Genomic DNA, 56,065 nt, shown 5'->3' on the forward strand with positions numbered 1-56,065 from the left:
CGGGCGCCTCAGATTGCAGCCCACGCCGGCCAGGACACGGCAGAATCCGGGCTGTGTCTAGAAAATTGTTTCTCGATGCATCTTGTGTTTCAAAAATCTGAGGTGTTCCATGTTCAAGAAAATCCTGGTGCTGGGCTGTCTGGCGCTGAGCGGCGCCTCGTTTGCCGCCGATGCCGACTTCACACTGGTCAATCGCACCGGCTATGCGCTCAACGAGGTCTATATTTCGCCCACCAAGATGGACAAATGGGGCAGCGACCGCCTGGGCCGCAACCAGCTGGTGAACGGCGCCTCGCGCAAGTTCAAGTTCGGCGACACCAAGCACTGCATCCAGGACATCAAGGTCGTGTTCACCGACGACGCCTCGGAAGTCGAGTGGGAGGGTCTCAACCTCTGCGAACTCGACAAGATCACGCTCAAGTACAACCGCAAGACGGGCGACGTGTCGGCAGAGACCGAATGAGCCCGGCAGCCCCTTCTTCCCCTTCGCGATAGAGATAGAAAAGCCATGAAAGCCACGCCTGTTCGTTTGCGTACCGATAGCGCCGATTTCGAGGCCGCGTTCCGGGATCGCCTGCATTGGTCCGCCGAGACCGATGCCGCCATCGAGCAACGCGTGGCCGACATCCTGGCCGACGTGCAGGCCCGCGGCGACGCGGCCGTGCTGGAATACACCCGCCGCTTCGACGGCCTGCAGGCCGATTCCATGGCCGGGCTGGAGCTGTCGCAGGACGAGCTGAAGGCCGCCTTCGAGACCATTCCCACCGCGCAGCGCGAGGCCCTGGAGGCCGCCGCTGCCCGCGTGCGCCGCTACCACGAGGCGCAGCGCAAGGCCAGCGGCGAAAGCTGGAGCTACCGCGACGAGGACGGCACGCTGCTGGGCCAGAAGGTCACGCCGCTCGACCGCGTGGGCATCTACGTGCCCGGCGGCAAGGCCGCATACCCCTCGAGCGTGCTGATGAACGCCATTCCCGCGCACGTGGCAGGCGTGGGCGAAATCATCATGGTGGTGCCCACCCCGCAGGGCGCGCGCAACCCGCTGGTGCTGGCCGCCGCCCACGTGGCCGGCGTGACCCGCGCCTTCACATTGGGGGGCGCGCAGGCCGTGGCCGCACTGGCCTACGGCACGGCCACGGTTCCGAAGGTGGACAAGATCACCGGACCCGGCAATGCCTATGTGGCGAGCGCCAAGAAGCGCGTGTTCGGCACCGTGGGCATCGACATGATCGCCGGCCCGAGCGAAATCCTGGTGCTGGCCGACGGCTCCACGCCGCCCGACTGGGTGGCCATGGACCTGTTCAGCCAGGCCGAGCATGATGAACTCGCGCAGTCCATCCTGCTGAGCCCCGACGCCGCCTACATCGACGCGGTGCAGGCCGCCATCGACCGGCTGCTGCCCACCATGCCCCGCGCCGAAATCATCGCCAAGAGCCTCACCGGCCGCGGCGCGCTGATCCTCACCCGCGACATGGAAGAGGCCTGCGCCATCAGCAACCGCATCGCGCCTGAGCACCTGGAGGTCTCGAGCCGCGAGCCCCACCGCTGGGAGCCGCTGCTGCGGCACGCCGGGGCGATCTTTCTCGGGGCCTACACCAGCGAATCGCTGGGCGACTACTGCGCCGGCCCCAACCACGTGCTGCCCACCAGCGGCACGGCCCGCTTCTCGTCGCCGCTGGGCGTGTACGACTTCCAAAAGCGCAGCAGCCTCATCGAGGTGAGCGAGGCCGGTGCGCAGACGCTGGGCAAGATCGCCGCCGAACTGGCCTACGGCGAGGGCCTGCAGGCCCACGCGCGGGCGGCCGAGATGCGCATCAAGCTCTAACTAAAAACGGGCCACCTCCAGGCGGGCCACCCGCGCGAGCCCCTGCGCACCGCGGGTGCCGCCATGGGCGGCAGGCACGCACCGCCAGGCCAGCCGCGCGGCCTGCGTGCCTTCGGCGCTCACCCGCAGCGTGGCGGGGCCGGGCAGGTCCAGGCGCTCGCCGGCCGCCAGAAAATAGTCTTCCTCGCAGCCATCGCAGGTGACCCAGGCGCAGCCCTGCAGTACCTCCAGCACGGCGGACTGATGGGCCGGGCAGGCGAGGGTCTGCACGGGTGCGAGCGGCCGCAGGGTCCGGTGCGTGGCCGATGGGCCGGCGGCGGCAGGCAAGGAGGGCCGGGCGGCCGGGGTGGGGTGCGTCAGGGAGTTCATGGGATCGACTGTGCTCGGGCGCGCCGGGACGCACCAGCCACAGTCGCCCGCCATGTCGGCCAGTGCAGATGCGCCGCAGGGCCATCTGTGTGGTACCGGTTGGCACCCATCTGTACTGCTGCATCCATTGCTGGGCAGTACAGAATCGCACGATGGACGCCGCCGACACCACGCCCCTTTATCTGCAGATCGCGGCGCAACTGGCCGAACTGGTGCGCAACGGAACGCTGGCACGGGGCGAAAAGCTGCCGTCGGTGCGCGAGCTGGCCCGCCAGCGGGCGGTGGCCCAGAGCACCGTGGTGCAGGCTTACCACTGGCTGGAGGATGCGCGCCTCATCACCGCGCGTCCGCGCTCGGGCTTCTTCGTTGCGGCGCGCCCCGCCAGCCTGCCCGAGCCGACCACGCCACGCCCGCTGCGCCGTGCGCGCGAGGTTTCGGTGGACTGGCTGGGCCAGCGCATCCTGGGGCGCGATCAGCCGGCGGACATGGTGTCGTACAGCAGCGGCACGCCCGGGCCCGAACTCTTCAACCCCGACCGGGTGCGGCGCGCCGTCACCCGCGCGGCGCAGCGCCACCGCCACTTGCTGTGCACCTATCCGTCCTCGTCCGGCCACGAGGAGGCGCGCCGCGCGCTCGCCCGCTATGCCGTGGGGCTGGGCTGCAGCCTCGACCCCGAGAACATCGTGATCACCGGGGGCTGCATGGACAGCATTGTGCTGTGCCTGCGGGCGGTCACGCAGCCCGGCGACATCGTGGCGCTGGAGTCGCCCACGCATTTCTCGTTTCTGGAGGTGCTGCAGGGGCTGCACCTGCGCGCGCTCGAAATCCCCACCCACCCGCGCCACGGCCTGTCGCTGGACGCGCTGCAGCTGGCGCTGGAGACGCAGCCCGTCAAGGCCGTGATGGTGGTGCCCACGCTCAGCAATCCGCTGGGCAGCTGCATGCCGCAGGCCGAGCGGCGGCGCCTGGCGCACCTAGCCGCGCGCCACGGCATGGCCGTGATCGAGGACGCGATCTACAACGACCTCGTGGAAGTGGACGACCTGCGCCGCACGGTCAAGTCGTACGACACCACCGGCCACGTCATGTTGTGCGATTCGTTTTCCAAGACTTTGGCGCCGGGCCTGCGCCTGGGCTGGGTGGAGGCGGGCCGCTGGAGCCAGGCGATGCGCGCCATCAAGGACCTGCAGGCCGGCGGGCAGTCGGCGGTGCTGGAACTGGCGCTGGCCGACCTCATCACGCAGGCCGGCCATGCGGCATCGATGCGCCAGCTGCGCGCGGCGGTCGCGGCCCGCATGGACGCGGTGCGCAGTGTGATCGCCGCGCATTTTCCGCCGGGCACGCGTGTCAGTGATCCCCCGGGCGGCCTGCTGCTGTGGCTGGAGTTGCCGCGTGCCCTCGACTCGGTGCTGTTGCATGAGGCCTGTCTGGCCGATGGCCTGCTGATCGCGCCGGGCACGGTGTTCAGCGCCAGCGGGCGGTTTCGCAACTGCCTGCGCATCGGCGTGGGCGGCGACTGGACGCCCGCGCACCTGCAGGGCTTGCGCACGGTGGGGGAGACGGCCACCCGCATGCTGCGGTCGGGCGCCATGCGAGTGGCTTGAAACCCCACCTAAAATCACACGAACTTCGTGCCCCACGAAGTTCGTGTAGCATTTGCCCCATGAAGAACGTGACCATCACCATGGACGACGCCGCGGCCGAGTGGGTGCGCGTGGAAGCGGCCAAGAGGGGCAGCAGCGTGTCGCGCCTGGTGGGCGAATGGCTGGCCGAGAAGATGCGGCAGGAAGATGCCTATGCCCAGGCCATGCGCGAGGCGCTGAGCTTCGAGAGCTGGGGCGCCTCCGACGGGCCCTATGTGCCGCGCGAAATCCTGTTCCAGCGATGAGCACGACCCCGATCTTCGTCGACACCGAAGTGCTGCTGTCCAGCGTGGACGACCGCGATGCGGTCCGGCAGGCGCGTGCGCGCGAATGGCTCACGTTCTGCTGGCAGACGCGCAGCGGCCGCGTCAGCTCGCAGGTGCTCAACGAACTGTACAACCAGGCCATCCAGCGCTTTCGGGGGCGACACACGCTGCAGCAGGTGCGCGCACAGGTGCGGCGCTTTCGCGTATGGCAGCCGCCGCACCTGGACGCCTACACCGTCGATGGCGCGTGGGACCTGCAGGACCGCTACGGCCTGGGCTACTGGGATGCGCTCATCCTCTCTTCCGCGCACCAGCAGGGCTGCCGCTACCTGCTGACCGAGGCGCTGCCGCACGACCAGCCCATGGACGCCGTGCGCCCCATCAATCCCTTCCTCATCGCTCCCCACGAACTGGACACCGCCGAATGACGAGCCCCGCCACCCCCGCTGCCACGCCGCCCAGCGCCCTCGACCGCATCCGCCCCGACGTGCGCGCCATGCACGCCTACACCGTGCAGCCTTCGGCCGGCCTGCTCAAGATGGACGCGATGGAAAACCCGTTCCGCCTGCCGGCGGACCTGCAGGCGGCCCTGGGCGAGCGGCTGGGCGCGCTGGCGCTCAACCGCTATCCCGGCGACCGCATCGCCGACCTGAAGGCCGCGCTGGCCGACTACGTCGGTATGCCGGACGGCCAGACCATCGTGCTGGGCAACGGTTCTGACGAGCTCATCACGCTGCTGGCGCTGGCCTGCGCGCAGCCCGGCACCGGCCAGCGCGCCACGCTGCTCGCGCCCATGCCCGGCTTCGTCATGTACCCCTTGAGCGCGCAGTTGCAGGGGCTGGATTTCGTCGGTGTGCCGCTCACCGCCGACTTCGAACTCGACGAGCCGGCCATGCTCGCGGCCATCGCCCGGCACCGCCCGGCCATCACCTACATCGCCTACCCCAACAACCCCACCGCCACGCTGTGGGACGAGGGCGCGGTGCAGCGCATCATCGACGCCGCGGGCGCGCAGGGCGGCATCGTGGCCATGGACGAGGCCTACCAGCCTTTCGCCAGCCGCACCTGGATCGACCGCATGCGCGCCGAGCCCGGGCGCAACGCGCACGTGCTGCTGATGCGCACGCTCAGCAAGTTCGGGCTGGCCGGCGTGCGGCTGGGCTACCTGATGGGCCCCCGCGCGCTGGTGGCCGAGATCGACAAGGTGCGCCCGCCCTACAACGTGAGCGTGCTCAACTGCGAGGCCGCGCTGTTCGCCCTGGAGCATGCCGGCGTGTTCGCGGCCCAGGCGGCCGAGCTGCGGCACGAGCGCGCCGCGCTGCTGGCTGCGCTGAGGGCGATGCCGGGCGTCGAAAAGGCCTGGGACAGCGAGGCCAACATGGTGCTGCTGCGCGTGGCCGATGCCGCCCGCACCTATGAGGGCATGAAGGCCCGCAAGGTGCTCGTCAAGAACGTTTCTACAATGCACCCACTGCTGGCCAATTGCCTGCGCCTCACGGTCGGCAATGCGGCCGACAACGCCCAGATGCTCGCCGCGCTCCAGGCCTCCCTATGACCTCTTCTGCACTCGTTCCTTCCGCCCCGTCCGACAGCCCCGACGCCGACCGCATCGCGGAGGTGTCCCGCGCCACGGCGGAAACCCGCATCCACGTGCGCGTGAACCTCGACGGCACGGGCGAAGCCCGCCTGTCCACGGGCATCGGCTTCTTCGACCACATGCTCGACCAGATCGCGCGGCACGGCCTGATCGATCTGCGCATCGAATGCGAGGGCGACCTGCACATCGACGGCCACCACACGGTGGAAGACGTGGGCATCACGCTCGGCCAGGCGTTCGCGCGGGCCGTGGGCGACAAGAAGGGCATCCGCCGCTACGGCCATGCCTATGTGCCGCTGGACGAGGCGCTGTCGCGCGTGGTGGTCGACTTCTCGGGCCGTCCAGGGCTGCACCTGCACATCCCGTTCACGGCGGGCAGCATCGGCGGCTTCGACACGCAGCTAACGTATGAATTTTTCCAGGGCTTCGTGAACCACGCGGGCGTCACGCTGCACATCGACAACATCAAGGGCATCAATGCCCACCACCAGTGCGAGACGGTGTTCAAGGCCTTCGCCCGCGCGCTGCGCGCCGCGCTGGAGCGCGACCCCCGTGCGGCCGGTGTCATTCCCTCCACCAAAGGGTCCCTCTGAGGTTTTCGGCTCCATGGGCCTCCAGCGCTCATCCAACATGCGCAAGCAGCTATGAAAAGTGAAGCAAAAACCGTGGCCGTCGTGGACTACGGCATGGGCAACCTGCGCTCCGTCTCGCAGGCCGTCCAGGCCGCCGCCGAGGGCACCGGCTGGACCGTCGTGGTCACCTCGCGTCCCGAGGACGTGCGCGCCGCGCAGCGCGTGGTGCTGCCGGGGCAGGGCGCCATGCCCGACTGCATGAGCGAGCTGCGCGAATCGGGCCTGCAGGCGTCGGTGCTGGAGGCCGCTGCGTCCAAGCCGATGTTCGGCGTGTGCGTGGGCATGCAGATGCTGCTGGACCGCAGCGCCGAGGGCGACACGCCCGGCCTGTCGCTCATCCACGGCGAAGTGCTCAAGTTCGACCTGGCCGGCCGCCAGCAGCCGGACGGCAGCCGTTACAAGGTGCCCCAGATGGGCTGGAACCGCGTGGGCCAGGTGCGCCACGGCGGCGCGGCGCACCCGGTGTGGGCCGGCGTGCCGGACCAGAGCTACTTCTATTTCGTGCACAGCTTCTATGCGCGCCCGCGGGATGCGGCGCACTGCGCGGGCGAGGCCGATTACGGCGGCCCCTTTGCAGCGGCGATTGCGCGCGATAATATTTTTGCCACGCAATTCCATCCGGAAAAGAGCGCGGAGCACGGCCTGGCGCTCTATCGCAACTTCCTTCACTGGAATCCCTGATCTTCAACCCCTTGCCGGGCCTGCGGCCCGACCTGGCACATCCTTAGCCTTTCCATCATGCTGCTCATCCCCGCCATCGACCTCAAGGACGGACACTGCGTGCGCCTCAAGCAAGGTGACATGGACCAATCGACCACCTTCGGAGAAGACCCGGGCGCCATGGCCCGCAAGTGGGTGGAAGCCGGGGCGCGACGCCTGCACCTGGTGGACCTGAACGGCGCCTTCGCCGGCACGCCCAAGAACTACACGGCCATCAAGTCCATCCTGAAGGAAGTCGGTGACGACATCCCCGTGCAGCTCGGCGGCGGCATCCGCGACCTGGACACGATCGAGAAGTACATCGACGGCGGCCTGCGCTACGTGATCATCGGCACCGCCGCCGTGAAGAACCCCGGGTTCCTGAAAGACGCCTGCAGCGCCTTCGGCGGCCACATCATCGTGGGCCTGGATGCCAAGGACGGCAAGGTCGCGACCGACGGCTGGAGCAAGCTCACGGGCCACGAGGTGGTCGATCTGGCCAAGAAGTTCGAGGACTGGGGCGTGGAGTCGATCATCTACACCGACATCGGCCGCGACGGCATGCTCTCGGGCATCAACATCGACGCCACGGTCAAGCTGGCGCAATCGCTCACCATTCCGGTCATCGCCTCGGGCGGCCTGGCCAACATGGCCGACATCCAGCAGCTGTGCGCAGTGGAAGGCGAAGGCATCGAAGGCGTGATCTGTGGCCGCGCCATCTATTCCGGCGACCTGGATTTCGCTGCAGCGCAGGCCCGTGCGGACGAATTGAACGGCGCTGCCTGACGCCTAGTTCCGGCCGCCTCAGGATGCCTTGCGGCGACTGAGGCGGGTTTTCAGGCGCCGGTCCTTGCAAGCCCCGGTGCCGTGCCATCCGGACCATCGGTCCGGCGGCTTTCCATCCAATGCGATTGCCACCGAGCGCCAGGCAACGCCCGGCACCAGGCGCGCTTCGGGATCAGCAGCCCGTGACGGCCCGTCCCTGGTTCACCGCAGCCACCGTCTGCAGCAGGTTCGTCCAGTACGAAGGCAGGGCGTCCCAGGGGTTGCCGACGTCCGCCACCGGGTCGTATTCGAGGTTCGTCATGTAGATGGGGCCGGCGTTGTACCGGGCCGAGGCGGCCGTCTGCACGGCCTGCTGCATGTCGGCGCAGGTGGCGGTGTTGTGCACCAGCGAGCTTTGGCGGCTGTTGGCCAGGGTGTACAGCCAGGGCGCGGTGCGCGGGTCGTAGCTGGCGTAGGTGCTGTTGCGCCCTTCGAAGGTGACGAGCACATCGGCCACCGCGGCGTAGCCGGCGGCAGGCACCATGCCGGGGTTGCCGATCACGCGCAGGCTGGCGTCCTTGGCCTTGATGTAGCTGTAGATCTCGCGGTAGAAATCGAGCCGCGTGGTCTCGGAGGCCATTTCGTCCAGGAAGATGCCGCTGATCGCCCCGCGCCCGAAGAGCGCGATGTAGTTGTCGATGTTGGCCTTGATGCTGGCCAGCGACCGCGAGCCCGTACCGTAGCCGGTATAGACATAGCCCACCACCTTGCCGCCGGCCGAAACGAACGCGTTGACGGCGCTCACATAGCTGGCCTCCGCCGTGGTGAACACCCCGTTGTTGGGATTCAGGATCGCGGTGACGGACACCGCCGGATTGGCCGCCGCGCCGCTGGCCAGCAGGGTCCATCCCTGGCCCGACGAGGGGTGGAAGTAGGCGGGCACCAGCACTTCCAGCGCCGCAGGGGCCGGGCGCAGGTACACCACGCGCGTGGCGGTGACCGACTGGCCGGACACGCTGGTGGTGGCGCTGATCTCCTGCCGGCCTGCCGCGGCGCCGGACAGGGTGGCGGTCGCCACGCCCGCGCGGGTGGCGCTGGTGGTGGAGAACGCGCCGGGCAGGGCGGAGAAGTTCACCGCCATGCCATCGGCCGCGTCGGCGCCGTTCACCGTGACGCGCGCGCTGATGGCCAGGGCGGCATTCGCGTTGAAGACGGTCTCCGCCTGCGGAGCGCTGAGGGTGATGGCGATGCTGGTCGGGGTGGGGGTCACCGGCGTCGTCGGGTCGGAGGACCCCCCTCCACCGCCGCCACCGCAGGCGGCCAGCAAGGCGGCGAGTGACAAGCCGCACCAGCGGGTGATGCGGGCAATGAGGGTGACGCGGGCGGGAATGCGGGGCATGGGATGTCCTTGGCGGGCGGGAAAGGGGATGGTGAGGGGTTGGACAGGGACTCGTGCAATCGGCGTGCCGGGTGCGGATCTGCGGGTCAGCAGGTGGGCAGCGTGGCGCCCCGGTTGACGGAATCCACGGTGCCCAGCAGTCGGGTCCAGTAGGCCGGAAGGGTATCCCAGGGGTTGCCTTCCTGCGTGTCGGGGTTGAAGGTGTCGTCGGTCACGTAGATCACGCCGCTGTTCACGCGGGCCGTGGCCGCCGCGCGCACGGCGGTTTGCATGGCCGCGCAGTCGGCCGCGTCGTGCACCAGGGCGTTCTGGCGCGTGTTGGCCATCTGGTAGAGCCAGCCGCCGCTGGCGCGGGGATCGTAGTCGGCAAAGGCCGCGTTGCGGTTCTCTAAGGTCACCAGGGTATCGGCCACGGCGGCATAGGCGACGTTGGGCACGGTGCCCGGGTTGCCCACCACGCGCAAGCTGGCGCCTTTGCTCTTGATGTAGTCGAAGAGCTGCCGGTAGTAGTTGATCCGGCCGGGCGCGGACGACATCTCGTCGATGAAAAAGCCGCTCACCAGCCCGGTACCGTAGAGGCTGAGGTATTTGTCGATGTTGCCCTTCACCTTGCTGATCGAGCGCGATCCGTAGCCGGTGTACACGTAGCCCAGCAGCTTGCCGCCCGCCTGCACGAAGGCCGTGGCGGCAGCCGTGAACTCGGGGTTGGCGCGGGTGAAGACGCCGTTGCTGGGGTTGAGAATGGCCGTGACGCTGACGGAGGGGTACGCGCTGGCGCCCGCGGTCATGGCGTCCCAGGGCGAGCCCGCCGAGGGGTAGAAATACGCGGGGACCAGCACTTCCATGGGGGCGGCGGCCGGGCGCACGTAAAGGATGCGCGAGGCGGTCACGGCGCCGCCGCTCGAAGCCACCGAAGCGGTCAGGGTCTGGCGCCCCAGCCCGGAGGCAGTGAAAGTGGTGCCGGCCTCGCCGCCGCGCAGCGCGGCCACCGGCGGCGCAAAGCTGCCCGAGGTGGCGGAAAAATCGACGGACACGCCGTCAGTGATGGCGCTGGCGACCCCCGCCTGCACCGTGAGGGAGACCGGCACACTGGCTCCGGCGTCGAATACATCCTGGTCGAGCGGAGCGGCGAAGGCGGCCTGCGCACCGGCCGTGGCGGCTTCGGCTTTTTGCGCCGGGGTTTCTGCGGGTTCACTGCTGCCGCCCCCGCAGCCGGCCAGCACTGCGGCGAGCAATCCGGAGACCGACCAGAACGCCAGCCGCAGCGCAGCGCGGCTCGGCAAGGCACGATGGATCGCGTTCGGCATGGCGCCTCCCTTTTTTCTGTGGCCCGGGTGGATTTCAGTTTTTTGCCATTGTCCACCGAACGCGGGCCGGGCTACTGCAGCATGAAGGTTTCGTACTCCAGCCGGTTGAGTTGGCGCGACAGCAGGTACATGCCGGTGCACAGCGTGAGCAGCGTGGACAGCGCGAAGCCGTAGCCATACAGGGCCGCGCCGGCATACAGCGTGAAGCCGGTGAGCGCGATGTTCAGCAGCACGAACTGCACGCACAGCAGCAGCACGATGCGGCGCTGGTCCAGGTAGAAGAACACATTCAGGATGGCCATCAGCCCCACCTGCAGGCCCGCACCGATCACCTGCACGTGCAGCAACGGTAGGTAAAGCCGCGAGATGCCCAGCACGTCCAGCAGCGCCGGGCCGGCCACGAAGGTGACCAGGATGGCCAGCGTCTGGATCTTGCCGATCTCGCCCAGACCTTGCTGGATCGAATAGACCATCTCGTCGCGCATGGCCTCGATGTACTCGAGCGAGCCGCCGCTGCGCACCGCGTCGTAGAACTTGTCGTAGTACTCGACGAAGTCGGTCTCGATGCGCACCAGGAACACCGCCATGCCCGGAATGATGGACAGGTAGGCCAGGAACACCGGCAGGTCGTAGATGAGCGATGCGCGCAGCCCGCCGATGATGTTCTGGGACGTCGGCGGGAAGTACCAGAACATGAACTTGTCGATCCAGATCCCGAAGTTGTAGAGGAACCCGATGGCCACCAGCGACGGATACAGCAGCTTGCGCTCCGCGAAGTCGAACGCGATCAGCCGGCCCTTGGGGTTGAATTCCTGCACCACCAGGATCCACATGCCGGCCAGCAGCAGGTAGTTGCCCAGCACGAAGCCCGTGAGCAGCCCCTCCAGGCCCCAGGGGCGCATGAAGAGCGAGCCGATCACGATCACCGCGTAGGCCAGGCCGAACAGCACCACGATTTCCTTGTAGCGCTTCATGCCGGACAGCAGCACCGTCAGCACCCACACGTCGCACATCAGGGTGAAGCCCGCCAGCATCAGCATGCGGTACACCAGCCCCAGGTTGGGCAGCAGCAGGAACAGCGCTATCGTGCCCAGGGCACCGGCCACGAGCGTGACCACCAGCAGCAGCCCGTGCAGGTTGGGCAGGATGAGGTCCTTGCGCTTTTCGAAGAGCCGGTCGGACACGAAGCGCGTGAAGGCCAGCTGCACCAGCCCCGTGAGGATCAGGCTGCCCGCCACCATGTAGGTGACCGAGGTCTGGAACTGCGTGACCAGAAAGCCCGGCACCACCACGCTGGCGCTGAAGATACCGATGAGCAGGATGCCCACGATGGAGAAGACCCACGGGCCCGAGCCGATGACGCCCGCATAGGCGTAGGCCTGCACCAGGCTCACCAGCGTGTTCTTGCGCAGCATGCGGCGCAGTTCGAATCCGATGCCAGCCATCAGCGGGGGCCCTCCGTCTTCTGGAACGCGTTCTCGTACACGCGGCGGTAGCGGTCGAACATCATGGTGTCGGTGTAGTAGCGCTCCACGCGCGCGATGGCCGCCCGGCTGGCGCTCTCCCAGGCGGCGGGGTCGTTGAGCAGCGACAGCGAGGCGTCGGCCAGGCGCTGCGGATCGGCGATCGGCACCACCTTGCCCGAGGCGCCCAGCGCCTTGTCTTCATCGTCCAGCCCTTCGATGAGCTGGCGGCACGACCCCACGTCGGTGGACACGGTGGGCACGCCCGCGGCGTAACCCTCCAGGATCACCAGGGGCAGCGCCTCGCTGATCGACGACAGGATCACCAGCCCGATGCGCGGCATGAGGTCTTCCACGCGCTGAAAGCCCAGGAAGCGGATGTTCTGCTCCAGCCCCAGGCTGCGCACGAGGTTCGTGCATTCCTGGGCATAGGCCGGGTCCTCCTCGGTCGGGCCGGCGATCCAGCCCTCGGCCTGCGGCAGCTGGTTGACCACGCGGCGCATGGCGCGGATGAAGGTCTTGATGTCCTTGATGGGCACGACTCGGCCGATGAGGCACAGAATCGGCGGCACTTGTGCGGGGCGCTTGTCGCGCAATGGGGCGAAGCGGCCCAGGTTGATGCCGTTCGGGATGTTGAAGGTGCGCGATGCCTCGGCGCCATCGGTCACCTGCCGCAGCCGGTTGGTCTCGTACAGCGCGATGATCGGGTCGGCCGCCGCGTAGCAGTAGTAGCCCAGCCATTCGAAGAACTGGATCCACATCTGGCGGAAGTACGACAGCTCGGTCGGGTCGCGTTGGAAGATGTTGCGGTTGTCGCGGATCCACTCGCTCTTGAACAGGTCGATCTTGCGTTCCTTGGTGTAGATGCCGTGCTCCGACAGGATCAGCGGCACGCCGCGCGCCTGCTCGATCAGCCCGCCGAGGAAGCCGGCGTACCCCGTGGAAGCGCAATGCACCACGCGCACCGGAATGAGCTGCTGCGCCACGCGGGCCAGCGTCCACAGCGGCTGGTACATGATGCGCACCGTCCAGAAGTAGTCCACGAACGACGGGTCGGTGCAATGGTCGCGGTAGCTCTTGCAGATGATTTCCCACGCCCGCTCGCTGTAGAGGAAATCCTCCAGCGGCAGGCGCCCGCCCGGCTGCATCTGCTGGGTGATCTCGCGGAACGCGGCCATCGTCTGCGGGCTGCGGTCGCCCGTGCGGAACGACTCGACCAGGGTGTGCACCATGTCCAGGGCCGCGCGGCTGCCCTTGCGCCGCGCGGGCAGGGTGCGCACGCCCAGGTGGTCGTAGAGGTAGTGCTCCTCGAAGTGCACGACGTTCGGCGGCAACTCGTACTTGAACGCGGAATAGTCCTCGCGGCGGCTGCCCAGGAAGACGATGGCAAAGCGGTACTCCGGGTAGGCGCGGATGATCTGGTTGATCCAGCTCGACACGCCCCCGCTCACATAGGGGAAGGTGCCCTCCAGCAGCAGGGCCACGTCCGCCTCGCTGGCTTTGGGCCCTGTCATGGCGCGCTCCAGTAGTCGAGGACGGGGCGCAGCCGGGGCAGCGCGCGCCACTGGTTGAGCTGCTGCACCAGTTCGCGCGTCTGCGCGAAGTCGCGCCGCTCGAAGCACAGTTCGGCCTGGTAGGGCAGTACGCGCGTGGCGGGCAATCCCAAGTTCCGGGCGAGCGCGTAGGCGGCTTCGGCCTCTTCCACGCGGCCCAGCAGGTGCAGCAGGCGGCCGCGGCGCAGGTTCAGTTGCGGATGGTCCGGCTGCTGCGCCAGCACCTGATCGCAGTACTGCAGCGATTCCTTCACAGCGTGGTCGCGCAGGTCGCCCTGTACCAGCTCCTGATAGACCAGCTCCCAATACAGGTCGGACAGACGGAAGGCCGATTCGACGGTGAGCGGCCCCGGCACGTCGCCTTCGGTCTCCTTGGCCAGGCGCAGCGCATCCAGTTCGCTGTCGATGGTGCGGTTGATGCGCTTTTCCAGAGTGTCCAGCATGCCGTAGGCGAGCAGGCGCAAATCCTCGCTCGGATCGCTCAGCACCGTGCGCAGCAGGGGCGAGGCAATGCGGCCGGACACGTGCTGCAGCGCCACCATGGCGCGCATGCGCGTCTGCATCGGGGCCTGGCTGTTGCCCAAAAAGGACCGCAAACCGGACTGGCGAAAGCTCCCCTGCATGCGCTGGTGGCGATCGAACTCCGGCAGCCGCAGCGATTCGAAGTCGCCCTGCGACGAGGGGCTGCGGTAGATGCGCAGCACCACCACGGCAGCGATCACCCCGATGAATCCGACGATGGGCACGGCATAGCTGAACACCGCCATCAGGCCCAGCACCGGCGCGCGCGGCCGGGCCTGCTCGCCCGATAGCAGGGGCAGCAGAAAGAAGGACAGCATTACGCAGGCCAGGGCGTGCACCAGCAGGTAGCTTGACAGGGCCGCATCCGTGTGGCCCTGCAGCAGCGCGGGCCCGCTCCATGCGCCGATCTCCAGCAGCAGCGCGGAGATGGCGAACTTGAGGTTAAGCATGGGCCATCCCGTTCAGCCGCTTGAGCACGGCCAGGGGCTCGCCGTTCAGCGGGATGATGTGCGGAAACACGCCGGCCTCGGCCAGCGGCTTGCCGCTCTTTTGGCCCGACCAGACCTCCAGGCGGTTGATGTAGCCCTCGGCAGTGGCGTTGTCGCCCAGCGGCATCAGCATGGCGAGCACCTGGCGATCATTGCCGGTGATGAGCCAGCTTTCGTCCAGCTCGCGTTTCAGCCGCTCGATCTGGCCGGGCAGGCCGGCCTCGATGGCGCGCGGCAGGAACTCCAGCGCCACGATCACGCTGGGCACCTTGGCCGTGTCGCGGATGTGGGCCAGGCGCTGCGCTTCGAAGGCGAAGTCGGCGGGGCACTGCGGCAGCTCCTTCAGGATCGGCGCGGCCACCGTCTGCATGGCCAGACCGTCGGTGTAGTAGCCCAGCAGCAGGTTGATGGTCTGCAGGTTCTCGGCCTGCAGCGAGAAGAACGGCATGTCCTCGATCACCAGCAGCCCGTAGATCTCGCCCCCTAAGTCCAGCAGTGGCGCTGCGGCGAGGTAGCGGGTCTGCTGCTGGTCCGCCAGCATCTGGCTCACGTGGCAGAGCTTGCGGGTTTCCAGTGCCTGCTGTACGAGCGGGTCGCGCGCGTCCAGCTCGGCGCCGCTGCCGATCCGGGCCACGGCCCGGGCTTCGATGCTGTCTTCCGTGGCGGCGTACAGCGCCGCGGATTCGAGCTGGCAGTACTGGGCCAGCAGGCGCAGCAGGGTCTGCGCGCCCTGGGCCGCGTCCTCTTCGGAGCCGCCCAGCGCCTGCAGCGTGGACAGTGCATCGCGCATGGACATCGGCCGGCCGATCAGCTCCTGCTCCAGGCGGTCGTGCGACAGGCGCAGCAGGTAGTACTGGCGCACCAGGTGCTCCAGGCGCTGGTCCAGGTACAGCTGCACGTTCTCGGCCCGGCGGGTGCGCGCCTGCCAGAGGCTGGAGAACTCGCCCACCAGCATCACGAGGATCAGGCCGCCGAGAAAGAAGATCTGCGGAAAGGTGTCGTAGTGCCCGAAGTTGAGCGCCAGCCAGCCGGCCAGCAGCACGCAGGCGCCGCCCAGCCCGGCCAGCGGGCCGTAGCGCAGGGCCACGATCACGGGAGCCAGCCAGGACCACGGGAACGCGGCCTCGCTCCACAGCGGGTCGAAGGGCTCCAGCAGCATGCCCAGCGCGAGCGCGATGATCGGCAACAGCAGCGTCTCGCCCAGCATGATGGCTGGACGGGTGTCGGTGTCGGCCAGCTTGCCCAGCAGGTTGGAGGGCAGGTGCCGCACGCTCGGCTTGGCCGGCGGCTCGGGCGCGGCCGCCCCGACGGTGCGCCGCCGCTGTTCCACCGACGAGGGGGTCTCTGATGCCATGGCTTCAGCGGGCTCGGGACAGGCCGGAATCCAGCAGGTCGCGGATCAGCTTCTGCGCCACGCCGGAGAGGGCCTCGCGGCTCCAGCCGCTCTTGCCGCCGGTGCCGCTCCAGATCGTGTCGCCGGAGGCCACGTCGATGATCTGCAGCGTCACGCCCGCAGCGGGCTCGCCGTCCACGCCGACCTTGTAGCGCCATTCGTCCACCGCCCCCGTGAGGGCGTATTTCGCCTGTTGCTCGCGTGCCCAGGCCAGCACTTCCTGCTGGCGCTTGGCGTCGCCCGCATCGAACAGCGCTTCCTGCTGCGTGGTGGTGGGATAGCGCTGGATGCGGCCAACGCCGCGCGCATGCAGCAGGGCCTGCGCAATGGCTTCGGCGCGGTTGCCGGCCAGCGGGGTCTCGGTGTGGTTGGCGAACGGCAGCACCACCCACGTGGCATTGCGCTCCAGCGCGGGTGGCTCGCCCCGGTCGATGGTGGAGCAGGCGGCCAGCAGCAGCAGGGCGCCGCCGGCGGCGAAAACTTGCAGGCGTTGCAGCAGGGTGCGGTGGTGTTGCATGGTGGATTCCTTTGGAGACGACATCAGAAATGGAGACGGTAGGTGAACAGCAGGCTGCGCGTGAGGCCCTGCAGCTGCAGGCCCGACTTGCCCACGCCCCAGCTCAGGCCCAGGTGATCGGAGCCGAGCACGCTGCCGGCCATGCCCAGGCGCAGTTCGTAGCCCGGGCCGAGCACGCTGTGCCAGGTGCGGCTGGCCGTGGCGAACGGCAGCAGGGCGCGCGTGTATTCCTGCTCGTAGCGCATGTTGGTGGACACCTGCAGGCCATAGAAGCTGAAGCTCTCGGGCAGGAAGAAGTCCTGCCCCAGCGGACCGGCGTTCACGGGTACGTAGCGGCGCACTTCCAGGTCCCGCGGCGCGAGCGTGCTCAGGTCGCGCCGCGAAAAATCGTGGTGCGACCAGAACGCGCCGAACTCCAGCAGCGGCGTCTCCTGCCGGTAGGTGTGCGTGTAGTTGATCGACGTGTGGCGGCCGCTGCCCAGCGAGGCGCCGGTCTGCAGCGTGTAGCGCTCGTCGGCATAGCCGATGGTGAACTGGTCCTGCCGCGTGGCCTGGTAGCGCAGGCTGGCGCCGGCGCGGTCCTTCATGCCGGCGATGCGCAGCGCCAGGCTTTCCTGGCTGGGCAGCTGCATGCCGAGTTCCATGCGCAGGGTCAGCCGGTTGTCGATGCGCTGCTCGTGCTCGACCTGCAGCGGCGTGTAGGCCAGAAAGCTCTCGCGGCGGCCGGCGCGGAACATCGTCTCGCCGTCGGGATGGCGCCAGCGCACCTGCACGTCCAGCGCACGCTCGTCGGGTGGGTTGCGCACCACGAGCGCATTGGTGGCATGCCGGCGGATGCTGATGAAGTTCACGTCCATGGCCAGCCGCGGGCTGATGGCGATGTGGAACACCGCGTCGGCCTCGCTCTCGTCCATGCCGCCCAGCTGCTGGAACTGCAGCTTCGTGCCCGCGTGGTCGCTGAAGGCCAGCAGGCTTTCGGTGAGCTGCAGGTGCAGGTGCAGGGGCTGGTCGTCGTGCTGGTCCTGCTGGGCGTCGAAGGCGGCGGTCTGCGCGAGGCGGATGTCGTTCACGGCGCGCGCCGCGTTCACGCGGTCGTAGCGGGGCAGGCGTTCGTCGAACTCCTGCAGCAGCTGGCCGGTGGCGGCCTTGTCGTCTTCGGCCAGCGCGACCGTGATCTCGGCCCACAGCGGGCGGTTGCTGCGCACGCCGCGGCTGCGGGCGTACTGGTGCCACAGGAAGCCGCGCTCGGCCGTGTATTCGCCGGCGTCCTGCAGCCAGCCGATGGCCGTCTCGGCCGCCGCGTTGGACATGCCGCCCTGGGCGTCGCGGTCCAGGCGCAGCAGTTCGCGCAGCACGTCGACCGAGGGGTCGCCGGGCCGCTGCGTGAGGAACAGCCGGGTGCGGGCGATGCGCCGGGTCTGGTCCAGGCCTTCTTCGGTGAGCCAGCGCTGGCGTGCCTGCGCGGGCGTGAGGCGCACGCCGCCATCGCCCTTGCGCACCGATTTCCATTCGCGCGACAGCAGTTCGCGGCGCAGCCGCCACGAGCGGTCGGACTGCTGGTTCTGGTCCAGCGCGTCGGCGTAGTTCATGAGCCACAGGAAGTCGTCCTGGTGCTCCCGCAGGTGTGGCGTGAGGTAGCGGTCCAGCGCCACCTGCGGTAGCGACAGGGCCTGGTAGGCCGCCGCCAGCGCATCGTGCACATCGCTGTTGCGTGCCCAACTGCGCTCCTGCGTGGCCAGCAGGGTGCGCAGCGAGACGGCATCGTTGCTGTCGATGAACAGCCACATCAGCGCCTGGCGCATCTCCGACGAATCGGGGCTCAGCCGCAGGCCGGCTTCGAAGTGCCGGCGTGCCTCGGGCAGGTTGCCGGTGTTCTGGTAGTAGGTGCCTGCCAGCCGCAGGAACTCGGGAATCTGCCACAAGCGCGCCAGCGAGCGCCGGGTCGCCGTGGGGCTCGCGTCCAGCTGCGCTAGCAGGGGGCCGAACGCCTCCCACCGGCTGCGGCCCGAGTACAGCGCCAGGGCCTCGACCAGGTAACGCGGCTCGTCGAACCGCTGCCAGGCCAGCACGGACACGCGCGCGGCCTCCAGCGGCTGGTCGGTGATGAGCAGGCGCACCAGGGCATCGAAGTCCGACACATCCGTGCCCTTGGTTTCCACCAGGCGCCGGTAGGCCTGCACGGCCAAGTCGTTGCGCTCGCGGCTTTCGGCCAACTGGCCCGTGAGCCGCCAGAAGTCGGTCTCCATGTCCTGCGCGGGCAATTGCTGCTGCTGGGCCGTCTCCAGCCACTTCAGTCCTTCGTCGGGCCGGCCGTGGGTGAGGGCAAGGATGGCCGCGCGCATGGCGCGGGCAGGCGTCACCTGAGCCTTGTCGGCCAGCAGGCGGCGCCAGTTGTCGAGCGCGAGGGTGGGCTGGCCTGCGCGTTCGGCGAGGTTGGCCAGCAGTTCCACCGCCTGCGGGCTCTTGGCGTGGTCCTTCAGGTAGTCGATGGCGGGCTGCGGCTCGCCGATGCGCTCATAGGCATCCACCAGCGCGCGCACCAGGTTGAAGTCGTCGGGCCGGCTGCGCAACTGGTGGCGCAGGGCGAGCACCAGGGCGCCGTCGTCGAACTGCCCCGGCGCCAGGCGCAGCACGGCCTGCCAGGCGGCTTCCTTCTGCGTCTGCCGGGCGATGAAAAGCCAGTTCTCCAGCGCCGGGGCGGGGCGCTGCGTCCATTCGGACACCTGGGCCAGCCGCTCGCGCCACGCGAGGTCCTGCGGCTGCTGCTGCACGGCGGCGTTGGCCAGCGCCCAGGCGTCGTCCAGCTTGCGGTTTTCGAGAAACACCTCGTAGCCCAGCGTGTAGATCTTGTCGTCGAAAGGCAGGCCGGGCGGCGGCACGTTGCGCGGCGCGGGCCGCGCGGCAGGGGTGGCCGGTGCGGCGGCGGCTGCTGCTGCGGGCGTGGCTTCTGCCGCCTGTGCCATGCGCTGCAGGCGCCAGGGTCCGGCGGGCACGGTGTCGGGTGCTTGCAGGCGCAGCCACGGCGGCACCATCAGGTGGGCGCCGTCGTCGTACCGGTGCAGCGGCGCGGCCGATGCAGGGGCGCTCGTCAGGGGGCGCAGCAAGGCGCCCACGGGCCGCATGGCTTCGGCATCGTCGCCCTGAGCCAACGCGCTGGGTGGTGCCGGCCAGGGCGGGCTGAGCGAGATGCGCAGCAGGCGCCGCACATAGCGGTCCGCCACCGCCGGCTTGCCGGCGGCTCGGGCCAGGTTGGTGATCATGAGCAGCGTCTGCGGGTCGTCGGCCAGGGGGCCGATCTCGCGCTCGGCCAGGGCCAGGGCGGCCACGGGCTGGTTGCCCGACTGCAGCGTGCGCACGGCGGCCAGGTAGTACGCCTTGGCCTGTTCCGGGTCGGGCGTGACCTGGCGCGCCAGCATGTACAGCTCGGCGCTGCCCGCGTAGTCGCCCGTGCCCAGCGCTTCCTTGGCGGCCCGCTCATACAGGCGCGCGGCCTCGCGCGGGTCTTTGGCCTCCTGCGCGAGCTGGCGGCTCATCGCGACGCCGGTGGCGCGGTCTTCCATTTCGGCCGCGCGGCGGGCGAGCAGCAATTGGCGGTCGGCGGGCCACTTTTCCTTGGCCAGGGCCTGGAGCTGGCGCTTGAGGTCCTCGCGCTGGGCTTTGCGGCGCTCGGTTTCCTTCTCGGGCGTGCGCTGGTACTCGGCGTACGACAGGTCCCACAGGCTCCACAGCGCGTCGCGGTGCAGTTCCGGGTCGCTGGAATCCAGCGCAGGTTGCAGCGTGGCCCGCGCGTCCGCCATTTCGCCCACGGCGATCTGGCGCTGCGCCAGCAGCAGGCGCAGGCGGGGGTTGTCGGGATCGCTGCGCAGCAGGTTGGTGAGGTAGGCCACCGACAGCGCGATGTCGGTGGTCTCGGACAGCCGGCGCTCCAGATCCTGGCGGGGATACAGCAGCCACAGCCCCCCGCCGACCATGCTGGCCAGCAGGGCGATCAGCCACGAAGGCGCCAGGACGGGGCGCTCAGCGGGCTGGGCACTGGAGCTGGATTTGCGCAGCAGCATCGGCGATCCGGAATTGTTGGACATCCGGGCCGGCCGGAGTGGCCGCCCGCGTGGGGGTGAGCAGTTTCTGGTTGGCGCGCACCTGGCAGTTGCCGGCCGCCGCCACGCTGAACGCGAGCGGTGCGTAGGCCTTCAGCGTGAACTCCGTGCGCGCGCCCTGGTCGCGCACGTTCCAGTCGCCGAGCCGGCCGTTGGCATCGAACAGGTAAGGGCCTTGCGCCAGCGCGGCGGGCGCGCTGGCCGTGGCCGCAGGCGCCGCGGCCTCGGCCGCCGCGCCACGGGTTTGCACCCACGCCGCGCCGCCGGTCAGGTGCACGTAGGTGCCCTCGGCGCCGGCGCGGTAGCCCGCCACGCCCTGGCTGCCCTGCACCAGCGGCGTGCCGAGCACGGGGGGCAGGCGCAGCGTGCGCAGCTCGCCGTCACCGCGCACGCGCCAGCCCGCGCCGTCGCGCGCCAGCGCGTAGGTGTGGAAGTCGCGCACCTTGCGGATGAACTCCGAGGCGAACACCGGGTGCAGCGGCTGGGCCACCGCCCAGTCGTACACCTTGCGCAGCACGTTGAGGCCGGCGCGCTTGGTGGTGGAGTACACGTGGTAGTAGATGTCCACGGGCTTGATGCGGCGGGGCGTCTCCGTCATCTCGAAGCTCTGCAGCACCTGCTCGTAGCCGTAGTAGGGGCCGCGCCACAGGTTGGTGTAGATGTTCTCGTTGGTGATGGGCGCGTACACCTGCAGGTAGCCGTTCTTCTGAATGCCGTGCGCGCCCACGGCGGTGAGCGAGGGATTGGTGCGCGTGATGGACGTGTCGCCGCCGTTCATGTTGAGCAGGCCCGCGCGTTCGGTGATCTCCAGCGCCTCGGCGCCGGGCGCGGTGTCGCCCGACCACAGCAGGATCTTGACCTTCTTGTCCGGCGGCGCCAGCCGGGTGTTGATGTATTCGGTCGAGCCCACGATCTCGCGTTTCAGGTCCATGGTGTAGCCGGGAACGTCCAGGCTCATGGCGGCTTCCGAGTTCTCGCTGAACAGCCCGTGGCGCACGCTGCGGTCCCACAGGAACGGGTGCGAGTAGGTGTGGCTGGCGATCTCCACGTGGGGCATGCGGAACATGCGCCGCGCGATGTCCTCCAGTTCCTTGCTCATCTCCGGGTGCAGGCCGTGCGGCGCGATCTCGGCTTCGATCACGGACATGGTCTGCGGCACGGTGCGGTATTTTTCGAACACTTCCTTGAGCAGCACCAGCCCGGCGTTGGGGCTGCCCGGCAGTTCGGCCAGGGAGGGGAAGCCGTCGCCGTCCACGTGCGAGAACATCAGCCGGCGGCCGTTCTCGGTGGTCACGTCCGGCGCCGGAATGGGCGGCAGGCGAAGCGCCTGCGTGAGGAAGGCAAAGGGGTCCACCACCCAGCGTGCGTAGTCGGTGCCCGGCACCTCCACCACGACGAAGGGGTCCACCACGAAGCCGCCCCAGGGCATGATCGCGCCGCCGACGAAGGACTGGCCGCGCTGATCCTTGAACTCCACCAGGGAGCGGCCCGCCTGCACCGGCACGCCGTTGCGCATGACGGGCTCGAACTGCGCCCGGGCCGCCGGCTCCACTGCCATCTCGAAGCCCATCATCGGGTCCTGGACCACGGGCTTTTGCGTGCCGCGCGGTGGCGAGGCATTGCCCTGGATGCCCAGTTTGTCGTTGAGCTGGCGGTCCAGCGCGAAGCCGAAGTTGCCGAACACCGCCAGGGGCGTGCGCTCGGCCAGCCGGGCCTGCAACCACTGGTTCATCGTCTTGGTGCGGGTCTCGGGCAGGAAGCCGGAGAACCACGTCACGATGCCCGCGTAGCGGTCCTGGTACACGCCGGCGGGCAGTTCGTTGCGCACGTCCGCATAGTCCACCACGTAGCCCATGTGGTTGAGCGGCATCTGCAGGAAGCGGTGGGCTGCGGCGTAGTTCAGCGCCGGGCTTTCGCCGCCGTAATAGACCACCAGCACCCGCCGCGGCACCACCTCGATGCTGCCGATGCCGACGGTGTGCACCTGGCTGTCCGTCACCCAGGGGATGAAGCCCAGGTCCTTGATCTTCTGTGCCGTGGCGCGCGTCAGCTCGCGGTCCGCGGGCGGCACGTAGTCGATGGCCAGTACCGGCAGGCCGTCGCGCTCGCGGATCGTGCGCAACTGGCCCAGCAGCCATTCGCGGTCTTCCGCCTTGACGGGTTCGTAGCGCTGGGCGCCGGCGTTCCAGCCCTGGTAGAGCGACTCGGCCGCCACCATCTGGATCTTGTCCTTGACGCGCGGCACGACCTCGAAGCCGCGGTTCAGGATGAGCTTGATGCCCGGAAAGCGCTGGTGCAGCAGTTCGATCACCCGGACGATGCCGGCCTGCTGCGCCGCCTCGTCGAACTGGTTGGCGAGCCGGTACGAGTCGAGGGTGTCCAGGAAAAAGCCGCGGTAGCCGCTTTGCCACAGCGGGCCGACCACGCGGGAGGCGAAGAACTCGGGCCAGTCGGCCGGCGTCTGGTCGATCACCTCGGAATTCCAGGCGCCGTTGCGGGCCAGCTTCCATGCCGCGGGGATGTCGCCGTAATAGGGGCGGGACGACTGCACTTCCGCCACCGAGACGTAGGCATACAGCTCGCTGCCGCCTTGGCGGTAGGCCACGGGGTCCTGGCCATGGCCGGGTTCGACCACCACGATGTCGAACACCTTCAGCTCCGACAGCGGGGCGGTCGGACCGTAGTGCAGCGCCACCGCCGGCGCAGCGGCCAACGCCCAGGCCGGCAGCACCAGGAATAGGCTTAAAAACAACAGTCGAAGCGTGGTTGGCACGATGGGTCGAGGGTGGGGACGCACAAGATGAAGCGGTTCGGATGCAGGGGATCTCGTTCGGATCATTGGGCCTGGCATCGTGGAAGCGGTGACTCTTCCGATTGAATGTTGCTACTTATAGACACATTGGCGCGGAAAAGGGAGACGGATACACCCCTGCATTAAGAAAAACAATCGAAACAATAGGTTTCATATGTGCATATTCCACACCGAAGTTCCGCACCGGGTTAAATACCAGCACGGCTCCATTTCCCCATCTTGACGGCTGGCAGGGTTTTGTGTTTTCCCGCCGACTTCTTTCGCGCGGCGCCCGGCACGGTACGCGGGGCTCGGGCATCCGGTTTCAAAAAAGGAGAAATTTCGTGATCCTCGTCACAGGCGGGGCCGGCTTCATCGGCTCCCACACTTGCGTCGCGCTGGCAGCCGCCGGCATTCCCTATCTCATCCTGGACAACTTCGGCAACAGCCGCCGCTCGGTGTTGGACCGCCTGGCCCGCATCACGGGTGCGACGCCCGAGTGCATCGAGGGCGACGTGCGCGACGAGGCCCTGCTGGCGCGCATCTTTGCCGAGCACCCCATCGAGGCCGTGGTGCATTTCGCGGCGCTCAAGGCGGTGGGCGAGTCGGTGCGCCAGCCGCTCGCCTACTACGACAACAACGTGGCCGGCACCGTGGTGCTGCTGCGGGCCATGCAGAAGGCGGGGGTGCGGTCGCTGGTGTTCTCCTCGTCGGCCACGGTGTACGGCGAACCGGCCTCGGTGCCGATCCGCGAGGATTTCCCCCTGTCGGCCACCAATCCCTACGGCTGGACCAAGCTCATGATGGAGCAGGTGCTGGCCGACGTGGACGCGGCCGAGCCCGGCCAGTGGCGCATCGCGCGGCTGCGCTACTTCAACCCCGTGGGCGCCCATGAGAGCGGCCTGATCGGCGAAGACCCGCAGGACGTGCCCAACAACCTGCTGCCCTACGTGGCCCAGGTCGCCGTCGGCATGCGCGAGAGCCTGAGCGTCTACGGCGACGACTACCCCACCCCCGACGGCACGGGCGTGCGCGACTACATCCATGTGTGCGACCTGGCCGACGGCCACGTGGCGGCGCTGCGCTACCTGCGCGAGCACCCCGGCCTGCTCACCGTGAACCTGGGGACGGGCCGGCCCGTGTCGGTGCTGGAGATGGTGCGCGGCTTCGAGCGCGCGAGCGGCCGCCCGGTGCCCTACCGCGTGGTGGCGCGCCGGCCGGGCGACGTGGCCCAGTGCTGGGCCGACCCGGCGCTGGCCGAGCAACTGCTCGGCTGGAAGGCCCACCACGGCCTGGACCTCATGTGCGCCGACGCCTGGCGTTGGCAGGACGGGGCGGCGCGCACGCTCTGACGCGCCGCGGGCTCAGGCCGGCGCCTGGGCCGGGACGCCGTCGCCGCGCGGCGCATCGGGCTCGGTGTCCAGCGTGGCGGCGTGCACGGCCGCCTCTTCCTCGGACAGCAGCGCGCCCTCCCACTTGGCCACCACCGCGGCGGCGATCGAGTTGCCCACCGCGTTGGTCGCCGAGCGGCCCATGTCGAGGAAGGTGTCCACGCCCAAAATCAGCAGCAGGCCCGCTTCGGGAATGTTGAAGTGGTTGAGCGTGGCGGCGATCACCACCAGCGAGGCGCGCGGCACGCCCGCCATGCCCTTGGAGGTGAGCATCAGGATCAGCAGCATGGTCACCTGCGTCTCCAGCGGCAGGTGGATGCCGTAGGCCTGCGCGATGAACAGCGTGGCGAACGTGCAGTAGATCATCGAGCCGTCGAGGTTGAACGAGTAGCCCATCGGCATCACGAAGCTGGAGATGCGGCGCTTCACGCCGAACCGGTCCAGCGCGTCCAGCAGCTTGGGGTAGGCCGCTTCCGAGCTGGCCGTGGCGAACGACAGCAGGAACGCCTCGCGGATGTGGCGCAGCAGCACGATGATGCGCCGGCCCAGGGCCAGGTAGCCGGCCAGGATCAGCACGGCCCACAGGATCACCAGCGCCAGGTAGAAGTCGCCCATGAACACGGCGAACTTCAGCAGGATGCCCAGGCCGTTCACCGCCACGGTGGCGGCCATGGCCGCCAGCACCGCCACGGGGGCGAACTTCATCACGTAGCCGGTGATCTTGAGCATCACGTGCGACAGCTCCTCGATGCCGCGCACCAGCGTGCGGGCCTTCTCGCCCAGGCCCGCCAGGGCGATGCCAAAGAACATCGAGAACACCACGATCTGCAGGATCTCGTTGTTGGCCATGGCCTCCACGAACGAGCGCGGCACCAGGTGGTTCACGAAGTCCTTGAGCGTGAATTTGGACGTCGCCAGGTGCGCGGACTGCCCCGCATCCGGCAGCGCCAGCCCCATGCTCGCGCCCGGCTGCAGCACGTTGGCCAGCACCAGGCCCAGCAGCAGCGACACCAGCGATGCCGTGAGGAACCACCCCATGGCCTTGGCGAACACCCGGCCCACCGACGACGCATCGCCCATGTGGGCGATGCCCACCACCAGGGTGGAGAACACCAGCGGCGCGATCAGCATCTTGATGAGTCGCAGGAACACGTCCGAGGCGATGGAGATGTAGCCCGCGATGCGCGCGGCTTCCTCCGGCTGGAGCACGTTGGCGTGGATCAGGTGGCCGATCACGATGCCGAGCGCCATCGCGACGAGGATGCCAACCGCGGGCGGGAGCTTTCTTTTCTTGGGCTGCATGGGTGACAGGGCGCGGTCGGCGGGCCCCGAAAGGGGGATCCGGCGATGCACCGATTTGGGGAAAACCCGCGATTGTGCTGCATGCGGGACGCCGCCCCGCCACCGGCCCCGCGCCCCTGCCCGGCGCGTGGCGGGCTCCTACAATCGCCGGATGACCGCCACTCCGCCCGTGCCGCCCTCCGCGCGCTCCGTGACCTTCCATGGCCTGCCCGCGCTGCAGCTGGCGCTGCCGACGGGCGAGACCGCCACCATCGCGCTGCAGGGCGCCCAGGTGCTGTCCTGGACCGGCCGCGATGGCGCCGAGCGGTTCTTCCTGAGCCCGCGCGCCGCCCTGGACGGCCACTCGCCGATCCGCGGGGGCGTTCCCGTGTGCTTTCCCCAGTTCAACCAGCGCGGCCCCCTGGCCAAGCACGGCTTCGCGCGCACCTTGCCCTGGCGGGTGGCGCGCCGCGAGGCCGATGGCGACAGCGGCAGCGAGGGCCCCGTGGCCCGCGCCGTGTTCGCGCTGGACGACACGCCCGAGACGCGGGCCTGGTGGCCCCACGGCTTCGCGGCGCGCCTCACGGTGGCGCTGTCCGCCGAACACCTTCTGCTCGACCTGTCGGTGCGCAACACCGGCACCACGGCGTGGGATTTCACCGCTGCGCTGCACGGCTACTACCGCGTGAGCGACATCGCCGCCACCCGCGTGGAGGGGCTCGATGGCTGCGCCCGCTGGGATTCGGTGGCCGACGTGCATTCGGTGCAGCAGGGCCCCGTGGCGTTCGACGGCGAATACGACTGCATCTTCTCGGCCGCGCCCGCGCCACTTCGGCTGCACGCGAGCGACCACGCGCTGACCCTCGCGCAAAGCCCGTCCTGGGGCAACACGGTGGTCTGGAACCCCGGCGCCGCGCTGTGCGCCAAGCTGGCCGACCTGCCCCCCGACGGCTACCGGCACATGGTGTGCGTGGAAGCCGCCTGCATCGACCAACCCGTGCACCTGGCGCCCGGCGCCGGCTGGTCGGGCTGGCAGCGCCTGGGGGCCGGCTGAGCCGCCCCTTCACCCGTTTCTTTCTTCGGACTTCCCATGCTTGCCAAACGCATCATTCCCTGCCTCGACGTGACCGGCGGTCGCGTGGTCAAGGGCGTCAACTTCCTCGAACTGCGCGACGCGGGCGATCCCGTCGAGATCGCCGCGCGCTACAACGGCCAGGGCGCCGACGAGCTGACCTTCCTGGACATCACCGCCACCAGCGACGGGCGCGACCTCATCCTGCACATCATCGAAGCCGTGGCCAGCCAGGTCTTCATTCCGCTCACCGTGGGCGGGGGCGTGCGCACGGTGGAAGACGTGCGCCGCCTGCTGAACGCGGGCGCCGACAAAACGAGCTTCAACTCCGCCGCCATCGCCAACCCGGATGTCATCAGCGCGGCCTCGGCCAAGTACGGCGCGCAGTGCATCGTCGTGGCCATCGATGCCAAGCGCCGCCAGGGCGAGGACCTGCAGGCGCGGGGCGAAGGTTGGGACGTGTACAGCCACGGCGGGCGCAAGAACACCGGGCTGGACGTTTTGCAATGGGCCACCGAGATGGCGCGGCGCGGCGCGGGCGAGATCCTGCTCACCAGCATGGACCGCGACGGCACCAAATCCGGCTTCGACCTGCAGCTCACCCGCGCCGTGAGCGACGCGGTCAGCGTGCCGGTGATCGCCTCGGGCGGGGTGGGCAACCTCGACCACCTGGCCGACGGCGTGCAGCAGGGCGGGGCCGATGCCGTGCTGGCCGCCAGCATCTTCCACTACGGCGAATACACCGTCGGCCAGGCGAAGGCGCGCATGGCCGAGCGGGGCATTCCGGTGCGGCTGTGACGGGCCGCACCCGGGGCCGCGCCCGCCTCGCGGCGGGGATCTGCACGGTCCTTTTCGCCGCCGTGCTGGCAGGCTGCGCGCAGGGCCCGCGCTCTGCGGGCAGCACGCCGGCGCCGTCCTATGCCTCGGGCTACTTCGACCGCGCGCCTTGCGCCGACCGCATCGGCCGCTGCTTCGACGCCACCATCGGCGGCCAGCCGGTGGAGGTGATCGCCACGCGCGAGGAGTTCGAACGCCTGCGGGCGCAGCTGCGCGCCCTCGACGGTGGCGTGCGCGACGTGTACTGGACCGTGCGCCGCCCCCTGGGCAGGGCCGCGGCGCTCGATGTGGAGACGTTCGCCAACGCGTTCGGGCGTGCCCATGTCGGCGAGCCCCGCGAGGAGGCCGACGTGACGGTGTATGCCCTCGACGGGCAGAACCTGGAGAGCGAGACCGAGCACGTCGCCAGCCCCGACGTGCGCATCGGCGGCCGCCCGGCCGTGGTGCAGCAGGAGACGCTCACGCAGGACACGCTGCCCCCCGGCCGCTACGCCTTCGCCATCAAATACCTGGGCCGCACGAACTGGGACCGCAAATGGGTGTTCCTGTCGGTGCAGTGAGGCCCGCATGCCTTTTTGCATGAAAATGGCCTTCGGAACAATCGATACTAGGGTGTTATGCTATGAAAATAATAGCAAAACAGGCCTTTCCCGCAGTGCAGCAAATGACCGAGAATGACTCCATGAACTGGCTCGACGAAGTGAAATGGGATGCGCAGGGCCTGGTGCCCGCCATCGCGCAGGAGGCGGCCACGGGCGATGTGCTCATGTTCGCGTGGATGGACCGCGAGGCCCTGGCCAAGACGGCCGAACTGGGGCGCGCGGTGTATTTCAGCCGCTCGCGCGGCAAGCTGTGGTTCAAGGGCGAGGAGTCGGGCCACGTGCAGACGGTGCACGAGATCCGCCTGGACTGCGACAACGACGTGGTGCTGCTCAAGGTGACGCAGCTCGGCCACGAGCCGGGCATCGCCTGCCACACCGGCCGGCACAGCTGTTTTTTCAGCGTACTCAAGGACGGCGCCTGGCAGGCGGTCGATCCGGTCTTGAAAGACCCCGAGTCCATCTACAAATAACGGCAATGCCCATGACCATCCCCCTCACCGACGCCCCGGCTGCTCCGCAGGCCCGCCCGTCCGAAGACGCGCTTGCGCGGCTGGCCGCCGTGATCGAAAGCCGCAAGCCCGCCCACGGCGGCGATGCCGACAAGAGCTACGTGGCGCGGCTGCTGCACAAGGGGCCGGACGCCTTCCTCAAGAAGATCGGCGAGGAAGCCACCGAGGTCGTCATGGCCGCCAAGGATGTGGACCATGGCGCCGACCCGTCCAAGCTGGTGTACGAAGTGGCTGACCTGTGGTTTCATTCCATGATCGCCCTCGCGCACTACGGCCTGACCCCGGCTGACGTGGTGGCCGAGCTGGAGCGCCGCGAGGGCACCAGCGGCATCGAGGAAAAATCCCTGCGCAAGGCCCTGGCCCGCGCCAACGACGAAGGAGCCAACGCGTGAGCGACATCATCGACGTGGAGCCGAACGAGCGGGCCGAATCGCTCAAGACCGTGGGTTGGATCAGCTACTTCCTGCACCTGATCGTCGCCGTGGGCGCCGTCATCCCCGGCGCGCAGCCCGGGGCCCTGCTGCTGGTCATCGCCCTGGTCATCGATCTGGTCAAGAAAAGCGATGCCGAAGGCACCTGGCAGGCCAGCCATTTCTCGTACCGCATCCGCACCGTCCTCTGGGCCGGCGTGCTCTATGTGGTGACCGCGCCGCTGTGGCTGCTGTTCATCGCGCCGGGCTGGATCGCCTGGGGCCTGATCTCCATCTGGTTCCTGTACCGCATCGTGCGCGGCATGGTGGCGATGAACAAGGGTCAGGCGATCGATGCCTGAGGCAGCGGCCCCCGCAGCGCCGCGGCGGCTCAACCTCGCCCTGCAGGGCGGCGGCTCGCACGGCGCGCTGACCTGGGGCGTGCTCGATGCGCTGCTGGAAGACGGGCGCTTCACGCTCGACGGCATCAGCGGCACGAGCGCCGGCGCCATGAACGCCGTGGCCCTGGCCCACGGCTTCGCGCAGGCCGCCAAGGCCCACCGGCATGCCAGCGCCGACGCGGCGCACCGCGCCGGCTGCGAGGCGGCGCGCGCCACGCTGCGGCGGCTGTGGGAGGGCGTGGGCGCCATGGGCAGCCTGCTGTGGGGCGTGCCGCTGGCCTCCAGCCCCTTCATGGGCATGATGACCCAGTGGCTCTCGCCCTACCAGACGAACCCGCTGGACATCAACCCGCTGCGCCGGCTGCTGGAGCGCGAAGTGGACTTCGACGTGCTGAGCGCCGCGCGCCACCCCCGCGTCTTCGTGTGCGCCACCAACGTGCGCACCGGGCGCGGCGAGATCTTCTCCGGCAAGGCCCTGAGCGCCGATGCCGTCATGGCCTCGGCCTGCCTGCCCCTCATGTTCAAGGCGGTGCAGATCGGCGACCAGCACTACTGGGACGGCGGCTACTCCGGCAACCCCGCCCTGTACCCGCTGATCTACAACACCGAGTGCAGCGACGTCCTGCTGGTGCAGATCAACCCCATCGAGCATGCCGAGGTGCCCGACACCGCCTCCGAGATCATGGAGCGCATGAACGAGGTCACCTTCAACGCCAGCCTGCTGGGCGAGATGCGCGCCATCGAGTTCGTGCGGCGCCTGCTGGCCGAGGGCAAGCTGGATGCGCGGCGCTACAAGAGCGTACGCATGCACCGCATCGACGGCGGCTCGCTGCTGGCGGGCTTCGGCGCCTCCAGCAAGACGCGGGCGGACCTGCCGTTCATCCGCCAGCTGTTCGAGCTGGGCCGCACCGCGGGGCAGGGCTGGATCCAGGCCCACCAGGCCGACGTCGGCGTGCGTCCCACGGTGAACATGGCCGACAATGCCTGACCCGGTGCCTCCAGCCAGGCCCCGTTTTTCCAGTTCCATCCCATCCCCATCCATGCAGCACGATCCGAACTGCCTTTTCTGCAAGATCATCGCGGGCCAGATTCCCTCCAGGAAGGTGTACGAGGACGAAGACATCTTCGCCTTCCACGACATCCACCCCTGGGCGCCCGTGCATTTTTTGATGGTGCCCAAGGAGCATGTGCATTCCATGGCCGGCGTGACCGAGGCCCATGCCGGCGTGCTGGGCCGCATGATGGCGCTGGCCCCGCGCCTGGCGCTGGAGCAGGGCTGCAATCCTTATCCGGAGGGCGGATTCCGCATCGTGGTGAACACGGGCGCCGAGGGCGGTCAGGAAGTGCACCACCTGCACGTGCACGTGATGGGCGGCCCCCGGCCCTGGCTCAAGGGCTGAACCTGCGGACGCCGGAAAGGCCGTGGAGCCCGGGCGCCGCAGGGATATGAACTTCCCCGTCATGCGGCGGGTCTAGAATGGTCCGTATTCGTTAGGAGATTGACATGGGTTCGTTTTCCATCTGGCACTGGCTGATCGTGCTGCTGATCGTGGTGATGGTGTTCGGCACGAAGAAGCTCAAGAACATGGGCTCCGACCTGGGCGGCGCCGTCAAGGGGTTCAAGGACGGCATGAAGGACGGCTCCGCGAGCGACGTGCCGCCGGCCACGCCCCCCGCAGGGCAGGTCGTCAACCACACCGCCGCCGACCCCAAGGGCACCACCATCGACGTCGAAGCCAAGCACAAGGGCTAATGCCCTGCCGGCCCTGCTTCCATGATTGATATTGGCCTGTCCAAGATGGCGCTGATCGGCGCCGTGGCGCTGATCGTCATCGGCCCCGAGAAGCTGCCACGCGTGGCGCGCACCGTCGGCACGCTGCTGGGCAAGGCGCAGCGCTACGTGGCCGACGTGAAGTCCGAGGTCAACCGCTCCATGGAGCTGGACGAGCTGCGCAAGATGAAGGAAACGATGGAAGGTGCCGCACGCGACGTGCACCAGAGCATCCACACCAGCGCCAGCGACTTCGAAAAAGACTGGAACAGCGACTTTTCCGGCACCGCGTCCGGCACGGGCACCGATACCGGTGTGCCGTACGACGCGGCCGGCGACGCCAGCGTGGTGCCCGCGTACAAGCACCCCGGCAAGAACTGGCGCCTCAAGCGGGGCGCCACGCCGCAGTGGTACAAAGCCCGCAGCGGCGTGCGCACCAAGGCCCAGTCGGGCGCGGCGCGCGTGGCCCGCTTTCGGCCCCAGAAATTCCATTGATGGCTGCGCACCCCGCGCAGCCACCCGCGCGGGTGCAATGCCCGCCCCTCCTGCACCATGTCCGAAACCCCCACTAAAGAAGACGAGCTGGCCGGCACCGAGCAGCCGTTCGTGCAGCACCTCATGGAGCTGCGCGACCGCCTCGTCAAGGCGCTGATCGCCATCGGCATCGCCGCGGGCATCCTGTTCCTGTACCCCGGCCCGGGCGCGCTCTACGACCTGCTGGCCGCGCCCCTGGTGGCGCACCTGCCCAAGGGCGCCACGCTGATCGCCACCTCGGTGATCTCGCCGTTCATGGTGCCGCTCAAGATTTTGCTGATGTCGGCCTTCCTGCTGGCACTGCCCGTGGTGCTGTGGCAGGTGTGGGCCTTCGTGGCGCCGGGCCTGTATTCGCACGAGAAGAAGCTGGTGCTGCCGCTGGTGGTCTCCAGCACGCTGCTGTTCCTGGTGGGCGTCGCGTTCTGCTACTTCTTCGTGTTCGGGCAGGTGTTCGCCTTCATTCAGGGCTTCGCGCCCAAGAGTATCACCGCCGCGCCTGACATCGAGGCGTACCTGAGCTTCGTGCTCACCATGTTCCTCGCGTTCGGCCTGTCGTTCGAGGTGCCGATCGTCGTGATCGTGCTGGCGCGCATGGGGCTGGTCAGCGTGGAAAAGCTCAAGGGCTTTCGCGGCTATTTCATCGTGCTGGCCTTCATCATCGCCGCCGTGGTCACCCCGCCCGACGTGGTGTCCCAGCTGGCCCTGGCCGTGCCGATGTGCCTGCTCTACGAACTGGGCATCTGGGCGGCGCAGCTCTTCATCCGCCACACCAAGGCGCCCGAGGACGAACAGGCGCAGGAACCGACCTGACATCGAACGGGGGGCTGGGCAACGCCTGCGCGGCGTGCCTTGCGCGTCGCGGCCGGGTCGCATCGTCGAAGGCAGGGCGTGATCGGGTGGTTGGGTGATCGATTCTTCATGGCGGCGCTGATGCCGCGCCAGGGGTTGCCTGCAGCGCGCTCCACGGCCTGCTCGATGGCCTGATCCGCGCCGGACGTTCACGTCGCCGGCCCGCCTTCAAGACCACGGCGCCACCCCTGGGCCGCCCGCACGGCCCCATGCATCGCCCACCCGTTTCAATCGTGTCCCGCGGCGAATGAATCCCCCCGGGCAACGCCGCCTCAGCGCTGTGGCTGAGGTGCCCGCTGCGGCCGGGGCCGGGTTCCGGGCACCACTTCCAGCTCCACCCGTGAATCGCCGCGCTGCAGCTGGAACGTGGCGGGCGTGCCGGGCTTGAGCGAGGCCACGGCGGTGAGCAGGGCGGAGACGCTGGCGGTCGGCTTGTCCTGCACCTGCACGATCACGTCGCCCGGGCGCATGCCGGCGCGGGCGGCGGGGCCGTCCTGCAGCACGCCGGTGATGATCACGCCCTCGGAGGCCTTCACGCCGAAGGTCTGCGCCAGTTCGGGCGACAGCTCGTTCGGCTCCACGCCGATCCAGCCGCGCGTGACCTGCCCGTCCTTCACGATGCCGTCCAGCACCAGCTTGGCGGTGGACACGGGAATGGCGAAGCCGATGCCCATGCTGCCGCCCGAGCGCGAGTAGATGGCGGTGTTGATGCCCATCAGGTTGCCGTTCACGTCCACCAACGCGCCGCCCGAATTGCCCGGGTTGATGGCCGCATCGGTCTGGATGAAGTTCTCGAACGTGTTGATGCCCAGCTGGCTGCGGCCCAGCGCGCTCACGATGCCGCTGGTGACCGTCTGCCCCACGCCGAACGGGTTGCCGATGGCCAGCACATGGTCGCCCACGGCGAGTTGGTCGGAGTTGCCCAGCACGATCACGGGCAGCTTGTCCAACTGCACCTTCAGGATGGCCAGGTCGGTGTCCGGGTCGGTACCGATCACGGTGGCGCGCGTGCGGCGGCTGTCGGTCAGGGTGACCTCGATCTCGTCCGCGCCCTCGACCACGTGGTTGTTGGTCAGGATGTAGCCGTCCGGGCTGATGATCACGCCGCTGCCCAGGCCGGTCTGCGCCTGTTGCGTTCCCTGGTCGCCGAAGAAGAACTGGAACCACGGGTCGTTGCTGCGCGGGTGGCGAACGGCGGCCTTGCTGGTGTTGATGCTGACCACCGCCGGCGCGGCCTTGCGCGCCGCGGCGGCGAAGCTGCCGGGGGCGGGGGGCGCGGCCGGGGTGCTGGGCGCCTCAATCAGGGCCACCCCCGCGCCGCTGCGGGTCGCGCCGCGCCGCAGCCAGTCTGGCTGGAGGGTGGCGACGACGAAGTAGGCCGCGACGAGCACCGTCACGGTCTGGGAAAACAGCAGCCAAAAGCGCTTCATGGTGGGCAGGGAAGAAAACCGGGGGAAGGGCGATTGTCGCCAGTTTGGGCCGGACCTTGGGCGAACAAGGTCCCCGGCCCGTCAGCCCGGGGTCAGCCCCACGGGGGCGCCGCTCAGGGCAAACCCTTAAAATGCCGCAGCGACTGCCACCGCACCCCCCGTCCCGTTCTCCCCGCGCGGCCCGGCCCACCGGCCCCGCCGCCTGCAACACGCCCCATCCGGAATGCCTGCTGAACGTCGGCCGCGCACCGCGCCCGCGGTGCCGCGCAGTCCCGCCATCGATCTCTCCGGAACCTGCCCATGACTTCTCCTTCCCCCGCCGCCGGCGCCCTGGCCGCCGCGCCCCGCCGCCCGCTCACCCGCCACGACTACCAGACGCTGGGCCTGTCCGCCCTGGGCGGCACGCTCGAGTTCTACGACTTCGTCATCTACGTCTTCTTCGCCGCCGTGCTGGGCGGGCTGTTCTTTCCGGCCGACATGCCCGACTGGCTGCGCCAGCTGCAGACCTTCGGCATCTTCGCCGCCGGCTACCTGGCGCGTCCCGTGGGCGGCATCATCATTGCCCACTTCGGCGACAAGCTGGGCCGCAAGCGCATGTTCACGCTGTCGATCTTCCTGATGGCCGTGCCCACGCTGGTCATCGGCCTGCTGCCCACCTACGCCAGCATCGGCGTGGCGGCGCCGCTGCTGCTGCTGGCCATGCGCGTGCTGCAGGGCGCGGCCATCGGCGGCGAGATGCCCGGGGCCTGGGTGTTCGTGGCCGAGCACGTGCCCGCCAACCGCTACGGCCTGGGCGTGGGCACGCTCACGGCCGGCATCACGGGCGGCATCCTGCTCGGGTCGCTGGTGGCGATCGGCATCAACCGCAGCTACGCGCCCGCCGAGGTACAGGAATTCGCGTGGCGCATTCCGTTCATCCTGGGCGGCGTGTTCGGCCTGGTGTCGGTGTACCTGCGGCGCTTCCTGCACGAAACGCCCGTGTTCCAGGAGTTGGCCGCCCGCCGCGCCGTGGCGCGCGAACTGCCGGTCAAGACCGTGCTGCGCGACCACCGCGGCGCCATGCTGCTGGTGGCCCTGATGACCTGGGTGCTGTCCACCGCCATCGTGGTGGTGGTGCTCATCACGCCGACCTACCTGCAGAAGGTGTTCCACATTCCCGCCACGCTGGCGCTGGAGGCCAACGCGGTCGCCACGCTCACGCTCACCATCGGCTGCGTACTCGTCGGCTGGGCCACGGACCGCTTCGGCACCCGCCCGGTGATGCTGGTGGGCTGGGGCGGCCTGGTGGTCACCACCTACCTGTTCTACACGGGCCTGCCGGGCACGCCGGCCACGCTGGTGTTCAACTACGGGCTGATCGGCCTGTTCGTGGGCTCGATCGCGCTGCTGCCCATCGTGGGCGTGCGGGCGTTTCCGCCCGAGGTGCGCTTCACCGGCCTGTCCTTCTCGTACAACATGGCCTATGCGGTGTTCGGCGGCATCACGCCCATCCTCATCACGCTGTGGCAGCAGCACGACGTGCTGGCCAATGCCCACTACGTGGCGGCCATGGGCGTGCTGGGGTTCGCGCTGGGCTTCGTGCCGCTGGCTTCGCGCGGCTGGCAGCCTTCGGCGCGCACGTAAAGGGGAAGAGGGCGCCAAGACCCGACACTCCGGAGCGTTCAAACGAAATCGCGTCTCGCTTGAGAATTGAGATTTGAGAATGAACGCAGTTTTTCAAAGCCTGCTGCGAATTTGCTGCGCCTTGGCCCTGGTGTTGTTCGGCCTCCTGGCTTTCGTCGTGGCCATGACGACCATGCCGGGGAGTTCACACCGGGGACCGCTTCCCGCCATGAGCGCCCAGGAACGGGAACTCTCGGGCCGGTTGCGCCGACACGTGACGGCCATTGCGTCCACCGAGCACAACCGGCGGCACTACGAAGCGCTGGAAGCCGCCTCCGCATACATCGAATCCGAACTCGCGGGCTCCGGCTTCGTGGTGCGGCGCGAAGAATTCAGCGTCGCTGGCAAGGTCGTGCGCAACTTGGAAGTCACCATTCCAAGCCCGTCGGCGCCGGGCCGCAGTGCCGTCGTCATTGGGGCGCACTACGACTCGGCCCAAGGAAGTCCAGGTGCCAATGACAACGGCACCGGTGCCGCAGCGGTGTTGGAACTGGCGAAGAGCCTGAAAGCTGGCGCTGAAACCGCGCGGTCAGACGTCATCCTTGTCCTGTACACCAATGAAGAGCCCCCGTACTTTCGTACCTCACAGATGGGGAGCGTCGTTCATGCAAAAGGCTTGGTATCCCGGGGCATGACGGTCAAGGCCATGCTGTCGCTGGAGACGATGGGGTACTTTTCTGACGAACCGGATTCTCAAAAGTATCCCTGGCCACTCAACCAGTTCTATCCCGGTCAGGGCGACTTCATCGGCTTCGTCGCGACCACTGCCGATTGGCGCCTCGTTCGCCGGGTCGTCCAATCGTTCCGCGCGCATGCGGCTTTTCCGTCTGAGGGAGTCGCCGCCCCCAGATTCGTGCCGGGCGTGGATTTTTCCGACCACGCTGCCTACCTGGACGAAGGCATACCAGCGCTGATGGTGACGGATACGGCCCCGTACCGGTATCCCTACTATCACACGGCCCAGGATACGCCGGACAAAGTCGACTTCGACAAATTGGCGCGCGTGGTGTCGGGCTTGAACTCTGTCGTGCGCGACCTGGTTGCGGGTGAGTAGGGTGCAGGCCGGCAACGGCCGGCTCGCGGTTTAGCGGTCCGGAAAGCCGGCGAGGTGACGCTCTGCGACGCCGCACCTTGTTTGCTGCTCAAGGGAGTGCGTGGCCATGCGGGCATTCCCGCCCGAGGGGCGCTTCACCGGCCTGTCCTTCTCGTACAACAAACATGGCCTATGCGGTGTTCGGCGGCATCACGCCCACCCTCATCACGCTGCGGCAGCGGCACGACGTGCTGGCCAATGCCCACTACGTGGCGGCCATGGGCCTGCTGGGGTTCGCGCTGGGCTTCGTGCCGCTGGCTTCGCGCGGCTGGCAGCCGGCCGGCGCACGGGCCTGAGCCGGGAGCCGTGCAGGGGCCTGCCGGTGATTGCCTCCCGGGCGCCGCACCGCGCGCTCAGGCCGAGGTCGACGGGCTGTGCATCGCATCGGCCCACTCCTTCTGGATCAACTGCTTGAATTCGCGGTAAGTCCAGTCGGAATCGGGCTTGAAGTGCTCGATGCGCTGCTCCTTGTCGTCGATGTAGTCGAAGAACTCGTAGTGCTGGCGGTCCTTGTTCGCATAGCGGTAGCACTGGATGGTGGCGCAGAAGTCGCCGCCGGGCCGGGGTGACGGGTTGCTCAGCCGGTGGATCTGGTAGTACTGCGGCGTGAGGAAGGTCACGTCGCCCGCGTGCGCGAGCATGTGGCCCCAGGAGGTTTCGTCCTGCGGGCTGAGGGTGCCGAACCACTCGATCAGGATCTGGCCGTGCAGCACCTTGATGATCGCGTTGGCCTGCCCGTGGTCGTGGATGGGCGAATGGCTGCCCGCTGGCCAGACCTCCAGCACGTAGGGCTGGCCTGGCGAGTCGCCCAGGTTGCCGTCCAGCGTGATGCGCAGGTAGCTGAAGCCGCCTTCGCCGCCCGCCTTCTTCTTGAGTTTCTCGAAGCACATCTTGCCCGGCGTGACGATCGAATACTGGATGGCCTGCGCGAACTCCGGGAAGTCCGTTGTTTCCAGGCGGATGTTCGGCCCCGCCACGTTGGCGTAGAGCAGCTGGCATTCCTTGGGCAGGTTCTGCGCCACGCTGACGGTGTTCTCCGCAATGAGGTCCAGCGTGATTTCTTCCGGGCGGATGACGCGCGGCGCGGGGTCCAGATTGACCGGGATCGGCCGCAGCAGCAGGTGGGGGTGGTCGCCCGCGCCGCGCACCTCGACGTGCCGCAGCGTGGGCGCGAGCGCACCGAGGCCGAGCGGGTCGGAGGTTTCCGGGAAGGCGTATTCAAGCTGCATCAGATGCAGCAGCATTTCGCCCTTGCCGTAGCGCAGGCGCCGGTTGTTGCTGTCCAGGCTGAGCCAGTACGACTGGTTCGCCGAGGGCTGCAGCAGGGTTTTCGGGGCGGTGCTGCGGGCGAGCTCGTAGCGCTCGCCGTTCTTTTCGACCCAGAGCACGGCGCAGGCCGCATCCACCGTCAGGCCGCAGGCGCCGGCCGGATGCTTGCCGGGCTTGGCCGGCCGCAGGGCGATGGTGAGCGAGCGCGTGCCCGAATCGGCGGGCAGGCGCACGGAGGCGGTGCCCTGGCCGGTGATCCGGAAATCGGCCTGGGAGGCGTCCTGGGAGACGAGGTGGAGCTTGATCGGCGAGACGGTGGAGGCGGGCTGTGCGGAGGGCATGGCTTGGCGTGGCGGAATGGAGGGATGGGTCGGGCGGTGGAATGGGGGCGGTGCGGGCGTGCGGGGCGGCGGCGCGCGTGCATGGGTGCATGCGTGCGCACGGCTTCCGGGGGCCCGGAAAATGTCGGTGCTGGTGGTGTTTCCCTCCCTGTCGTGGCGCCGCCTGGTTGGCGGTCTGTGCGTCGGTGTTGCGTGCTTCGGTCTGCGGTGCGGCACTGTGCCGGCCTGGCGCGCGCCCTGCCACAATGGCCCGCATGACGGCCTCTTTTGTACCTTCTTTCACGCACGACTCCACCCCCGGGGTTTCCCGGCACGACCTGCAGCGCGCGTTCGACACCCTGCTGCAGCCCGAGCGTTTCAAGGACTACGGCCCCAATGGGCTGCAGGTGGAGGGCAAGGAGCGCATCGCGCGCATCGTGAGCGGCGTGACGGCCAGCCGGGCGTTGATCGATGCGGCCATCGAGGACGGGGCCGATGCGATCTTCGTGCACCACGGCCTGTTCTGGCGCGGGCAGGACGGCCGCGTGACGGGCTGGATGAAGCAGCGGCTGCAGCGCCTGCTGGTCCACGACATCAACCTGTTCGCTTACCACCTGCCGCTGGATGCGCACGCCGAGCTGGGCAACAACGCGCAGCTGGGCCGCATGCTCGGCGTGGCCGCCGATGCGCGCTTCGGCGAGCAGGACCTGGGCTTCGCCGGTCCCGCGGAGTTCGCCGACGCGCACGCCCTGGCCCGCCATGTGGAGAGCGTGCTCGGTCGCGCCGTGACGCTGGTGGCGCCCGAGCCGCGCCCGATCCGGCGGCTGGCCTGGTGCACGGGCGGGGCGCAGGGCTATTTCGAGGGGGCGATCGCCGCCGGGGCCGACGCCTTCGTCACCGGCGAGATCTCCGAGCCGCAGGCCCACCTGGCGCGCGAGACGGGCGTGGCCTTCATCGCGGCGGGGCACCATGCCACCGAGCGCTACGGCGCCCCCGCCGTGGCCGAACGGGTGGCCGCGCAGTTGGGCATTGCCCACCGGTTCATCGAGATGGACAACCCGGCGTGAAGGTATTTGCTATTTAATTGATAGCGGAATGCCCTAGTACTGATTGTGCTGGAGGGCTGCGGAAGGTATGGTCGCCGACTCCATTCATGAGATCGGTCTGCCTACCGGCTTCGCAGGCTTTGCAGGCGCTTCTCAGCCAAAGCCGCTTTCTCCGGAGTTCGTACGAGACAGCTCATTGGCCCACCACCTTTTCTCCGTGCAGCACGTCGTTCATCCAGCGCGGATCGGTCGGTAAGACAAAGCCTGCGGGTGCATAGCCAACGAACTTGCCGTCATCCTCCCACTTCTTCATCTTGCGGGTGAACTCTGCGGGGTAGTCCCTCGCGCTGCATGCGATGTTGCTCCATGGATCGCACACGTACACGTCTGCAGGCCATGTCTTCATGTCTGCAGGCAAGGGGTTCGATGCGCGACCGATGACGGCAACGTCATGGGCAACACTTTGGTCATCGCCGCCGAGTTCAAGAATCTGCGCAGCCAATCCACGTTCTTCAAGGTGATGCACTGCCAGAAGCGCCAATTCCTGGCACTGATGGGCGTTCCCTTGCTTGGCAGCCTGAAGTGGATCAGGCTTGGCACGCATGCGTTCGACCTCCAACGTGGCTTGTTCCTGCCGGGCCTGTTCTTCCGGCCCGCCGTTTCCATTGACCTTATTGCCGGACTTCAGGTTCGGTCGGTAGTAAGTGTCCCGCACGAAATTCAGGACATCGGTCACTGCAGCTTTTGCTTCGGATGGGCTCAGGCGCTGCGCGGAAGACAGTACCGCCGTGCGTTGCCTTTGAAAAGCGGAAGTTTCTGCGTTGTAGGTGCCCTGTCGATGGGGACTCAATCCACTCAAATGGCTACCGCCTTGGCCCGTTGTGCGCGCCTGGGCACTGCGACCAGTTGCGGCAGGCCCATGATGGGTCGCGGAATCCATGGTGGGTCCATGCCGGTTGGAACCACTGCCCGACGTCGAAAAGCACAAGCCCATGACGCGCCTCCTGATCGTTGACTGCAACAGTCCATTTTGCGAGAGGCGTGATCTGCACCGAGGAAAAACGCGAAGATTCGTTTGTCAGCGCGAAGTGGAAGCTCGATGCTTTTAATCGGCACACCAGTGCGTTCAACGGGCAGGCCTGCCCTCAAAAGCAGACGCCTTCTACATGACCCGCCCGTACCACCACACCGACAGCGCGGCCGCCAGCAGCATGAACACCGCGCCGGCCATCGCGAACAGGGCGGACACCTCGGTTTCCTTCTTCTCCACCGTGAGGCGCGAGCTGAGTGTCTCGTACACCTTCTGCAGGTCGGCCGCCGTGGCGGCGTGGAAGTATTCGGCGTTGGTGCGCAGGGCCACGGCCTTGAGCGTGTCCTCGTCCAGGCGCACGCGCATGGACCAGCCTTCGAACCCGATCGTCTCGCCGGCCACCGTGCCCACGCCCACGGTGTACACGCGCACGCCGCGGTCGGCGGCCCACTGGGCGGCCTCGAGCGGGTCCACGCCTGTGGTGCGCTGGCCGTCGGTCAGCATGATGATGGCGGCCGAGGTGTAGGAGCCCGGCGCCACGGGCGTGAAAGGCTTCCGGCCCTGCGCCCGGCCCACCTCGTCGATGGGCTGCGAGCGCATGGCCTGCCGCCCGCCCAGGGCGGCGATGTCGATGCCCGAATCGGGGAACAGCGTGGCCAGCGACAGCAGGATGCCGTTGCCCGTCGCCGTGCCGCGCTGCAGCTGGAAGCTGTCGATGGCTTTCACCAGGTCTTCATGATTTTGCGTGGGCAGTTGCGCCAGTTGGGCGCTGCCGGCGAACGCCACCACGCCCACGCGCACGTGGCGCGGCAGGTCGGCGATGAAGGCCTTGGCGGCGTTCTGCGCGGCGGTGATGCGGTCGGGCAGCACGTCGGCGGCGCGCATGCTGCCCGAGACGTCCATGGCCAGCATGATGGTCTGCTGCTGCGAGGGCAGGGTGATGACGGCCAGCGGGCGTGCCGCGGCCAGCAGCAGCGCGGCCAGCCCCAGCAGGAACAGGGCGGGCGGCACATGGCGCCGCCAGGTCGTGCGCGCGCCCAGGGCCTCGCGCACCAGCGCAAGGCTGGGGTAGTGCAGGGCGGTGGCCCGGCGCCGGCGCAGCAGCCACACGTAGAGCAGCACCAGCACCGGCAGCGCGATCAGCAGCCAGAGGAACGTGGGCCAGAGAAAGACCATGGTGCAGCGGCTCCTACTTTTTCTGTCTACGCGGCCCGGGCGGCAGCGACCGCGACGGTGGGGGAGGCCGGGGCGCGGTAGGCGGGCTTGGCCGGCTGGCGGCCGCGCAGCTCCATGAAGCGCACCAGAGCGTCCAGCAGGTCGTCGCCGGTGGCCAGCTCCAGCGTGTCGGCCCCGGCGCGCGCGAGCGATTCGCGCAGGGCGGCCTCGCGCTGCGCGGCCAGGCGGGCGAAGCGGTGGCGAAAGGCCTTGTCGCGCGTGTCCACCTGCAGCTGGTCGCCGGTCTCGGGGTCGCGCAGGGTGACCAGGCCCACGTCGGGCAGTTCCAGCTCCAGCGGGTCGAGCAGGCGCACGGCGACGACGTCGTGGCGCTGCGCGAGCTGGGCCAGGGGCTTTTCCCAGCCGGGCGCGGTGATGAAGTCCGACACCACGAACACCGCCGAGCGCCGCCGAACGGTGCCCAGGGCCGTGCCCAGCAGGTGCGACAGGTCGGTGGCGCCGGGCGGCGCCGCAGCGGGCCCGGGCACCTGCAGCAGGCGGTGCAGCAGGTGCAGCACATGGGCGCGGCTGGCGCGCGGCGGCAGGATGGCGTCCACGCCCGGGGCTAGTACCGCGCCGGCGGGCGCAGGGGAGGGGGCGGCCGCGGCACCCGCGCCGTACAGCATGGCGCCCACGCGGTTGCCGTGGCGCGTGAGCAGGCGCGCCAGCACGGCCACGAAGCCGGCCAGGATGTCGCGCTTGGCCTGCCCCGGCGGGCCGAAGTCCAGCGACGGGCTCAGGTCCAGCAAAAACCACGCGGCCATCTCGCGGTCCTCGGAGAACACGCGCACGTGCGGCACGGCGAGCCGCGCGGTCACGTTCCAGTCGATGTGGCGCACGTCGTCGTGCGGCTGGTATTCGCGCAGGTCGGCCAGGTCCAGCCCGCCGCCGCGCAGCAGCGTGCGGTAGTCGCCCTGCAGCAGGCCGTCGAGCCGGCGGATCACCGTCCACTCGAGCTGGCGCAGCAGCCGCTCGGCCTGGCCGGGCAGCGCCGCTGCGCTTGCGGCCGGCGGGGCGGCGTCAGGCGCGCTGCGGCTCATGGCGGGCCCCGTCCTGGGCGTCGTGGTGCAGGGGCCGGGGCGGCGCGGGCAGGTGGGCCATGAGCTGGCCGATCAGGGCGTCGGCGTCCAGCCCGTCCGACAGCGCCTCGTACGACAGCGTGATGCGGTGGCGCAGCACGTCGGGCGCGAGGTCGGCCATGTCCTCGGGCAGCACGTAGGCGCGCCCGCGCAGCATGGCCAGGGCCCGCGCGCCCTCGGCCAGGTGGATGGTGGCGCGGGGGCTGGCGCCGCAGGCGATGCGCGGGGCCAGGCCGGGCAGGCCGTACTGGGCCGGCGCACGCGTGGCGGCCACCAGGCGCACGGCGTACTGCAGCAGCGACGGGTCCACGTACACCGTGCGGCACTCGGCCTGCAGCGCGGCGATCTGGCCGGTGGTGGCCACGGCGGCCACCTGCACGGCGGGTGCGAGCGCGCGCTGGGCGATCACGAACTCTTCCTCTTCGCTTGGGTAGCCCACGAGCACCTTCATCATGAAGCGGTCCACCTGCGCCTCGGGCAGCGCGTAGGTGCCCTCGGTCTCGATGGGGTTCTGCGTGGCCATCACCAGAAAGGGCTCGGGCACGCGGTGCGTCTCGCCCGCGATGGTCACCTGGCGCTCCTGCATCACCTCCAGCAGCGCGCTCTGCACCTTGGCGGGCGCGCGGTTGATCTCGTCGGCCAGCAGCAGGTTGGTGAACACGGGGCCGCGCGTGGTGCTGAACTCGCCCGTGCGCTGGTTGTACATGCGCGTGCCCACCAGGTCGGCGGGCACCAGGTCGGGCGTGAACTGGATGCGCTTGAATTGGCCCTGCACGGTGCTGGCCAGGGTCTTGACGGTGAGCGTCTTGGCCAGGCCGGGCACGCCCTCGACCAGCAGGTGGCCCTGCGACAGCATGGCCACCATCACGCGCTCCAGGAAGCGGTCCTGCCCGACCACGACGCGCTTGACCTCGTAGAGGATCTGCTCCATCAGCGTGGCGGTGTGCGGTGTGGCGTGTTCCATGGCTGTCCTTTTTGATGCGTTATCGAGGAGGCGGCAAGTCCAGAGGCCCATGCACTGGCGGGCGCTGTCCCTTCCGAAGGCCGCGGAGCAGGCCGCGCCAGCAGACGCCGCGCAAGGGCCGCCCCGCCGCGCTGGCGTCGTCCCCCTGCCCGCAGTGCGCAGCGCTGCGAGAGCGGGGGGAAGCGGCGCAGCCGCTCAGGGGGGTGTTCATCTTCAAAACGGCGGCATGCCGACGGCGGCCGCCGCGTTCTCGATGGGCACGGCGAAGCCGATGCCGATGAAGGTGCGCGCGGGCGTGGGGTTCAGGATGGCGGTGACGATGCCGACCACCTCGCCGTCGAGCGTGACCAGCGGCCCGCCGGAGTTGCCGGGGTTGGCCGCGGCGTCGAACTGGATCAGGTGCTGCAGCTCGCGCTTGCCCTCGGGCGAGTCGAACTCGCGCTCCAGCCCCGACACCACGCCGGCCGAGGCCGAGGGCCCGATGCCGAACGGAAAGCCCACCGCCACCACCGGATCGCCCGGGCGCAGGTTCTGCGTGGAGCGCAGCGGGGCGGCCACCAGGTCGTCGGGAATCTTGTGGGCCTGCAGCACCGCCAGGTCGTTCTCGGGCTGCACGCCGGTGACGCTGGCGCCGGCCTCCATGCCGTCGGAGAACGTGATCTGCACGCGAGTGGTGCCCTGCACCACGTGCAGGTTGGTGAGGATGACGCCCTTGTCCAGGATCACCACGCCGGTGCCGATGCCGCGCTCGACCTCCTTGCCCTTCTTGGTGCGGGCGTAGCCCACCACGCGCACCACCGAGGGCGCGATGGTCTGCACCGCGCGTGCCGTGGCCGCGGGCAGGGGCTGGGTCTCCAGTGTGCGCAGCACGGCGGCGTCGATGTCCTTTTGCGTGAGGGGCGGGGCGGACGGGCGTTGGCCCATCCAGACGCTGGCGGCCAGCAGCACCGACAGCAGGGCGATGGCGGCCCACAGGGCGCGCTGGTGCAGGCGTGGGGCCGCGCTCACGGGGCGATCCCCGGTGGGGGCGGCCGTGGCGGAAAGGGCCTCGGGCGCCTGCGCCGCTTCGGCCGAGCGCCCGGCGCCGGGGCGTGGCGCGGCGCCGGCCGGGCCACGCGGTGCGGCCGGGTGCGGTGCCGCCTCGGGGGCGCTGCGGCGGTCGGAGCGGGAGCTGCTGTAGCGGGGTGGCCTGGGCATGCTGACACCTCTGGAAGCGGGCGCGCCACGGGCGGGCGGCGGCGGAGCGTTCACGGTAGCACGGAAAAGCCCGCCGCGCATGTGACAGGGCGTATCGGGGCGGGCCATGGCGCCCGCAGGGCCTGCCGCCTCGGGCATCATCCGCGCATGCACACCTGGATCGACACCCACTGCCATCTGGACGAGTTCGAGGCGCATGCCGGGCCCGCGCACCTGGCCCAGGTGCGCGCCGAGGCCGCGCGCGCCGGTGTCGCGCACTGCGTGCTGCCGGCGGTGGAGCTGGGCAACCTGGACGCCGTGCGCCGCCTGGCGCATCAGCATGGCGACAGCTACGCGCTCGGCATCCACCCGCTGTTCACCGGCCGCGCGGGCGATGGCGACGTGGACACGCTGGCCGGGGCGCTGCAGACCCACCACGCCGACCCGCGCCTGGTCGCCATCGGCGAGATCGGCCTGGACTACTTCGTGCCCACGCTGGACGGCCCGCGGCAGGAGCGCTTTTACCGGGCGCAGCTGCAGCTGGCGCAGCGATTCGACCTGCCGGTGATCCTGCACGTGCGGCGCTCGTCGGACAAGGTGCTCAAGGGCCTGCGCGAGCGGCCGGTGCGCGGCGGCATCGCCCATGCCTTCAACGGCAGCCTGCAGCAGGCTCAGGCGTTCATCGCCATGGGCTTCAAGCTCGGCTTCGGCGGGGCGGTCACGTTCGACCGCGCGCTGCAGCTGCGCCGGCTGGCGGCGGAACTGCCGCTCGAATCGCTGGTGCTGGAGACCGATGCCCCCGACATTCCCCCGCATTGGCTCTATGTGACCGCCGCCCAGCGGGCCGCCGGCGCACCGCCCGCGCGCAATGCGCCGGGCGAGCTGCCCCGCATCGCCGAGGTGGTGGCCGGGCTGCGCGGCATGCCAGTGGCGGAGCTGGCGCAGGCCACGCGGGCCAACGCCTGTGCGGCGCTGCCGCGGCTAGGGGCGCTGCTGGCGATCTGAGCCTTTTGGGCCGCCAGCACAATCAGTACTAGGGCATGTTGCTATGATATTGATAGTAATCTGCTGCGTCGCCGTGCGCCCCGGCCCGGTCTCGCGACACCGCTGGGCCCGCCGATTCCCCGTTCCCCTCTTTTTCTCCCCAATGCCCCCCGATGATGGCCGCCATGGATTCCGCCTCCGATCCGCCTGAGCCCTGGTTCCCCCCGCCTTCCGGTCCGGTGCCGGCGGCGGCCCCGCGTCTTGTCGGGCTGGCGCCGGTCGTCTCGCCGCGCACCGTGGTGCTGGTACTCGGCAGCTTTCCCGGCGCGGCCTCGCTGCGCGCGGGGCAGTACTACGGGCACCCGCAGAACCACTTCTGGCGCATCCTGCAGGCGCTGTGGCCGCAGCCCGTGCTGCCGGGGCGGGACGACTATGCCGGGCGCTGCGCCTGGCTGCTGGACCGGGGCCTGGGCCTGTGGGACGTGTACGCCGCCTGCGAGCGCGAGGGCAGCCTGGACACCGACATCCGCAACGCCGTGGTGAACGATTTCCGGGCGCTGCGGGCGCAGTGCCCCCGCCTGGCCGCCATCGCCCACAATGGCGGGGAGAGCTTCCGGCACGCCAAGGCCGTGCGCGCCCACCTGGGGCTGCCGCCCGCGCTACTGGAGGGCGGCGTGCAGTCCCTGCGGCTGCCCTCCACCAGCCCGGCCAATGCCTCATGGAGCTTCGACAAGAAACTGAACGCCTGGGCTGCCGCCCTGGCCCCTTATGGATTGGTGTGACGATTTGACCCGCAAGAAAAACGACAGCGAAGCCCTGCCCGAAGTGAGCGTCTCGGACGATGGCGAGGTGCGCCACCTGCACCTGGGCACGCCGTGGATCCAGGGCTCCATGCGCGTGGCCGAGCCGTTCGAGCTCGAACTGGAATACGTGCAGCGCATGATGGCCTGGCTGCTCTTCGTCGAGCCCGCCAGCGTCACCAAGCGCCATGCGATGCAGCTGGGCCTGGGGGCCGGCGCCCTCACCAAGTTCTGCCACAAGAAGCTGCGCATGTGCGCCACCGCCATCGAGCTCAATCCCCAGGTGCTGGCCGTGTGCCGCGCCTGGTTCAAGCTGCCGCCCGACGGCCCCAAGCTGCGCGTGATCCTGGGCGATGCCGCCGCGGAGATCCGCGACCCCATGTGGCTGGGCACGGTCGATGCCCTGCAGGTGGACCTGTACGACCACGACGCCGCCGCGCCCGTGCTCGACAGCGCCGCCTTCTATGCCGACTGCCGCGCACTGCTGTCCGAGGACGGCGCCATGACCGTCAACCTGTTCGGCCGCGCCTCCAGTTACGAGCGCAGCCTGGGCAAGATGGCCGAGGCCTTCGGCGCCGACGCACTGTGGGCCTTCAAGCCCACGCGCGAAGGCAACACCGTGGTGCTGGCGCAGCGCACGCCCACGCGGCCCAAGCGCGCCGACCTGCTCGCGCGCGCCGAGGCCGTGCAGGCCCGCTGGGACCTGCCGGCCACCAAGTGGGCGCGCGTTTTCAAGCCGGTGGCCGCATGACGCGGGCCGCTTCGGCCTTTCACCGTGGTGCGTGCTGCTGCAGCCGCCGTACCGCTGCGCTCGCCCTTCCTCTCCTTTGAACGAGGCCCGCCCATGAGCACCGCCACCCCCACCGACACCCCGACGAAGCCCCCTGCCCATACCGGGCCGCTGGAGTGGCGCCGGCTGGTGGACTGGCTGCGGGCCGATGGCGTGATCTCGGCCGAGGAGGCCGCGCGCACCATCGCCCGCTGCTCGCAGGCCGAAAGCCGCCAACACCCGCTGGTGCGCCTGGCCAACGTGGCCATGGCCCGCGCGAGCGACGGCCGCCCGCTCGATGCCGAGGCGCTCACGCAGTACCTGGCGCAGCGCAGCGGCCTGGCCTACCTGCGCATCGACCCGCTGAAGGTGGACGTGGGCCGCGTGGCCGACACCATGAGCGCCAGCTACGCCGAGCGCCACAAGGTGCTGCCCGTGCAGGTCACGCCCAAGGAGGTGGTGATCGCCACGGCCGAACCCTTCATCGACGACTGGGTGGCCGAGGTGGAACGGCAGGCGCGCCGCACGGTGCGCCGCGTGGTCGCCAACCCGCAGGACATCCAGCGCTTCACCGCCGAGTTCTTCGCGCTCGCCAAGTCGGTGCGCGCCGCGCAGAAGGCCGGCGGGGCCTCGGCGGGCAGCAGCTTCGAGCAACTGGTGGAACTGGGCAAGAGCAACAAGCAGCTCGATGCCAACGACCAGGGCGTGGTCAAGGTGGTGGACTGGCTGTGGCAGTACGCCTTCGACCAGCGCGCGAGCGACATCCACCTGGAGCCGCGCCGCGAGCAGGGCGTGATCCGCTTTCGCATCGACGGCGTGCTGCACCCGGTCTACCAGATGCCCATGGGCGTGCTCAACGCGATGGTCTCGCGCGTGAAGCTGCTCGGGCGCATGGACGTGGTGGAAAAGCGCCGCCCGCAGGACGGCCGCATCAAGACCCGCAACCCGCGCGGCGACGAGGTGGAAATGCGCCTGTCCACGCTGCCCACGGCCTTCGGCGAGAAGATGGTGATGCGCATCTTCGACCCCGACAACGCCGTCAAGGACCTGGACGCGCTGGGCTTCGCGCAGCACGACGCCACGCGCTGGGAGGCGCTGGTCAAGCGCCCGCACGGCATCATCCTGGTGACCGGGCCCACGGGCTCGGGCAAGACCACTACGCTGTACTCCACGCTCAAGCGCGTGGCGACCGAGGAGGTCAACGTGAGCACGGTGGAAGACCCGATCGAAATGATCGAGCCCAGCTTCAACCAGACCCAGGTGCAGCCGCAGCTCGACTTCAACTTCGCCGAAGGCCTGCGCGCGCTGATGCGGCAGGACCCGGACATCATCATGGTGGGCGAGATCCGCGACCTCGCCACCGCCGACATGGCCGTGCAGGCCGCGCTCACCGGCCACCTCGTGTTCAGCACGCTGCACACCAACGATGCGCCCAGCGCCGTCACGCGGCTCATGGAGCTGGGCGTGCCGCCCTACCTCATCAACGCCACGCTGCTGGGCATCCTGGCGCAGCGGCTGGTGCGCACGCTGTGCAAGCAGTGCAAGCAAAAGGACGAGGCGGCCTCGGCCGAGGCGCTGGCCGCCGTGGTCAAGCCGTGGAAGCTCAACGGCGGCTACCAGCCCTACAAACCCGTGGGCTGCGTGGACTGCCGCATGACGGGCTTCCATGGCCGCATGGGCCTGTACGAGCTGCTCACCGTGAGCGAGGCGCTCAAGGACCGCATCAACCAGGCGCCCTCCATCGACGTGCTGCGCCGCCAGGCCGTGCAGGACGGCATGCGCCCGCTGCGCCTGGCCGGCGCGCTGCGCGTGGCCGAAGGCATCACCACGCTGGAAGAAGTGATCGCGGCCACGCCGCCGATGGAGTAGACCGCGCCGCCGCGCGCGGCCCCCGGGGGCCGGCTGCGCGAGCGTTGTCCGAGCCGTGCCGGGCCCTTCATCCACCGCCTGCGGACGCTCTGCCGTAGCGCGCCGGCGCGGCTTTTTCCGAGGCGCCACCCTGCGGTTTTCCCTAGGCGCCGGATAGGTGGAATCCACATCGATCCCGAGTGGACCGGACTGCACAATCGCCCGTCAAGTTCTTGTAAGGAGACGTTTTCGTGAAAATCAAGAGCCAGAAAGATTTCTTTTCGGGCCTCATGTTCATGGGTGTGGGCGTGGCCTTCGCGGTCGGTGCCTCCAACTACAACATCGGCAACGGCGCCCGCATGGGCCCCGGCTACTTTCCCCTGATCCTGGGCATCCTGCTCGCCATCCTCGGCGTGGCGATCACGTTCTACGCCACGGTGGTGGAGAGCGTGGATGGCGACAAGGTCGGCAAGTGGGCGTGGAAGCAGCTGTTCTTCATCCTGGCCTCGAACTTCGCGTTCGGCGTGCTGCTGGCGGGGCTGCCCTCGTTCGGCGTGCCGGCCATGGGCCTGATCGTCGCGATCTACGCGCTGGTGTTCATCGCCAGCCTGGCCGGCGACACCTTCAGTGCCAAGGAGGTGTTCATCCTCGCCACGGTCCTGGCGGTGGGCAGCTACGTGGCTTTCGTGTGGGCGCTGAAGCTGCAGTTCCCTGTGTGGCCCAGTTTCATTTCGGGTTGAGCAGGAGCATCGAAAACCATGGAATTGTTTGACAACCTGGCGACCGGCTTCGGCGTCGCCTTCACGTTTCAGAACCTCATCTACTGCTTCATCGGCTGCCTGCTGGGCACGCTGATCGGCGTGCTGCCGGGCATCGGGCCCGTGGCCACCATCGCCATGCTGCTGCCCGCCACCTATGCGCTGCCCCCGGTGGCCGCGCTCATCATGCTGGCCGGCATCTACTACGGCGCGCAGTACGGCGGATCGACCACCGCCATCCTGGTGAACCTGCCGGGCGAATCATCCTCGGTGGTGACCGTGATCGACGGCTACCAGATGGCGCGCAAGGGCCGGGCGGGTCCCGCGCTGGCCGCCGCCGGGCTGGGCTCGTTCTTCGCCGGCTGCGTGGGCACGCTGATCCTGGCCGCCTTCGCGCCGCCGCTGACCGAAGTCGCCTTCAAGTTCGGCCCCGCCGAATACTTCTCGCTGATGGTGCTGGGCCTGATCGGCGCCGTGGTGCTGGCCTCGGGCTCGCTGCTCAAGGCCGTCGCCATGATCGTGCTGGGCCTGCTGCTGGGCCTGGTGGGCACCGACGTGAACTCGGGCGTCGCCCGCTACAGCTTCGACATCCCTGAACTGACCGACGGCATCAACTTCGTCGTGATCGCCATGGGCGTGTTCGGCTACGGCGAAATCATCGCCAACCTGTCCAAGCCCGAAGACGACCGCGAGGTGTTCACCGCCAAGGTGCATGGCCTCATGCCGACCAAGGAAGACTTCAAGCGCATGATCCCCGCCGTGCTGCGCGGCACGGCCCTCGGCTCGGCCCTGGGCATCCTGCCCGGCGGCGGCGCGCTGCTGGCGGCCTTCGCGGCCTACACCATCGAAAAGAAGACCAAGCTGCAACCCGGCGAAGTTCCTTTCGGCAAGGGCAACATCCGCGGTGTGGCGGCCCCCGAGTCGGCCAACAACGCCGGCGCGCAGACCTCCTTCATCCCGCTGCTGACGCTGGGCATTCCGCCCAACGCCGTGATGGCGCTGATGGTGGGTGCCATGACGATCCACAACATCCAGCCTGGCCCCCAGGTGATGACGAGCAACCCCGAACTCTTCTGGGGCCTGATCGCCTCGATGTGGCTCGGCAACGCGATGCTGATCATCCTGAACCTTCCGCTGATCGGCCTGTGGATCAAGCTGCTGACCGTGCCTTACCGCTGGCTGTTCCCCTCCATCGTGCTGTTCTGCGCGGTGGGCGTGTACGGCACGAACAACAACACGTTCGACGTGTGGCTGGTCGGTATCTTCGGCTTCATCGGCTACCTGTTCCACAAGCTGGGCACCGAGCCCGCGCCGCTGCTGCTCGGGTTCATCCTGGGACCGATGATGGAAGAAAACCTGCGCCGCGCCCTGCTGCTGTCGCGTGGCGACTGGAGCGTGTTCGTGACGCGCCCCATCTCCGCCGGCCTGCTGGCTGCCGCCGTGCTGCTGCTCATCATCGTGCTGCTGCCGGCCGTGAAGAACAAGCGCGAGGAAGCCTTCGTCGAGGACTGACGTCCCGGCTGGGTACCCTCTCACGATTGAGAACGACGGCACCTTCGGGTGCCGTTTTTCTTGGGGGCAACCGATGGATACACAACACTTTCCCGGCGATGCCTGGGTCTCGCTAGCATCGATCCGCCAAACCGGCAGCTTCAGGAAAAAGACCCATGACGCGATCGATGCCACGTACTGCCGTGGGTGCGGCCTGTGCTGCCACCTTGTTGATCGTGTGCGAAACCGGGTGGTCGCAGACCTCGGCGGCAGGGGCCGCATCCATCCGATCCGGCGCGTCTGCCATCGCCACGGCTTCCAGCGCAAAGGCCACGGTAGCGGCTAGAGCGTGTTATGAACTTCCCGCCGCAGCTAGCACCCGTGCAGCGGCGGGCAACATGAGCACTGCAAACACCAGAAAATGCAGCCCGCCGAGCACTTCCGGCAACCGCTCATAGTCCCGGGAGAGCCTGCGGAACCTCGCCAGCCAACCAAAGCTTCGCTCCACCACCCAGCGCCGCGGCAGCAGTACAAAGCCTTTCTTCGCCTCGGGCAGCTTCACGATCTGCAGATCGATGCCGTTGTCCTGCGCCGCCTTGGATGCCGCTTTACCCGTGTAGCCTTGGTCTGCCCAGGCCCGTTGCACCGTATGGCCAGTGGCCTGCTGCACGTCCTCGCACAACTGGTGCACCTGAGCGCGCTCTTGCTCGTCGGCCGGCGTGACATGTACCGCCAGGAGATGGCCCAGCGTGTCCACGGCCATGTGCACCTTGCTGCCTCGCTTGCGTTTGTAGCCGTCATAGCCTGCACGTGGGCCACTCTCGCAACTCGATTGCAGCGTTCGTCCGTCCATCACCACGGCGCTGGGCTGGCCCTGGCGCCCTTGGGCCACGCGGATGATGGAGCGCAGATCAGAGACCATGGCCTCGAAGCAGCCCGCATCCAGCCACCGCCGGCTCTGCTGGTAAACCGCTTCCCAGGGCGGCAGATCGTTGGGCAGCATCCGCCAGGGCGCTCCCGCGCGCACCAGCCAGCGCAGCGCGTTGAAGACTTCTCGCAGATCATGCTCGCGCTGGGGCGCGTGCTGGTCCATCAGGCTCAGGTAAGGCGCAGCGAAGCTCCATTCTTCATCGCTGACGTCTGTTGGGTAGGGCTTGCGGGGCATCTGCAAGCTCTACCCTTGGCTTCGCTCTCACGGAGCAAAGTTCATAACACGCTCTAGCGAAACTCGCCCCGTCGGCCTTTGGGCCTCGCAGCCGGTGGCCCCCGACGACACCGTGGTGGTGAGCGCCGCCAACGCCGCGCCGGACGCCACGGTCCAGGCCCGGCGCCTGGACGACCTGCCACTTGGCAATCCACTGGCCGGTGAACAGAGCAGCGGCGGTGCCTGGGTCGACATCGTGCCGCTGCAGGCCACGGCCCAATCGGTGAAGTTCGTGCCGCCAAACCAGGGCGCGGGGGTCTACGAATACCGCATCCTCGCCAATGGAACGACAGGCCCGATCGCTCAGGTGAATGCCCCCGATGTCTGGTTCGTGCAGGGGGACATGGGCGCGGCGGCGAGCCCCGGCGGCCGGCTGAACGTGTTCGGCACGGCGCTGGGAGGCCTGTCGTCCTCCGGCAATACGCCCGTCATTGCGCTGGTGAAGGACGATCGGTTGGTGACGACCTTGCAGGCCGAGCCTGTCGAGCCTGCGGAAGCCGCGTTCACCGCCAGCTTCAACGTGCCGGCCTGGGTCGAACCCGGCGCGTATCGGCTGTACTTCCACAACGGGTGGGGTGGCCCCGGTGCATGGAAGCGCTTTTCCGGCTTCGGTGCGGGCCCGGACCGTTCCCAGGGGCCTGCCGGGGTCGATGCCATCCAGATCGCCCGGCGCGTCGATTGGCCCCTGGCCGAATGCACCGTGCCCCCTCCCCGGGGAAACGGCCAGCCGGATGACAAAAGCTTCACCGACGCTTTCGCGTGTGCCGCCGCAGGCGGCACCATCGCGCTGCAGGCTGGCCGCTACACGCTGTCCAGCCTCTATGCGCAGGGGTTCGGATTGCGCATTCCGAACCATGTGCGCGTGAAAGGCCAGGGCATGGGTGTCACGGAACTGTATTTTCCCGCGGCCACGGACGGCCCCCTGCTGGCAGGAAAGGGCCTGGCACTGAGCCAGGGCGGCTTCAACTACGACTATGGCGAAGCCGTGTACGGCGTCGAGGGCCTGTCGATCATCGCTCCGCTGATGACCCAGGGCGATGCGATCCGGTTCAACCACATGGCGCTTGCCGACAGCGTCTCGACCCCCTACGTCGTCAACGTGAAGATCGACCTGGGCGATGGCAAGCCCAACGATGCCAACGGCATCTTCGCCGCCAAGATGTCCAATGTGCTGGTGCGTGGCAACGACATCCGTGCGGGCTACCCGGTGCAGTTCAACGGCAACGTGTTTGCCGTCACCGTGACGGACAACACGTTCACGTGGTACCACGAGGCGCTGCGCTTCAACCACTTCGCGCAGAACGCCGTCATCACGAACAACACCTTCCGGCAAATGGCGCTGGAGGCGCCGAGGGGCGCGGCAGAACGGTCTTTCGCAGCGCCGTCGTCCGATGTCTACTACGCCCGCAACCGGAGCGAAACGGACCGGCCCCCTTCGGACTCGGTCTGGGGGCTCACGCTCGATGAAGGCAACGGCATCTTCTTCGGCCATGCCGTTGCCGCGTCAGGCACGACGCTCACGCTGGACGGCGACCTGAGGGATCCGAGCTCGGCGCCCGGCTTTTCCGCGATGGTCCTGTCGGGGCAGGGCGCCGGGCAGATGCGGTATGTGCTCCGAGCACTCGACAACCGCACATTGGTGCTCGACAAACCCTGGACGGTGGATCCCGACGGCACCTCGGTCATCAGCGTGGTGAGCACGCTCGGCCGCATGCTGTTCGTCAACAACGACTATCACGTGAACGGAGGGCAGAACAGCTTCTATCCCTCGGCCGACGTGGTGCAGGCGAACAACCGCCTCGGCGTGGCCGGCGGGGCCGATAGTGCCCTGGTCCAGTCCACCGGCATCTACGAAATGGGCCGAGGGATGATTCCCGGCTGGCACCACCAGATCCTGGGTAACACCATCCGGTACGCAGGCGTTCTGGAAGTGCACGGCGGCAATCCGGCCGGCGTGGGCAACGACGTCTGGTACACGGACCGCATCACGCAGACCAACATCGTTCGCCGAAATACTTTAGTGGACCAGGCACAGGGCTCGATCGAGCTCTGGGATTCGATCGGCAATTCGCTGGTCGAGCACAATGTCGTCCCAGCGCTGCGTCTGCAGAACGCCAGCGCGATGCGCGATACGCTCTTGCGCGGCAATCGGAGCGGCACTGGCGAGCCGCCATCGCTCCAATGGAACCAATCGATTCCAGCCGACGTCAAGGTGGTGAACTGAGCAGAGTCGGAGAACGGTTGAGCGCAGGCCGTGTGGGATGAAGGCACCGGTGCTGCAATGCGTCAAGGCATGATTTCGGCATCGGTCAGCGGTGGACAGTCAGCGCACTCCGGCGGAATGTTCTCGAACACCACGTCGCGCCCTACACGCACCTTGTTCATGGGCGGGTTGAGGTACCAATACAACTGGCCGTTGATCCAGAGGTCCACGACATCGCTTTCGCCCAGCAAAGTCTCTGGATGGATTTTGTACAAGCGAACCAATGAAGGAATTTTCATTTGGTGGTAGCGCAGGCGCTGTACCAGCGAAGCGTCGTAATACTCCAGTCGATAGACCTTGCGAGGACTGATGGAGATGCCTTTCAATGTTGGAGTGCATGCATACCAAAGCGCTGCTGTCGCTGCGGCACAGAGCACGGCCCAGGATGCCCATCGAAGGTATTTGTTCGAAAAATTTTTCATGGATCTCACCAGGAGATTTTTTGTGGAAAAGGGAGCCGCACTCGACGCACATCCGATAGCACCATAAAGTCGCCTCCTCTTTGATTTTTCGTGCGCCAGTTGCGAAAGTCTTTGTTCTGGACGATGTACTTGCGGTTCTGCACGGCTGCAGGTGATTCGTCCACGACCACTTCCTGCAGAGGCACGCTCAGCTGTGTGCGAACTCCACATTCCACGCCACTGAAGCCCCAGCAGCCCAGCGGTTGAGAAATGAAAGATTTGC

General features: G+C 68.6%; 53 protein-coding genes and 1 pseudogene (1 of these 54 only partly in view). 32 read left to right on the plus strand and 22 right to left on the minus strand.

Going from position 1 to position 56,065, the window contains the following annotated elements:
- Positions 1–109: 109 nt before the first annotated feature.
- Positions 110–463 carry a hypothetical protein gene (locus AVKW3434_RS06050; protein WP_272567598.1) on the plus strand — a complete coding sequence of 118 codons (354 nt, stop codon included), beginning with the start codon at positions 110–112 and terminating at the stop codon, positions 461–463.
- A 45-nt stretch (positions 464–508) separates the two neighbouring features.
- Entirely contained in the window at positions 509–1,822 is a 1,314-nt protein-coding gene (hisD, locus tag AVKW3434_RS06055) for a histidinol dehydrogenase (RefSeq protein WP_284405127.1), read from the plus strand.
- Here the strand turns inward: hisD and AVKW3434_RS06060 are convergent, their stop codons facing one another.
- The gene (locus AVKW3434_RS06060; RefSeq protein WP_284405128.1) at positions 1,823–2,191 is read right to left on the minus strand and encodes a DUF2917 domain-containing protein; all 369 of its coding nucleotides are present in this window, start codon (positions 2,189–2,191) and stop codon (positions 1,823–1,825) included.
- Positions 2,192–2,343: 152 nt separating this feature from the next.
- Here AVKW3434_RS06060 and AVKW3434_RS06065 point away from each other — a divergent pair, with 152 nt between their 5' ends.
- The 7 genes from AVKW3434_RS06065 to hisA are packed head-to-tail and all read left to right on the plus strand — an operon-like array spanning position 2,344 to position 7,814.
- Positions 2,344–3,795, plus strand: coding sequence for an aminotransferase-like domain-containing protein (locus AVKW3434_RS06065; protein WP_284405129.1), 1,452 nt, complete (start codon positions 2,344–2,346; stop codon positions 3,793–3,795).
- Between the two features lie 59 nt (positions 3,796–3,854).
- Complete coding sequence (locus AVKW3434_RS06070; RefSeq protein ID WP_284396732.1) at positions 3,855–4,079, plus strand: CopG family transcriptional regulator; 225 nt, start codon at positions 3,855–3,857, stop codon at positions 4,077–4,079.
- Complete coding sequence (locus AVKW3434_RS06075) at positions 4,076–4,528, plus strand: PIN domain-containing protein (RefSeq protein WP_284405130.1); 453 nt, start codon at positions 4,076–4,078, stop codon at positions 4,526–4,528. The genes AVKW3434_RS06070 and AVKW3434_RS06075 overlap by 4 nt, the downstream gene beginning before the upstream one ends.
- Positions 4,525–5,655, plus strand: a complete 1,131-nt coding sequence (locus AVKW3434_RS06080) for a pyridoxal phosphate-dependent aminotransferase (RefSeq protein ID WP_284405131.1) — start codon at positions 4,525–4,527, stop codon at positions 5,653–5,655. The genes AVKW3434_RS06075 and AVKW3434_RS06080 overlap by 4 nt, the downstream gene beginning before the upstream one ends.
- Positions 5,652–6,290, plus strand: a complete 639-nt coding sequence (gene hisB / locus AVKW3434_RS06085) for an imidazoleglycerol-phosphate dehydratase HisB (protein ID WP_284405132.1) — start codon at positions 5,652–5,654, stop codon at positions 6,288–6,290. Before AVKW3434_RS06080 ends, hisB begins: the two co-directional genes overlap by 4 nt.
- A 51-nt stretch (positions 6,291–6,341) precedes the next feature.
- Entirely contained in the window at positions 6,342–7,010 is a 669-nt protein-coding gene (gene hisH / locus AVKW3434_RS06090) for an imidazole glycerol phosphate synthase subunit HisH (RefSeq protein WP_284405133.1), read from the plus strand.
- A 57-nt stretch (positions 7,011–7,067) separates the two neighbouring features.
- Positions 7,068–7,814, plus strand: coding sequence for a 1-(5-phosphoribosyl)-5-[(5-phosphoribosylamino)methylideneamino]imidazole-4-carboxamide isomerase (gene hisA, locus AVKW3434_RS06095; protein WP_284405134.1), 747 nt, complete (start codon positions 7,068–7,070; stop codon positions 7,812–7,814).
- A gap of 172 nt (positions 7,815–7,986) precedes the next feature.
- On the opposite strand, the gene AVKW3434_RS06100 is transcribed toward hisA, so the two are convergent.
- From AVKW3434_RS06100 to AVKW3434_RS06140, 9 genes are all read right to left on the minus strand, one after another.
- Positions 7,987–9,192, minus strand: coding sequence for a spherulation-specific family 4 protein (locus AVKW3434_RS06100; protein WP_284405135.1), 1,206 nt, complete (start codon positions 9,190–9,192; stop codon positions 7,987–7,989).
- A gap of 86 nt (positions 9,193–9,278) precedes the next feature.
- Positions 9,279–10,499 carry a spherulation-specific family 4 protein gene (locus AVKW3434_RS06105; RefSeq protein WP_284405136.1) on the minus strand — a complete coding sequence of 407 codons (1,221 nt, stop codon included), beginning with the start codon at positions 10,497–10,499 and terminating at the stop codon, positions 9,279–9,281.
- Between the two features lie 71 nt (positions 10,500–10,570).
- Positions 10,571–11,944: an exopolysaccharide Pel transporter PelG gene (gene pelG, locus AVKW3434_RS06110; protein WP_284396747.1), complete on the minus strand. Its 1,374-nt coding sequence runs from the start codon at positions 11,942–11,944 to the stop codon at positions 10,571–10,573.
- On the minus strand, positions 11,944–13,476 hold the full coding sequence (pelF, locus tag AVKW3434_RS06115; protein ID WP_284405137.1) for a GT4 family glycosyltransferase PelF: 1,533 nt from the start codon (positions 13,474–13,476) through the stop codon (positions 11,944–11,946). Before pelF ends, pelG begins: the two co-directional genes overlap by 1 nt.
- Entirely contained in the window at positions 13,473–14,486 is a 1,014-nt protein-coding gene (locus AVKW3434_RS06120) for a tetratricopeptide repeat protein (protein WP_272567617.1), read from the minus strand. Before AVKW3434_RS06120 ends, pelF begins: the two co-directional genes overlap by 4 nt.
- Complete coding sequence (locus tag AVKW3434_RS06125; protein WP_284405138.1) at positions 14,479–15,879, minus strand: PelD GGDEF domain-containing protein; 1,401 nt, start codon at positions 15,877–15,879, stop codon at positions 14,479–14,481. Before AVKW3434_RS06125 ends, AVKW3434_RS06120 begins: the two co-directional genes overlap by 8 nt.
- 4 nt (positions 15,880–15,883) lie before the next feature.
- Positions 15,884–16,435 carry a penicillin-binding protein activator LpoB gene (locus AVKW3434_RS06130; protein WP_272567619.1) on the minus strand — a complete coding sequence of 184 codons (552 nt, stop codon included), beginning with the start codon at positions 16,433–16,435 and terminating at the stop codon, positions 15,884–15,886.
- A 23-nt stretch (positions 16,436–16,458) separates the two neighbouring features.
- Positions 16,459–20,517: a tetratricopeptide repeat protein gene (locus AVKW3434_RS06135; RefSeq protein ID WP_284405139.1), complete on the minus strand. Its 4,059-nt coding sequence runs from the start codon at positions 20,515–20,517 to the stop codon at positions 16,459–16,461.
- Entirely contained in the window at positions 20,453–23,305 is a 2,853-nt protein-coding gene (locus tag AVKW3434_RS06140) for a bifunctional glycoside hydrolase/polysaccharide deacetylase family protein (RefSeq protein ID WP_502869033.1), read from the minus strand. The genes AVKW3434_RS06135 and AVKW3434_RS06140 overlap by 65 nt, the downstream gene beginning before the upstream one ends.
- A gap of 362 nt (positions 23,306–23,667) precedes the next feature.
- Between AVKW3434_RS06140 and galE the strand changes: the two genes are divergently transcribed.
- Positions 23,668–24,675: a UDP-glucose 4-epimerase GalE gene (gene galE / locus AVKW3434_RS06145; RefSeq protein WP_284405141.1), complete on the plus strand. Its 1,008-nt coding sequence runs from the start codon at positions 23,668–23,670 to the stop codon at positions 24,673–24,675.
- A 12-nt stretch (positions 24,676–24,687) separates the two neighbouring features.
- Here the strand turns inward: galE and AVKW3434_RS06150 are convergent, their stop codons facing one another.
- Positions 24,688–26,016 carry a dicarboxylate/amino acid:cation symporter gene (locus AVKW3434_RS06150; RefSeq protein ID WP_284405142.1) on the minus strand — a complete coding sequence of 443 codons (1,329 nt, stop codon included), beginning with the start codon at positions 26,014–26,016 and terminating at the stop codon, positions 24,688–24,690.
- A gap of 151 nt (positions 26,017–26,167) precedes the next feature.
- Here AVKW3434_RS06150 and AVKW3434_RS06155 point away from each other — a divergent pair, with 151 nt between their 5' ends.
- From AVKW3434_RS06155 to tatC, 11 genes are all read left to right on the plus strand, one after another.
- Positions 26,168–27,049 (plus strand): D-hexose-6-phosphate mutarotase, encoded by an 882-nt coding sequence (locus AVKW3434_RS06155; RefSeq protein WP_284405143.1) that lies wholly within the window; start codon positions 26,168–26,170, stop codon positions 27,047–27,049.
- 36 nt (positions 27,050–27,085) lie between these two features.
- Complete coding sequence (gene hisF, locus AVKW3434_RS06160) at positions 27,086–27,865, plus strand: imidazole glycerol phosphate synthase subunit HisF (protein WP_272551361.1); 780 nt, start codon at positions 27,086–27,088, stop codon at positions 27,863–27,865.
- Positions 27,862–28,464 (plus strand): hypothetical protein, encoded by a 603-nt coding sequence (locus AVKW3434_RS06165; protein ID WP_284405144.1) that lies wholly within the window; start codon positions 27,862–27,864, stop codon positions 28,462–28,464. The genes hisF and AVKW3434_RS06165 overlap by 4 nt, the downstream gene beginning before the upstream one ends.
- Positions 28,465–28,568: 104 nt before the next feature.
- Positions 28,569–28,976 carry a phosphoribosyl-AMP cyclohydrolase gene (hisI, locus tag AVKW3434_RS06170; protein WP_487090342.1) on the plus strand — a complete coding sequence of 136 codons (408 nt, stop codon included), beginning with the start codon at positions 28,569–28,571 and terminating at the stop codon, positions 28,974–28,976.
- 11 nt (positions 28,977–28,987) lie between these two features.
- The gene (locus AVKW3434_RS06175; protein WP_284396774.1) at positions 28,988–29,407 is read left to right on the plus strand and encodes a phosphoribosyl-ATP diphosphatase; all 420 of its coding nucleotides are present in this window, start codon (positions 28,988–28,990) and stop codon (positions 29,405–29,407) included.
- Complete coding sequence (locus AVKW3434_RS06180) at positions 29,404–29,787, plus strand: DUF4870 family protein (protein WP_272567628.1); 384 nt, start codon at positions 29,404–29,406, stop codon at positions 29,785–29,787. Before AVKW3434_RS06175 ends, AVKW3434_RS06180 begins: the two co-directional genes overlap by 4 nt.
- Positions 29,780–30,814 carry a patatin-like phospholipase family protein gene (locus AVKW3434_RS06185; RefSeq protein ID WP_284405145.1) on the plus strand — a complete coding sequence of 345 codons (1,035 nt, stop codon included), beginning with the start codon at positions 29,780–29,782 and terminating at the stop codon, positions 30,812–30,814. The genes AVKW3434_RS06180 and AVKW3434_RS06185 overlap by 8 nt, the downstream gene beginning before the upstream one ends.
- A gap of 52 nt (positions 30,815–30,866) precedes the next feature.
- Complete coding sequence (locus tag AVKW3434_RS06190) at positions 30,867–31,226, plus strand: histidine triad nucleotide-binding protein (protein ID WP_284405146.1); 360 nt, start codon at positions 30,867–30,869, stop codon at positions 31,224–31,226.
- Positions 31,227–31,330: 104 nt separating this feature from the next.
- Complete coding sequence (gene tatA / locus AVKW3434_RS06195) at positions 31,331–31,579, plus strand: Sec-independent protein translocase subunit TatA (protein ID WP_284396782.1); 249 nt, start codon at positions 31,331–31,333, stop codon at positions 31,577–31,579.
- Positions 31,580–31,600: 21 nt separating this feature from the next.
- Positions 31,601–32,092: a Sec-independent protein translocase protein TatB gene (gene tatB, locus AVKW3434_RS06200; RefSeq protein ID WP_284405147.1), complete on the plus strand. Its 492-nt coding sequence runs from the start codon at positions 31,601–31,603 to the stop codon at positions 32,090–32,092.
- Between the two features lie 57 nt (positions 32,093–32,149).
- Positions 32,150–32,941, plus strand: coding sequence for a twin-arginine translocase subunit TatC (tatC, locus tag AVKW3434_RS06205; RefSeq protein WP_272567636.1), 792 nt, complete (start codon positions 32,150–32,152; stop codon positions 32,939–32,941).
- 311 nt (positions 32,942–33,252) lie between these two features.
- Here tatC and AVKW3434_RS06210 read toward each other — a convergent pair whose 3' ends face one another.
- On the minus strand, positions 33,253–34,410 hold the full coding sequence (locus AVKW3434_RS06210) for a S1C family serine protease (protein WP_284405148.1): 1,158 nt from the start codon (positions 34,408–34,410) through the stop codon (positions 33,253–33,255).
- A gap of 300 nt (positions 34,411–34,710) precedes the next feature.
- On the opposite strand from AVKW3434_RS06210, the gene AVKW3434_RS06215 reads away from it, so the two are divergent.
- The 3 genes and pseudogenes from AVKW3434_RS06215 to AVKW3434_RS06225 all read left to right on the plus strand — a co-directional run.
- Positions 34,711–36,033, plus strand: coding sequence for an MFS transporter (locus AVKW3434_RS06215; protein WP_284405149.1), 1,323 nt, complete (start codon positions 34,711–34,713; stop codon positions 36,031–36,033).
- Positions 36,034–36,112: 79 nt separating this feature from the next.
- Positions 36,113–37,126: a M28 family peptidase gene (locus AVKW3434_RS06220; protein WP_284405150.1), complete on the plus strand. Its 1,014-nt coding sequence runs from the start codon at positions 36,113–36,115 to the stop codon at positions 37,124–37,126.
- 100 nt (positions 37,127–37,226) lie between these two features.
- Positions 37,227–37,461 (plus strand): annotated as a pseudogene (locus AVKW3434_RS06225) (MFS transporter); the annotation flags it as partial.
- A gap of 57 nt (positions 37,462–37,518) precedes the next feature.
- Here the strand turns inward: AVKW3434_RS06225 and AVKW3434_RS06230 are convergent.
- Positions 37,519–38,775, minus strand: coding sequence for a cysteine dioxygenase (locus AVKW3434_RS06230; protein WP_284405151.1), 1,257 nt, complete (start codon positions 38,773–38,775; stop codon positions 37,519–37,521).
- 254 nt (positions 38,776–39,029) lie between these two features.
- Between AVKW3434_RS06230 and AVKW3434_RS06235 the strand changes: the two genes are divergently transcribed.
- Entirely contained in the window at positions 39,030–39,821 is a 792-nt protein-coding gene (locus tag AVKW3434_RS06235; RefSeq protein ID WP_284405152.1) for a Nif3-like dinuclear metal center hexameric protein, read from the plus strand.
- Between the two features lie 172 nt (positions 39,822–39,993).
- Here the strand turns inward: AVKW3434_RS06235 and AVKW3434_RS06240 are convergent, their stop codons facing one another.
- From AVKW3434_RS06240 to AVKW3434_RS06260, 5 genes are all read right to left on the minus strand, one after another.
- The gene (locus AVKW3434_RS06240) at positions 39,994–40,740 is read right to left on the minus strand and encodes a hypothetical protein (protein ID WP_284405153.1); all 747 of its coding nucleotides are present in this window, start codon (positions 40,738–40,740) and stop codon (positions 39,994–39,996) included.
- A gap of 222 nt (positions 40,741–40,962) precedes the next feature.
- Entirely contained in the window at positions 40,963–42,006 is a 1,044-nt protein-coding gene (locus AVKW3434_RS06245) for a VWA domain-containing protein (RefSeq protein ID WP_284405154.1), read from the minus strand.
- Between the two features lie 26 nt (positions 42,007–42,032).
- Entirely contained in the window at positions 42,033–43,085 is a 1,053-nt protein-coding gene (locus AVKW3434_RS06250; protein ID WP_284405155.1) for a DUF58 domain-containing protein, read from the minus strand.
- A complete protein-coding gene (locus AVKW3434_RS06255; protein ID WP_284405156.1) occupies positions 43,066–44,088 on the minus strand; it encodes an AAA family ATPase in 1,023 nt (340 codons plus the stop codon). The genes AVKW3434_RS06250 and AVKW3434_RS06255 overlap by 20 nt, the downstream gene beginning before the upstream one ends.
- A 213-nt stretch (positions 44,089–44,301) precedes the next feature.
- Positions 44,302–45,285 carry a S1C family serine protease gene (locus AVKW3434_RS06260; RefSeq protein WP_284405157.1) on the minus strand — a complete coding sequence of 328 codons (984 nt, stop codon included), beginning with the start codon at positions 45,283–45,285 and terminating at the stop codon, positions 44,302–44,304.
- 147 nt (positions 45,286–45,432) lie between these two features.
- Between AVKW3434_RS06260 and AVKW3434_RS06265 the strand changes: the two genes are divergently transcribed.
- The 6 genes from AVKW3434_RS06265 (at position 45,433) to AVKW3434_RS06290 (ending at position 51,935) form a co-directional block, all read left to right on the plus strand.
- Positions 45,433–46,269, plus strand: a complete 837-nt coding sequence (locus AVKW3434_RS06265; RefSeq protein WP_284405158.1) for a TatD family hydrolase — start codon at positions 45,433–45,435, stop codon at positions 46,267–46,269.
- Between the two features lie 164 nt (positions 46,270–46,433).
- Complete coding sequence (locus AVKW3434_RS06270) at positions 46,434–47,030, plus strand: DNA-deoxyinosine glycosylase (RefSeq protein WP_284405159.1); 597 nt, start codon at positions 46,434–46,436, stop codon at positions 47,028–47,030.
- Positions 47,017–47,799 carry a class I SAM-dependent methyltransferase gene (locus AVKW3434_RS06275; protein WP_372588158.1) on the plus strand — a complete coding sequence of 261 codons (783 nt, stop codon included), beginning with the start codon at positions 47,017–47,019 and terminating at the stop codon, positions 47,797–47,799. Before AVKW3434_RS06270 ends, AVKW3434_RS06275 begins: the two co-directional genes overlap by 14 nt.
- Before the next feature lie 93 nt (positions 47,800–47,892).
- On the plus strand, positions 47,893–49,686 hold the full coding sequence (tfpB, locus tag AVKW3434_RS06280; RefSeq protein ID WP_284405160.1) for a type IV pilus assembly ATPase TfpB: 1,794 nt from the start codon (positions 47,893–47,895) through the stop codon (positions 49,684–49,686).
- 230 nt (positions 49,687–49,916) lie between these two features.
- Positions 49,917–50,405, plus strand: a complete 489-nt coding sequence (locus AVKW3434_RS06285) for a tripartite tricarboxylate transporter TctB family protein (RefSeq protein WP_284405161.1) — start codon at positions 49,917–49,919, stop codon at positions 50,403–50,405.
- 18 nt (positions 50,406–50,423) lie between these two features.
- On the plus strand, positions 50,424–51,935 hold the full coding sequence (locus AVKW3434_RS06290; RefSeq protein ID WP_284396834.1) for a tripartite tricarboxylate transporter permease: 1,512 nt from the start codon (positions 50,424–50,426) through the stop codon (positions 51,933–51,935).
- Positions 51,936–52,047: 112 nt separating this feature from the next.
- Here the strand turns inward: AVKW3434_RS06290 and AVKW3434_RS06295 are convergent, their stop codons facing one another.
- Entirely contained in the window at positions 52,048–52,248 is a 201-nt protein-coding gene (locus tag AVKW3434_RS06295; protein ID WP_284405162.1) for a hypothetical protein, read from the minus strand.
- A gap of 18 nt (positions 52,249–52,266) precedes the next feature.
- Positions 52,267–53,079 (minus strand): IS5 family transposase, encoded by an 813-nt coding sequence (locus tag AVKW3434_RS06300; protein WP_284405163.1) that lies wholly within the window; start codon positions 53,077–53,079, stop codon positions 52,267–52,269.
- A gap of 94 nt (positions 53,080–53,173) precedes the next feature.
- On the opposite strand from AVKW3434_RS06300, the gene AVKW3434_RS06305 reads away from it, so the two are divergent.
- Complete coding sequence (locus AVKW3434_RS06305) at positions 53,174–55,342, plus strand: hypothetical protein (protein WP_284405164.1); 2,169 nt, start codon at positions 53,174–53,176, stop codon at positions 55,340–55,342.
- Positions 55,343–55,404: 62 nt separating this feature from the next.
- Here AVKW3434_RS06305 and AVKW3434_RS06310 read toward each other — a convergent pair whose 3' ends face one another.
- On the minus strand, positions 55,405–55,803 hold the full coding sequence (locus tag AVKW3434_RS06310; RefSeq protein WP_284405165.1) for a hypothetical protein: 399 nt from the start codon (positions 55,801–55,803) through the stop codon (positions 55,405–55,407).
- A gap of 5 nt (positions 55,804–55,808) precedes the next feature.
- Positions 55,809–56,065, minus strand: the 3' end of a protein-coding gene (locus tag AVKW3434_RS06315; RefSeq protein WP_284405166.1) for a DUF6402 family protein. It continues 637 nt past the right edge of the window; 257 of the gene's 894 nt are visible here — the last part of the coding sequence; its start codon lies beyond the right edge, outside the window — the gene reads right to left on this strand; its stop codon occupies positions 55,809–55,811.

This window comes from Acidovorax sp. SUPP3434, assembly GCF_030159015.1.
In the GTDB taxonomy this organism is placed as follows: domain Bacteria; phylum Pseudomonadota; class Gammaproteobacteria; order Burkholderiales; family Burkholderiaceae_C; genus Paracidovorax.

Coding starts and splice junctions, on each gene's coding strand:
- AVKW3434_RS06050 (WP_272567598.1), top strand. CDS start 110: ATGTTCAAGAAAATCCTGGTGCTGGGCTGTCTGGCGCTGAGCGGCGCC.
- hisD (WP_284405127.1), top strand. CDS start 509: ATGAAAGCCACGCCTGTTCGTTTGCGTACCGATAGCGCCGATTTCGAG.
- AVKW3434_RS06060 (WP_284405128.1), bottom strand. CDS start 2,191: ATGAACTCCCTGACGCACCCCACCCCGGCCGCCCGGCCCTCCTTGCCT.
- AVKW3434_RS06065 (WP_284405129.1), top strand. CDS start 2,344: ATGGACGCCGCCGACACCACGCCCCTTTATCTGCAGATCGCGGCGCAA.
- AVKW3434_RS06070 (WP_284396732.1), top strand. CDS start 3,855: ATGAAGAACGTGACCATCACCATGGACGACGCCGCGGCCGAGTGGGTG.
- AVKW3434_RS06075 (WP_284405130.1), top strand. CDS start 4,076: ATGAGCACGACCCCGATCTTCGTCGACACCGAAGTGCTGCTGTCCAGC.
- AVKW3434_RS06080 (WP_284405131.1), top strand. CDS start 4,525: ATGACGAGCCCCGCCACCCCCGCTGCCACGCCGCCCAGCGCCCTCGAC.
- hisB (WP_284405132.1), top strand. CDS start 5,652: ATGACCTCTTCTGCACTCGTTCCTTCCGCCCCGTCCGACAGCCCCGAC.
- hisH (WP_284405133.1), top strand. CDS start 6,342: ATGAAAAGTGAAGCAAAAACCGTGGCCGTCGTGGACTACGGCATGGGC.
- hisA (WP_284405134.1), top strand. CDS start 7,068: ATGCTGCTCATCCCCGCCATCGACCTCAAGGACGGACACTGCGTGCGC.
- AVKW3434_RS06100 (WP_284405135.1), bottom strand. CDS start 9,192: ATGCCCCGCATTCCCGCCCGCGTCACCCTCATTGCCCGCATCACCCGC.
- AVKW3434_RS06105 (WP_284405136.1), bottom strand. CDS start 10,499: ATGCCGAACGCGATCCATCGTGCCTTGCCGAGCCGCGCTGCGCTGCGG.
- pelG (WP_284396747.1), bottom strand. CDS start 11,944: ATGGCTGGCATCGGATTCGAACTGCGCCGCATGCTGCGCAAGAACACG.
- pelF (WP_284405137.1), bottom strand. CDS start 13,476: ATGACAGGGCCCAAAGCCAGCGAGGCGGACGTGGCCCTGCTGCTGGAG.
- AVKW3434_RS06120 (WP_272567617.1), bottom strand. CDS start 14,486: ATGCTTAACCTCAAGTTCGCCATCTCCGCGCTGCTGCTGGAGATCGGC.
- AVKW3434_RS06125 (WP_284405138.1), bottom strand. CDS start 15,879: ATGGCATCAGAGACCCCCTCGTCGGTGGAACAGCGGCGGCGCACCGTC.
- AVKW3434_RS06130 (WP_272567619.1), bottom strand. CDS start 16,435: ATGCAACACCACCGCACCCTGCTGCAACGCCTGCAAGTTTTCGCCGCC.
- AVKW3434_RS06135 (WP_284405139.1), bottom strand. CDS start 20,517: ATGTCCAACAATTCCGGATCGCCGATGCTGCTGCGCAAATCCAGCTCC.
- AVKW3434_RS06150 (WP_284405142.1), bottom strand. CDS start 26,016: ATGCAGCCCAAGAAAAGAAAGCTCCCGCCCGCGGTTGGCATCCTCGTC.
- AVKW3434_RS06155 (WP_284405143.1), top strand. CDS start 26,168: ATGACCGCCACTCCGCCCGTGCCGCCCTCCGCGCGCTCCGTGACCTTC.
- hisF (WP_272551361.1), top strand. CDS start 27,086: ATGCTTGCCAAACGCATCATTCCCTGCCTCGACGTGACCGGCGGTCGC.
- hisI (WP_487090342.1), top strand. CDS start 28,569: ATGACCGAGAATGACTCCATGAACTGGCTCGACGAAGTGAAATGGGAT.
- AVKW3434_RS06175 (WP_284396774.1), top strand. CDS start 28,988: ATGACCATCCCCCTCACCGACGCCCCGGCTGCTCCGCAGGCCCGCCCG.
- AVKW3434_RS06185 (WP_284405145.1), top strand. CDS start 29,780: ATGCCTGAGGCAGCGGCCCCCGCAGCGCCGCGGCGGCTCAACCTCGCC.
- AVKW3434_RS06190 (WP_284405146.1), top strand. CDS start 30,867: ATGCAGCACGATCCGAACTGCCTTTTCTGCAAGATCATCGCGGGCCAG.
- tatA (WP_284396782.1), top strand. CDS start 31,331: ATGGGTTCGTTTTCCATCTGGCACTGGCTGATCGTGCTGCTGATCGTG.
- tatB (WP_284405147.1), top strand. CDS start 31,601: ATGATTGATATTGGCCTGTCCAAGATGGCGCTGATCGGCGCCGTGGCG.
- tatC (WP_272567636.1), top strand. CDS start 32,150: ATGTCCGAAACCCCCACTAAAGAAGACGAGCTGGCCGGCACCGAGCAG.
- AVKW3434_RS06210 (WP_284405148.1), bottom strand. CDS start 34,410: ATGAAGCGCTTTTGGCTGCTGTTTTCCCAGACCGTGACGGTGCTCGTC.
- AVKW3434_RS06215 (WP_284405149.1), top strand. CDS start 34,711: ATGACTTCTCCTTCCCCCGCCGCCGGCGCCCTGGCCGCCGCGCCCCGC.
- AVKW3434_RS06220 (WP_284405150.1), top strand. CDS start 36,113: ATGAACGCAGTTTTTCAAAGCCTGCTGCGAATTTGCTGCGCCTTGGCC.
- AVKW3434_RS06230 (WP_284405151.1), bottom strand. CDS start 38,775: ATGCCCTCCGCACAGCCCGCCTCCACCGTCTCGCCGATCAAGCTCCAC.
- AVKW3434_RS06235 (WP_284405152.1), top strand. CDS start 39,030: ATGACGGCCTCTTTTGTACCTTCTTTCACGCACGACTCCACCCCCGGG.
- AVKW3434_RS06240 (WP_284405153.1), bottom strand. CDS start 40,740: ATGGATTCCGCGACCCATCATGGGCCTGCCGCAACTGGTCGCAGTGCC.
- AVKW3434_RS06245 (WP_284405154.1), bottom strand. CDS start 42,006: ATGGTCTTTCTCTGGCCCACGTTCCTCTGGCTGCTGATCGCGCTGCCG.
- AVKW3434_RS06250 (WP_284405155.1), bottom strand. CDS start 43,085: ATGAGCCGCAGCGCGCCTGACGCCGCCCCGCCGGCCGCAAGCGCAGCG.
- AVKW3434_RS06255 (WP_284405156.1), bottom strand. CDS start 44,088: ATGGAACACGCCACACCGCACACCGCCACGCTGATGGAGCAGATCCTC.
- AVKW3434_RS06260 (WP_284405157.1), bottom strand. CDS start 45,285: ATGCCCAGGCCACCCCGCTACAGCAGCTCCCGCTCCGACCGCCGCAGC.
- AVKW3434_RS06265 (WP_284405158.1), top strand. CDS start 45,433: ATGCACACCTGGATCGACACCCACTGCCATCTGGACGAGTTCGAGGCG.
- AVKW3434_RS06270 (WP_284405159.1), top strand. CDS start 46,434: ATGGATTCCGCCTCCGATCCGCCTGAGCCCTGGTTCCCCCCGCCTTCC.
- AVKW3434_RS06275 (WP_372588158.1), top strand. CDS start 47,017: ATGGATTGGTGTGACGATTTGACCCGCAAGAAAAACGACAGCGAAGCC.
- tfpB (WP_284405160.1), top strand. CDS start 47,893: ATGAGCACCGCCACCCCCACCGACACCCCGACGAAGCCCCCTGCCCAT.
- AVKW3434_RS06290 (WP_284396834.1), top strand. CDS start 50,424: ATGGAATTGTTTGACAACCTGGCGACCGGCTTCGGCGTCGCCTTCACG.
- AVKW3434_RS06300 (WP_284405163.1), bottom strand. CDS start 53,079: ATGCCCCGCAAGCCCTACCCAACAGACGTCAGCGATGAAGAATGGAGC.
- AVKW3434_RS06310 (WP_284405165.1), bottom strand. CDS start 55,803: ATGAAAAATTTTTCGAACAAATACCTTCGATGGGCATCCTGGGCCGTG.